Origin of the sequence: Methylorubrum sp. Q1 (assembly GCF_004683995.1) — a bacterium.
Lineage (GTDB): Bacteria > Pseudomonadota > Alphaproteobacteria > Rhizobiales > Beijerinckiaceae > Methylobacterium.
Genome location: NZ_SRHQ01000020.1, coordinates 1 through 55,780, shown reverse-complemented (window position 1 = coordinate 55,780; position 55,780 = coordinate 1). Strand labels below are relative to the sequence as shown.

The 55,780-nt window shown below is 69.1% G+C and carries 52 protein-coding genes (1 of these 52 cut by a window edge); 26 read left to right on the top strand and 26 right to left on the bottom strand.

Annotation, left to right across the window (positions count from 1 at the left end; translation table 11 throughout):
• The 10 genes from nuoL to E4V01_RS18380 form a co-directional block, all read left to right on the top strand.
• A protein-coding gene (gene nuoL / locus E4V01_RS18425) for an NADH-quinone oxidoreductase subunit L (RefSeq protein ID WP_135299336.1) crosses the window boundary here: on the top strand, positions 1-1,068 show its 3' portion. The gene continues 1,032 nt to the left of window position 1, outside the view; the window shows 1,068 of its 2,100 coding nt (coding positions 1,033-2,100); its start codon lies beyond the left edge, outside the window; it ends in the stop codon at positions 1,066-1,068.
• Positions 1,068-2,651, top strand: a complete 1,584-nt coding sequence (locus tag E4V01_RS18420) for an NADH-quinone oxidoreductase subunit M (RefSeq protein ID WP_135299335.1) — start codon at positions 1,068-1,070, stop codon at positions 2,649-2,651. Before nuoL ends, E4V01_RS18420 begins: the two co-directional genes overlap by 1 nt.
• The gene (gene nuoN, locus E4V01_RS18415; protein ID WP_135299334.1) at positions 2,648-4,087 is read left to right on the top strand and encodes an NADH-quinone oxidoreductase subunit NuoN; all 1,440 of its coding nucleotides are present in this window, start codon (positions 2,648-2,650) and stop codon (positions 4,085-4,087) included. The genes E4V01_RS18420 and nuoN overlap by 4 nt, the downstream gene beginning before the upstream one ends.
• Before the next feature lie 19 nt (positions 4,088-4,106).
• Positions 4,107-4,997: a biotin--[acetyl-CoA-carboxylase] ligase gene (locus E4V01_RS18410; protein WP_135299333.1), complete on the top strand. Its 891-nt coding sequence runs from the start codon at positions 4,107-4,109 to the stop codon at positions 4,995-4,997.
• A 19-nt stretch (positions 4,998-5,016) separates the two neighbouring features.
• Positions 5,017-6,690: a ribonuclease J gene (locus E4V01_RS18405; RefSeq protein WP_060768777.1), complete on the top strand. Its 1,674-nt coding sequence runs from the start codon at positions 5,017-5,019 to the stop codon at positions 6,688-6,690.
• 149 nt (positions 6,691-6,839) lie between these two features.
• The gene (mce, locus tag E4V01_RS18400; protein ID WP_003598176.1) at positions 6,840-7,244 is read left to right on the top strand and encodes a methylmalonyl-CoA epimerase; all 405 of its coding nucleotides are present in this window, start codon (positions 6,840-6,842) and stop codon (positions 7,242-7,244) included.
• Positions 7,245-7,369: 125 nt separating this feature from the next.
• A complete protein-coding gene (locus E4V01_RS18395) occupies positions 7,370-7,711 on the top strand; it encodes a DUF1467 family protein (protein WP_193763226.1) in 342 nt (113 codons plus the stop codon).
• 474 nt (positions 7,712-8,185) lie between these two features.
• Entirely contained in the window at positions 8,186-9,511 is a 1,326-nt protein-coding gene (gene proS / locus E4V01_RS18390) for a proline--tRNA ligase (RefSeq protein WP_060768776.1), read from the top strand.
• A 12-nt stretch (positions 9,512-9,523) separates the two neighbouring features.
• Entirely contained in the window at positions 9,524-10,843 is a 1,320-nt protein-coding gene (locus E4V01_RS18385) for a lipoprotein-releasing ABC transporter permease subunit (protein ID WP_135299331.1), read from the top strand.
• Between the two features lie 15 nt (positions 10,844-10,858).
• On the top strand, positions 10,859-11,569 hold the full coding sequence (locus E4V01_RS18380; RefSeq protein WP_060768774.1) for an ABC transporter ATP-binding protein: 711 nt from the start codon (positions 10,859-10,861) through the stop codon (positions 11,567-11,569).
• Positions 11,570-11,761: 192 nt separating this feature from the next.
• On the opposite strand, the gene E4V01_RS18375 is transcribed toward E4V01_RS18380, so the two are convergent.
• Entirely contained in the window at positions 11,762-12,394 is a 633-nt protein-coding gene (locus E4V01_RS18375) for an exopolysaccharide biosynthesis protein (protein ID WP_256371270.1), read from the bottom strand.
• Positions 12,395-12,645: 251 nt separating this feature from the next.
• Between E4V01_RS18375 and bcsS the strand changes: the two genes are divergently transcribed.
• On the top strand, positions 12,646-13,407 hold the full coding sequence (bcsS, locus tag E4V01_RS18370) for a cellulose biosynthesis protein BcsS (protein WP_135299330.1): 762 nt from the start codon (positions 12,646-12,648) through the stop codon (positions 13,405-13,407).
• Between the two features lie 56 nt (positions 13,408-13,463).
• Here bcsS and E4V01_RS18365 read toward each other — a convergent pair whose 3' ends face one another.
• A complete protein-coding gene (locus tag E4V01_RS18365; protein ID WP_060768772.1) occupies positions 13,464-14,198 on the bottom strand; it encodes an SDR family NAD(P)-dependent oxidoreductase in 735 nt (244 codons plus the stop codon).
• 166 nt (positions 14,199-14,364) lie between these two features.
• Between E4V01_RS18365 and E4V01_RS18360 the strand changes: the two genes are divergently transcribed.
• Together E4V01_RS18360 and E4V01_RS18355 are read left to right on the top strand one after the other, a co-directional pair.
• A complete protein-coding gene (locus E4V01_RS18360; protein ID WP_135299329.1) occupies positions 14,365-15,231 on the top strand; it encodes a formyltransferase family protein in 867 nt (288 codons plus the stop codon).
• Between the two features lie 109 nt (positions 15,232-15,340).
• Entirely contained in the window at positions 15,341-15,502 is a 162-nt protein-coding gene (locus E4V01_RS18355) for a DUF2256 domain-containing protein (protein WP_012252745.1), read from the top strand.
• A gap of 98 nt (positions 15,503-15,600) precedes the next feature.
• Here the strand turns inward: E4V01_RS18355 and E4V01_RS18350 are convergent, their stop codons facing one another.
• The 4 genes from E4V01_RS18350 to E4V01_RS18335 form a co-directional block, all read right to left on the bottom strand.
• The gene (locus tag E4V01_RS18350) at positions 15,601-16,194 is read right to left on the bottom strand and encodes an NTP transferase domain-containing protein (RefSeq protein WP_135299328.1); all 594 of its coding nucleotides are present in this window, start codon (positions 16,192-16,194) and stop codon (positions 15,601-15,603) included.
• Positions 16,181-17,191 (bottom strand): molybdopterin-binding protein, encoded by a 1,011-nt coding sequence (locus E4V01_RS18345; RefSeq protein ID WP_135299327.1) that lies wholly within the window; start codon positions 17,189-17,191, stop codon positions 16,181-16,183. The genes E4V01_RS18350 and E4V01_RS18345 overlap by 14 nt, the downstream gene beginning before the upstream one ends.
• 4 nt (positions 17,192-17,195) lie before the next feature.
• On the bottom strand, positions 17,196-17,912 hold the full coding sequence (locus tag E4V01_RS18340; protein WP_135299326.1) for an XdhC family protein: 717 nt from the start codon (positions 17,910-17,912) through the stop codon (positions 17,196-17,198).
• A 240-nt stretch (positions 17,913-18,152) separates the two neighbouring features.
• Positions 18,153-18,476 carry an XdhC family protein gene (locus E4V01_RS18335; RefSeq protein WP_012452917.1) on the bottom strand — a complete coding sequence of 108 codons (324 nt, stop codon included), beginning with the start codon at positions 18,474-18,476 and terminating at the stop codon, positions 18,153-18,155.
• Positions 18,477-18,645: 169 nt separating this feature from the next.
• Here E4V01_RS18335 and E4V01_RS18330 point away from each other — a divergent pair, with 169 nt between their 5' ends.
• Together E4V01_RS18330 and infA are read left to right on the top strand one after the other, a co-directional pair.
• Entirely contained in the window at positions 18,646-19,758 is a 1,113-nt protein-coding gene (locus tag E4V01_RS18330) for a branched-chain amino acid ABC transporter substrate-binding protein (protein WP_135299325.1), read from the top strand.
• A 316-nt stretch (positions 19,759-20,074) separates the two neighbouring features.
• Complete coding sequence (infA, locus tag E4V01_RS18325; protein WP_003600463.1) at positions 20,075-20,350, top strand: translation initiation factor IF-1; 276 nt, start codon at positions 20,075-20,077, stop codon at positions 20,348-20,350.
• Between the two features lie 64 nt (positions 20,351-20,414).
• Here infA and parC read toward each other — a convergent pair whose 3' ends face one another.
• Positions 20,415-22,661: a DNA topoisomerase IV subunit A gene (gene parC, locus E4V01_RS18320; protein WP_060768765.1), complete on the bottom strand. Its 2,247-nt coding sequence runs from the start codon at positions 22,659-22,661 to the stop codon at positions 20,415-20,417.
• A 121-nt stretch (positions 22,662-22,782) separates the two neighbouring features.
• Entirely contained in the window at positions 22,783-23,523 is a 741-nt protein-coding gene (recO, locus tag E4V01_RS18315; RefSeq protein WP_135299324.1) for a DNA repair protein RecO, read from the bottom strand.
• A 129-nt stretch (positions 23,524-23,652) separates the two neighbouring features.
• Here recO and E4V01_RS18310 point away from each other — a divergent pair, with 129 nt between their 5' ends.
• Positions 23,653-24,045, top strand: coding sequence for a hypothetical protein (locus E4V01_RS18310; protein WP_060768763.1), 393 nt, complete (start codon positions 23,653-23,655; stop codon positions 24,043-24,045).
• A gap of 44 nt (positions 24,046-24,089) precedes the next feature.
• Entirely contained in the window at positions 24,090-24,860 is a 771-nt protein-coding gene (locus tag E4V01_RS18305; protein ID WP_245517603.1) for a gamma-glutamylcyclotransferase, read from the top strand.
• A gap of 41 nt (positions 24,861-24,901) precedes the next feature.
• Here E4V01_RS18305 and E4V01_RS18300 read toward each other — a convergent pair whose 3' ends face one another.
• The 5 genes from E4V01_RS18300 to E4V01_RS26595 form a co-directional block, all read right to left on the bottom strand.
• Entirely contained in the window at positions 24,902-25,687 is a 786-nt protein-coding gene (locus tag E4V01_RS18300) for a lytic transglycosylase domain-containing protein (RefSeq protein WP_060768760.1), read from the bottom strand.
• A 323-nt stretch (positions 25,688-26,010) separates the two neighbouring features.
• On the bottom strand, positions 26,011-29,532 hold the full coding sequence (gene dnaE, locus E4V01_RS18295; protein ID WP_135299323.1) for a DNA polymerase III subunit alpha: 3,522 nt from the start codon (positions 29,530-29,532) through the stop codon (positions 26,011-26,013).
• A gap of 570 nt (positions 29,533-30,102) precedes the next feature.
• Positions 30,103-30,990: a metal ABC transporter permease gene (locus E4V01_RS18290; RefSeq protein WP_193763225.1), complete on the bottom strand. Its 888-nt coding sequence runs from the start codon at positions 30,988-30,990 to the stop codon at positions 30,103-30,105.
• Positions 30,987-31,919, bottom strand: a complete 933-nt coding sequence (locus tag E4V01_RS18285; RefSeq protein ID WP_135299322.1) for a metal ABC transporter ATP-binding protein — start codon at positions 31,917-31,919, stop codon at positions 30,987-30,989. The genes E4V01_RS18290 and E4V01_RS18285 overlap by 4 nt, the downstream gene beginning before the upstream one ends.
• Positions 31,916-32,047 (bottom strand): hypothetical protein, encoded by a 132-nt coding sequence (locus tag E4V01_RS26595; RefSeq protein ID WP_003600450.1) that lies wholly within the window; start codon positions 32,045-32,047, stop codon positions 31,916-31,918. The genes E4V01_RS18285 and E4V01_RS26595 overlap by 4 nt, the downstream gene beginning before the upstream one ends.
• Before the next feature lie 302 nt (positions 32,048-32,349).
• Here E4V01_RS26595 and E4V01_RS18280 point away from each other — a divergent pair, with 302 nt between their 5' ends.
• Positions 32,350-32,946: a Fur family transcriptional regulator gene (locus tag E4V01_RS18280; RefSeq protein ID WP_135299321.1), complete on the top strand. Its 597-nt coding sequence runs from the start codon at positions 32,350-32,352 to the stop codon at positions 32,944-32,946.
• Between the two features lie 3 nt (positions 32,947-32,949).
• Here the strand turns inward: E4V01_RS18280 and E4V01_RS18275 are convergent, their stop codons facing one another.
• Positions 32,950-34,455, bottom strand: coding sequence for a sugar transferase (locus E4V01_RS18275; RefSeq protein ID WP_135299320.1), 1,506 nt, complete (start codon positions 34,453-34,455; stop codon positions 32,950-32,952).
• 430 nt (positions 34,456-34,885) lie between these two features.
• Between E4V01_RS18275 and E4V01_RS18270 the strand changes: the two genes are divergently transcribed.
• Entirely contained in the window at positions 34,886-36,130 is a 1,245-nt protein-coding gene (locus tag E4V01_RS18270; RefSeq protein WP_135299319.1) for an MFS transporter, read from the top strand.
• A gap of 300 nt (positions 36,131-36,430) precedes the next feature.
• On the opposite strand, the gene E4V01_RS18265 is transcribed toward E4V01_RS18270, so the two are convergent.
• Positions 36,431-36,766, bottom strand: a complete 336-nt coding sequence (locus E4V01_RS18265; RefSeq protein ID WP_003600446.1) for an antibiotic biosynthesis monooxygenase — start codon at positions 36,764-36,766, stop codon at positions 36,431-36,433.
• Between the two features lie 452 nt (positions 36,767-37,218).
• Between E4V01_RS18265 and E4V01_RS18260 the strand changes: the two genes are divergently transcribed.
• Complete coding sequence (locus E4V01_RS18260) at positions 37,219-37,647, top strand: helix-turn-helix domain-containing protein (protein WP_060768755.1); 429 nt, start codon at positions 37,219-37,221, stop codon at positions 37,645-37,647.
• Positions 37,648-37,787: 140 nt separating this feature from the next.
• Here E4V01_RS18260 and E4V01_RS18255 read toward each other — a convergent pair whose 3' ends face one another.
• From E4V01_RS18255 to E4V01_RS18245, 3 genes are all read right to left on the bottom strand, one after another.
• On the bottom strand, positions 37,788-39,113 hold the full coding sequence (locus tag E4V01_RS18255) for a cobyrinate a,c-diamide synthase (RefSeq protein WP_135299318.1): 1,326 nt from the start codon (positions 39,111-39,113) through the stop codon (positions 37,788-37,790).
• Complete coding sequence (cobM, locus tag E4V01_RS18250) at positions 39,110-39,910, bottom strand: precorrin-4 C(11)-methyltransferase (protein WP_135299317.1); 801 nt, start codon at positions 39,908-39,910, stop codon at positions 39,110-39,112. The genes E4V01_RS18255 and cobM overlap by 4 nt, the downstream gene beginning before the upstream one ends.
• An 80-nt stretch (positions 39,911-39,990) precedes the next feature.
• A complete protein-coding gene (locus E4V01_RS18245) occupies positions 39,991-40,434 on the bottom strand; it encodes a PACE efflux transporter (RefSeq protein ID WP_060768752.1) in 444 nt (147 codons plus the stop codon).
• A gap of 109 nt (positions 40,435-40,543) precedes the next feature.
• Between E4V01_RS18245 and E4V01_RS18240 the strand changes: the two genes are divergently transcribed.
• Positions 40,544-41,452 (top strand): LysR family transcriptional regulator, encoded by a 909-nt coding sequence (locus E4V01_RS18240; RefSeq protein WP_060768751.1) that lies wholly within the window; start codon positions 40,544-40,546, stop codon positions 41,450-41,452.
• 62 nt (positions 41,453-41,514) lie between these two features.
• Here the strand turns inward: E4V01_RS18240 and E4V01_RS18235 are convergent, their stop codons facing one another.
• The 6 genes from E4V01_RS18235 to E4V01_RS18210 form a co-directional block, all read right to left on the bottom strand.
• The gene (locus E4V01_RS18235; RefSeq protein ID WP_135299316.1) at positions 41,515-42,606 is read right to left on the bottom strand and encodes a GGDEF domain-containing protein; all 1,092 of its coding nucleotides are present in this window, start codon (positions 42,604-42,606) and stop codon (positions 41,515-41,517) included.
• Between the two features lie 87 nt (positions 42,607-42,693).
• Complete coding sequence (locus E4V01_RS18230) at positions 42,694-43,122, bottom strand: cobalamin biosynthesis protein (RefSeq protein ID WP_135299315.1); 429 nt, start codon at positions 43,120-43,122, stop codon at positions 42,694-42,696.
• Positions 43,101-44,336, bottom strand: coding sequence for a precorrin-6y C5,15-methyltransferase (decarboxylating) subunit CbiE (gene cbiE / locus E4V01_RS18225; protein ID WP_135299314.1), 1,236 nt, complete (start codon positions 44,334-44,336; stop codon positions 43,101-43,103). Before cbiE ends, E4V01_RS18230 begins: the two co-directional genes overlap by 22 nt.
• Before the next feature lie 120 nt (positions 44,337-44,456).
• Positions 44,457-45,749 (bottom strand): oxalate/formate MFS antiporter, encoded by a 1,293-nt coding sequence (oxlT, locus tag E4V01_RS18220; RefSeq protein ID WP_135299313.1) that lies wholly within the window; start codon positions 45,747-45,749, stop codon positions 44,457-44,459.
• A gap of 54 nt (positions 45,750-45,803) precedes the next feature.
• Complete coding sequence (locus tag E4V01_RS18215) at positions 45,804-46,649, bottom strand: class I SAM-dependent methyltransferase (RefSeq protein ID WP_135299312.1); 846 nt, start codon at positions 46,647-46,649, stop codon at positions 45,804-45,806.
• A 213-nt stretch (positions 46,650-46,862) separates the two neighbouring features.
• Positions 46,863-48,458, bottom strand: coding sequence for a gamma-glutamyltransferase family protein (locus E4V01_RS18210; protein WP_135299311.1), 1,596 nt, complete (start codon positions 48,456-48,458; stop codon positions 46,863-46,865).
• 315 nt (positions 48,459-48,773) lie between these two features.
• On the opposite strand from E4V01_RS18210, the gene E4V01_RS18205 reads away from it, so the two are divergent.
• Entirely contained in the window at positions 48,774-49,088 is a 315-nt protein-coding gene (locus tag E4V01_RS18205) for a hypothetical protein (protein WP_135299359.1), read from the top strand.
• A gap of 154 nt (positions 49,089-49,242) precedes the next feature.
• Complete coding sequence (gene htpG, locus E4V01_RS18200; protein WP_135299310.1) at positions 49,243-51,123, top strand: molecular chaperone HtpG; 1,881 nt, start codon at positions 49,243-49,245, stop codon at positions 51,121-51,123.
• Positions 51,124-51,145: 22 nt separating this feature from the next.
• Here htpG and E4V01_RS18195 read toward each other — a convergent pair whose 3' ends face one another.
• Complete coding sequence (locus E4V01_RS18195) at positions 51,146-51,364, bottom strand: hypothetical protein (protein ID WP_003605291.1); 219 nt, start codon at positions 51,362-51,364, stop codon at positions 51,146-51,148.
• A 223-nt stretch (positions 51,365-51,587) separates the two neighbouring features.
• Here E4V01_RS18195 and E4V01_RS18190 point away from each other — a divergent pair, with 223 nt between their 5' ends.
• The 3 genes from E4V01_RS18190 (at position 51,588) to E4V01_RS18180 (ending at position 53,386) form a co-directional block, all read left to right on the top strand.
• Complete coding sequence (locus tag E4V01_RS18190) at positions 51,588-51,887, top strand: hypothetical protein (RefSeq protein WP_135299309.1); 300 nt, start codon at positions 51,588-51,590, stop codon at positions 51,885-51,887.
• A gap of 32 nt (positions 51,888-51,919) precedes the next feature.
• Complete coding sequence (gene gluQRS / locus E4V01_RS18185) at positions 51,920-52,798, top strand: tRNA glutamyl-Q(34) synthetase GluQRS (RefSeq protein ID WP_135299308.1); 879 nt, start codon at positions 51,920-51,922, stop codon at positions 52,796-52,798.
• 96 nt (positions 52,799-52,894) lie between these two features.
• Entirely contained in the window at positions 52,895-53,386 is a 492-nt protein-coding gene (locus tag E4V01_RS18180) for a lysozyme inhibitor LprI family protein (protein ID WP_135299307.1), read from the top strand.
• Positions 53,387-53,416: 30 nt separating this feature from the next.
• On the opposite strand, the gene E4V01_RS18175 is transcribed toward E4V01_RS18180, so the two are convergent.
• Positions 53,417-55,510, bottom strand: coding sequence for a M23 family metallopeptidase (locus E4V01_RS18175; protein WP_135299306.1), 2,094 nt, complete (start codon positions 55,508-55,510; stop codon positions 53,417-53,419).
• Positions 55,511-55,780: the final 270 nt, after the last annotated feature.

The window sequence follows — 55,780 nt, the reverse complement described above, 5'->3', positions numbered from 1 at the left end:
TTCAAGGCGCTGCTGTTCCTCGGCGCCGGCTCGGTCATCCACGCGATGCATCACGAGCAGGACATGCGGAACATGGGCGGCCTGCGCCGCTACATCCCCTTCACCACGGCGATGATGACGATCGGCACGATCGCGCTGATCGGCTTCCCCTTCACCTCAGGCTACTATTCAAAGGACGCGATCATCGAGGCGGCCTACATGTCCGACCGCCCGGGCCACGTGCTGGCGTTCCTCGCCACCGTGATCGCCGCGCTGATGACCTCGTTCTACTCCTGGCGCCTGTTCTTCCTCACCTTCGAGGGACCGCAGCGCTGGGTGGCGCACGGCGCCCACGGCCATGACGATCACGCCGGGCACTCCCACGCGGCCTCCGCCCATGAAGCCGACGGCGCGCCGGGGCACCACGAGGGCGTCGCCCACGACGATCACGGCCACGACGTCGAGCCCGCTTCGCACAGCGCGGTCGAGCATCACGACCACGCACCCCTCACGCCGCACGAGAGCCCGCTCGTGATGACGATCCCGCTGGCGATCCTGGCCTTCGGCGCCCTGTTCGCCGGCCTGATCTTCAAGGAGCGCTTCATCGGGCACGACATGGACAAGTTCTGGGGCAACGCGCTCCCGCACGGGTCCGGCAACGACATCATGCACAAGATCCACGACGCGCCGGGCTGGGTCGCCGCCTCGCCCTTCGTGATGCTGGTGCTCGGCTTCCTGCTGGCCTTCTGGATGTACTTGCGCCGGCCCGATCTGCCGCATCGCCTCGCGGAGTCGCAGCCGATCCTGTACCGCTTCCTGCTCAACAAGTGGTACTTCGACGAGATCTACGACCGGATCTTCGTCCGTCCGGCCAAGAACTTCGGCCTGTTCCTCTGGAAGGAGGGCGACGGGCGGGTCATCGACGGCCTCGGCCCCGACGGTATTTCGGCCCGGGTGGTGGACATCACCCGCGGCGTGGTCCGCCTCCAGACCGGCTACGTCTACCACTACGCCTTCGTGATGCTCGTCGGGGTCGCCGGCCTGATCACGTGGTACCTCGTCTCCGGCGTGCCTGGGGGGACCCACTGATGCTCGGCCTCGGCATTCTCTCCGGGCTTCTGATCGTCCCGCTCGCGGGCGCCGCCTTCATCCTGACGCTGGGTGAGGAGACGGCGGCCGTGAAGCGCAACGCCCGCTGGGCCGCGCTGATCACGACGATCGTCACCTTCCTGCTCTCGCTCGCCGCCTGGGCCCGTTACGACATCGCCTCCCCGAGCTTCCAGCTCGTCGAGAGCCATGCGTGGCTCGCCGAGACGATCCGGTTCAAGCTCGGCGTCGACGGCTTCTCGATGCCGCTGATTCTGCTCACGACCTTCCTGATGCCGTTCTGCATCGGCGCATCGTGGCTGTCCGTCGAGAACCGGGTGAAGGAGTACTTCGTCGCCTTCCTCGTCCTCGAGACGACGATGATCGGCGTGTTCTGCGCCCTCGATCTCGTGCTGTTCTACCTGTTCTTCGAGGCAGGCCTGATCCCGATGTTTCTCATCATCGGCATCTGGGGCGGCAAGCGGCGCATCTACGCCAGCTTCAAGTTCTTCCTCTACACCCTGCTCGGCTCGGTGCTGATGCTGCTCGCCATCATGGCGATGTACTGGGAGGCCGGCACCACCGACATCCCGACGCTGCTGGCGCACCGCTTCCCCGTGCACATGCAAACCTGGCTCTGGCTCGCCTTCTTCGCCTCCTTCGCGGTGAAGATGCCGATGTGGCCGGTCCACACTTGGCTCCCCGACGCCCACGTCGAGGCGCCGACCGCGGGCTCGGTGATCCTGGCGGGCATCCTGCTGAAGATGGGTGGCTACGGCTTCATCCGGATTTCGCTGCCGATGCTGCCGGATGCGAGCGCTGAGTTCGCGCCCCTCGTCTTCGCGCTGTCGGTGATCGCGATCATCTTCACCTCGCTCACCGCGATGATGCAGACCGACATCAAGAAGCTGATCGCCTACTCGTCGGTGGCGCATATGGGCTTCGTGACGCTCGGCCTGTTCACGCTGAACGAGCAGGGCATCCAGGGCGCGCTGTTCCTGATGATCTCGCACGGTATCGTCTCGGGTGCGCTCTTCCTCTGCGTCGGCGTCGTCTACGACCGGATGCATACCCGCGAGATCGCGGCCTATGGCGGCCTCGTGAAGCGGATGCCGCTCTACGCGGCCGCGATGATGGTCTTCACCATGGCCAATGTCGGCCTGCCGGGCACGTCGGGCTTCGTCGGCGAGTTCCTGGCGATGATGGGGGCCTTCAAGGCCAACCCGACGGTCGCCTTCTTCTCGGTCTTCGGCATCATCCTCTCGGCGGGCTACGCGCTGTGGCTCTACGCCCGGGTGATCTACGGGAAGCTCGACAAGCCCAACCTCCAGGGCATCCTCGACCTCGACACCCGCGAGAAGATCATCATCGCGCCGCTCGTCGCGCTGACGATCTGGTACGGCGTACACCCGGCGCCCGTGCTCGACACCTTCGCGCCGGCCACGGAGGCGCTGGTGCAGAACATGCGCGGGGCGCTCGCCAACACGCAGACCGCCGAGGCCGCCGCCAAGGCCGCAAAATCCGCCGCTGCGGAGAAGACGGCTGCCCTCGAGTCCCAGAAAACCGTCGAGGCCGCCGCGCGATGACCCCGATCCAGTCCGTCCTGCCGGCGATCACGCCGGTCCTGCCGGAGATCGTCCTGAGCGTCGGCGCTCTGCTGCTCGTGCTCTACGGCGCGTGGCGCGGCGAGCGCTCGTCCGAGGGCGTCAATGTCGGCGCGCTGATCCTGCTGATCTTCACCTTCTTCCTCGTCGTTTCCCAGTCGGGCAGCGTGACGACGCTGAACGGTGCCTTCATCGCCGATCCGTTCGCGCGGATCATGAAGGCGTTGATCCTGATCGGCTCGGCGGCGACCATCCTGCTCTCGCGGGACTACTTCCAGCGCGAGCGCATCGACCGGTTCGAGTACCCGATCCTGATCGTGCTCTGCACCATCGGCATGCTGGTGATGGCCTCGGCCAACGACCTGATCTCGCTCTATCTCGGGCTCGAACTGCAATCGCTCGCCGCCTACGTCATCGCCGCCTTCCACCGCGACGACGTGAAGTCCACGGAAGCAGGCCTGAAATACTTCGTGCTGGGCGCGCTCTCGTCGGGCATGCTGCTCTACGGCGCCTCGCTGGTCTACGGCTTCACCGGCACGGTCTCCTTCCCCGGCATCGTCACCGCGCTCGACGGCCCGTCGAGCTTCGGCATCGTGCTCGGCATCGTGTTCGTGGCCGCCGGCGTCGCCTTCAAGCTCGCCGCCGTGCCGTTCCATATGTGGACGCCGGACGTCTACGAGGGCTCGCCGACGCCGGTCACCGCCTTCTTCGGCTCCGCGCCGAAGATCGCCGCCATGGCGATGACGGTGCGCGTCTTCATCGGCGCCTTCCCCGACATGACGGCGGTCTGGCAGCAGATCATCATCTTCGTCTCGATCGCCTCGATGGCGCTCGGCTCGTTTGCCGCGATCGGCCAGCGCAACATCAAACGCCTGATGGCCTATTCCTCCATCGGCAATATCGGCTACGCCCTAATCGGCCTCGCCGCGGGCTCTGAGGAGGGCATCCGCGGCGTGGTGATCTACATGATCATCTATCTCGCGATGACGCTCGGCGCCTTCGCGGTGCTGCTCTCCATGCGCCGCAAGGACCAGATGTTCGAGACGATCGACGATCTCTCGGGCCTCTCGCGCACCCATCCGTGGCTGGCATTCTGCCTTGCCGCGATGATGTTCTCGCTCGCCGGCATCCCGCCGCTCGCCGGGTTCTTCGCGAAGTTCTACGTTTTCGCCGCCGCCATCAAGGCCGGCCTCGTGACGCTCGCCGTTGTCGGCGTGGTGACCTCGGTCGTCGGCGCCTTCTACTACCTGCGCCTCGTCAAGGTGATGTACTTCGACGAGGCCAAGGCGCCCTACGAGCGGATCCCGCCGGGCTCGGCCATCGTGCTCGGCGTGTCGAGCGCGGTCGTGGTGCTGTTCTTCCTCGTTCCGGCCCCGCTGGTCGCGGCGGCCGGCGACGCTGCCAAGTCGCTGTTCTGAGGTCGCTGTTCTGAGGCGGATACAGTTCCGGCTGAGTCAGGCGGCCCGGTCCGAGGGACATCGGCTCCACAGCCACGAACGGCTCGACTCGACCAATAGCGAGGCGATGCGCCTCGCCCATGGCGGCGAGACGGGCCCGCTCTGGGTTGCGACCCATCGCCAGGAGGCGGGCCGCGGCCGGCGCGGCAACGCCTGGACCTCTCCGGAGGGCAACCTCGCCGCGAGCCTGCTGATGCCGGTGGCCGGCGTGGCGCCGGAGATGGTCGCGACTCTGGGCTTCGTTGCCGGCGTGGCGCTGGTCGAGGCGATCCGTGATGCCTGTCGTTCGAATCCCTCGCCCTCCTTGCAGGGCGAGGTTCGCGACGACGGGGCGGCCGAAGACCTCTCCCCACCGATGGGGGGCGGCGATGCACGAGCGCCGCACGGTCTTGCTCCTGCCTCGTCCGCCATCCATCTGAAATGGCCCAACGACGTCCTTGCGGACGGCAAAAAGCTGGCCGGCATCCTGCTCGAGGCCGAGACGCTGCCCGGCGGGCGACGGGCGGTCGTGGTCGGTTTTGGCGTCAACGTCGCGGCGACGCCGGACGGTTTGCCCTATCCGGCGGCGGCACTTGCGGCTTTTTCCGCGGCGGATGCGCCGATGCTGCTCGAATTCCTGTCGGAACGGTTTGTCGAAGCCGTCCGGATCTGGAACAAGGGGCGCGGATTCTCGAATATCCGGCGGCGGTGGCTGGAGCGCGCGGCGGGGGTAGGCGCCCCCGTGTCGGTTCGCATGGCCGAGGCTACGCTGACGGGCATCTTTGAAACGATCGACGAGGGGGGGCGGCTCGTGATCCTCGCCCCGGACGGAACCCGACGAACCGTGACGGCGGGCGAGGTGCATTTCGGAAGTGCCGCGACGGCGGCCTGAGACTGGATAGACGAACAAGATGACGACACGGCAGGACGAACTCGTCTTCGTGCCGCTCGGCGGCGTGGGCGAGATCGGCATGAATGCGGGCCTCTACGGGATCGGACCCGAGAAGCAGCGCAAATGGATCATGGTCGATTGCGGAATGGGCTTTGCCGGCGAAGAGGGATTGCCCGGCATCGACCTGATGTTCCCCGATCTCACCTTCATCGAGGAGCGCAAGAAGGACCTTCTCGCGATCTTCATCACCCACGCGCACGAGGACCATATCGGCGCGATCTCCGAGTTGTGGCCGCGCATCAAGGCGCCGGTCTACGCCACGCGGTTCGCCAAGAACCTGCTCGAGACCCGCCGGCTCTCCGAGCCCGGCGCGCCGAAGGTGGATCTGCGCGAGATCAAGCCGGGCCGTCGGGTGACCGTCGGGCCGTTCGAGATCGAGTTCGTGCCGGTGGCTCACTCGATCCCGGAATCGAATGCGGTGGCGATCCGCACCGAGCACGGCCTCGTGCTTCATACCGGCGACTGGAAGCTCGACGACACCCCGGTGGCCGGCGACTCGACGTCACCGGAGGCGTTCACGGCTTTGGGCGACGAGGGCATCCTCGCCCTCATCTGCGACTCCACCAACGTCCTGCGCGAGGGCCGCTCGCCGAGCGAGTCCGAGGTTTCCGCGACCCTGCGCAAGCTGATCGAGAACGCGCCCCACCGCGTGGCGGTGACGACCTTCGCCTCCAACGTCGCGCGTATCCGTGCCGTGGCGGAAGCGGCACAGGCCTGCGGGCGTCAGGTGATCGCCGTCGGCCGCGCCATGGACCGGGTGATCGATGTCGCCCGCGAATGCGGCTACCTCGACGGGCTGCCGGACTTCCTCTCGGCCGAGTCCTACTCCCACATCCCGCGCGACAAGGTGGTCTGCCTGCTCACCGGCTCGCAGGGTGAGCCGCGGGCGGCGATGTCGCGGGTCTCGCGCCACGACCATCCGGCGATCTCGCTCACGGCTGGCGACCGGGTGATCTTCTCGTCGCGCGCCATCCCCGGCAACGAGCGCGATGTCGGCTCCATCATCAACGACCTGATCGAGGACGGCATCGAGGTCATCACCGACCGCACCGAACTCGTCCACGTCTCCGGCCATCCCCGCCGCGAGGAGATGGTGACGATGTATTCCTGGACGCGGCCGAAGGCGGTCGTTCCGGTGCACGGCGAGGCGCTGCATCTCGACGAGCATGCCCGCTTTGCCCGTTCGCAGGGCGTCGAGTCGGTGGTGAAGGCCCGCAACGGCGCGGTGGTCCGCCTCGCTCCGGGCAAGCCGGAGGTGGTCGAGCACGTCCGCGCCGGGCGGCTCTACAAGGACGGCAACGTCCTCATCGACTCCAAGGACCGGGCGATCCCGGAGCGGCGCAAGCTCTCGCAGACCGGCATCGTCTCGGTGGCCATCGCCATCGACGAGCGCGGCGAGGTGATCGGCGATCCGGCGGTCGACATCATGGGCCTGCCCAATCGCGGCCGGAGCGGCGAGCCGCTGCTCGACACCGTGGTCGATACGGTCAACCGCACCCTCAACGGTCTGCCGCGCGGCAAGATGAAGGATTCGGAGGCCGTCGAGAACGCGGTCGATCGCGCCGTGCGCTCCGCCGTCAACGAGGCCTGGGGCAAGAAGCCCGCCTGCCACGTGCAGGTGGTGGAGGTGTGATCGCGTCGCGCCCGCATCGCCATGGCGAGCGGGCGCGAGCCGCCGGAAAGCGCGACCTTTCCGGAGCGAGAGGCGCGCGGGATCGCATCCATCAAGCCCGGCGCGGATGGCCGGGCGTGACGTTCGAGACAACGGTGAGGGAGGCAGCAATGATCGGACGGCTCAATCACGTCGCCATCGCGGTGAAGGATCTCGATGCGGCGACGGCGGTCTACCGCGACACGCTCGGCGCCAAGGTGACCGAGCCGCTGCCGCAGCCGGAGCACGGCGTGACGGTGGTGTTCGTGGAACTGCCCAACAGCAAGGTCGAGCTGATGTCGCCGCTCGGTGAGAACTCGACCATCCAGGGCTTCGTCGACAAGAACCCGGCCGGCGGCATCCACCATGTCTGCTACGAGGTCGAGGACATCATCGCTGCCCGCGACCAGATGAAGGCGGCCGGAGCCCGCGTGCTCGGCACCGGCGAGCCGAGGATCGGCGCCCATGGCAAGCCGGTGATCTTCCTCCACCCCAAGGACTTCCTGGGAACGCTGGTGGAGCTGGAGCAGGTCTGAGGGACGGTCTTAGAGCATCGTCCCGAAAGGTGGTTGCCGGCTTTCGGAAAAAAGATGATGCGAAAACAAGAGCCTAGAGCATCGATCGGTCGGGCGCCGGACCGGCCGTTTCATGACGTTTGAAAATGATGACCCGCTTGTCCCTTCGCACCCTGACCGCTTCGACCCCGCTGACCCTTCTGACCGTGACAGCGCTGACCGCGTTGTTCGCGACGGTGGCCGTGAAGGGGTTCGACCTGACGGTGTTCGGCGCGCTGGCGCTCTACTTCGTGCTGTGGTGGACTTTCCTGTTCGCGATCCTGCCGCTCGGCAATGCCGCCGAGGCCGATCCGCAGCGGCTGGTGCCGGGCCAGGATCCGGGAGCGCCCGCGAGCCCGCGCCTGCGTGAGAAGGCGTTGCTGACGACGCTTCTGGCCGCCGTCGCGTTCTTCGCGGCGCTGCTGATCTTCCCGCTCGCCCGTCTGTAAGGGCGCCCGGGCGCTCCGCCTCCGGAGTAGACGGTCGCTGCGCCGAAGACGAGGCTTAGCCCAAAAACAAAAAGCAAGGCACGAGGCCTTGCTTTGGATAACCGAAGTATTTTTCAGCCTGATTTATGTCGCGCATTGCTTGCGGCGCGTTGGCTGATTGTTCCTCCCAAGACCCGGACCGTGCGCTGCCTCGTGGGCTGCGACCATCACGGCGCTGCTTATAGGAAGAACAATTCCCTTTGTCATCAGGCGAGAGACGGTTCGCAGCGCTTTTTTGCAAACGAAGCGTCAAGCGGCCTCCACCGGTCATCGAGAACGCTGCCCGCCGTTGCTTCGCCGGCTTCGTTCCGCCGCATTGCCGGCCGACCCTGTGTTCGCAGGGCGCTTGTGTTTTGCTGGGGCAATGTGTTGTGTGCCTCCGCACGCTGGCCTAGCTCCTCTCCGGCTGCGCCCGCCCGCTTCCAAGGTCGAACGATGCGTCTCTCCCGCTACTTCCTGCCGATCCTGCGCGAGACGCCGAAGGAAGCGGAGATCGTTTCGCACCGCCTGATGCTGCGCGCCGGCATGATCCGCCAGGAGGCGGCCGGCATCTATGCGTGGCTGCCGCTGGGACTGCGCGTCCTCAACAAGATCTGCGACGTCATCCGCGCCGAGCAGGACCGTGCGGGCGCCATCGAGATCCTGATGCCGACGATCCAGGCCGCCGACCTCTGGCGCGAATCCGGCCGCTACGAGGCCTACGGCAAGGAGATGCTGCGCCTGAAGGACCGCCACGAGCGCGAATTGCTCTACGGGCCGACTGCGGAAGAGGTCGTCACCGAGATCTTCCGGGCCAGCACTCGCTCCTACAAGGATCTGCCGAAGAACCTCTACCAGATCTCTTGGAAGTTCCGCGACGAGGTGCGCCCGCGTTTCGGCACCATGCGCTCGCGCGAATTCCTGATGAAGGACGCCTATTCCTTCGATCTCGATCAGGCGGGGGCGCGCCACTCCTACAACAAAATGTTCGTCGCCTATCTCCGCACCTTCGAGGCCCTCGGCCTCCGGGCGATCCCGATGCGCGCCGATACCGGCCCCATCGGCGGCGACCTCAGCCACGAGTTCATCATCCTGGCCAAGACCGGTGAGAGCGAGGTCTTCTGCGACCAAGCCTATCTCGACATGCCGGTGCCGCCCCCGTCCGTCGATTTCGACGACGTGGCCGGGCTGCAGGGTGTGGTCGATGCCTGGACGTCGCACTACGCCGCCACCGACGAGATGCACGACGAGGCGGTCTTCGCCGAGGTGCCGGAGGCCTCGCGTCTCTCCGCCCGCGGCATCGAGGTCGGCCATATCTTCTATTTCGGCACCAAGTACTCGACCCCGATGAAGGCGGTCGTCACCGGTCCCGACGGAACCGAGCGGCCGGTCCATATGGGTTCCTACGGCATCGGCCCGAGCCGGCTCGTGGCGGCGACCATCGAGGCGAGCCACGACGAGGCCGGCATCATCTGGCCGGACGCGGTCGCCCCCTTCGACGTGGCGCTGATCAACCTCAAGGTCGGGGATGGCGCCTGCGATACGGCCTGCGCCGAGATCCAGGCGGCCTTGGAGACGGCGGGCCTGTCGGTCCTCTACGACGACCGCGACGAGCGGCCGGGCGCCAAGTTCGCCACCGCCGACCTGATCGGCCTGCCCTGGCAGGTGATCGTGGGCCCGAAGGGTCTGGCCGAGGGCAAGATCGAGCTGAAGCGCCGCGCCAGCGGGGAGCGCGAGACCCTCGATCCCGTCGATCTCCCCGCTCGCATCCGGCGCCTCTGAGGACCGGCCGCGATGGCGCTTGCGTTGGGTAAGGCCGGTGTCTCCTTGAAGGGCGTCCTCGCACGGCTGAAGAACGCCCGTGCGAGCGCCTCCACGCCGCCCTTCGCGGGGTTCGAGTGGATCATCGCCGGCCGCTACCTACGGGCGCGTCGCCGGGGCGGCGGCGTCTCGGTGGTGGCCCTGTTCTCCGTCCTCGGCATCGCGGTCGGCGTCGCCACCCTCATCATCGTGCTCTCGGTGATGAACGGCTTCCGCTCGGAACTGCGCTCCAAGATCATCGGGCTCAACGGCCACGTCTTCGCCGCGCCGATCGACCGGCTGTTCACCGACTACGTCGATCTCTCCGACCGGCTGGAAAAGGTCGCGGGCGTGCGCGCCGTGGTGCCGATGGTGCAGGGGCAGGCCTTCGCCTCGTCGCCCTATGGCGGCTCCGGCGTGCTGGTGCGCGGCGTGCGCGAGGCCGACCTGCCGAAGATCCCCGCCGTCTCCGGTGCGATCAAGGGCGGGACGCTCGAAAACTTCGACGACGGCCAGGGGGTGGCGCTCGGCAAGCGGCTTGCCGACGCTCTCGGCCTCCAGGCGGGCGATCAGGTGACGCTCTCGACGCCGAAGGGCGCGAGCACGCCGTTCGGCACCGCCCCGCGCACCAAGACCTACGCCGTCAAGGCGATCTTCGAGATCGGCGTGACCGATTTCGACACCACCATGGCCTTCATGCCGCTGACGGAGGCGCAGGCCTTCTTCAACCGCGACGGCGATGTCAGCGTGATCGAGATCTATCTCGACAACGCCGACGCGGTGGGCGAGATGCGCGAGCCTCTGGAAATGGCGGCCGAACGCCCGGTGCTGCTGACCGATTGGCGCCAGACCAACCGCACCTTCTTCGGGGCGCTGGAGGTGGAGCGGAACGTGATGTTCCTGATCCTCAACCTCATCGTCATCGTGGCGACCCTCAACATCATCTCAGGGCTCATCCTGCTCGTGCGCGACAAGTCCTCGGACATCGCGATCCTGCGCACCATGGGGGCGACGCCAGGCACGATCATGCGGGTCTTCCTCATCAACGGGGCACTGATCGGCCTCGTCGGCACGGCGATCGGTCTGATCGGCGGGGTGTTGTTCACCCTCAACATCAAGCCGATCCAGCGCACCCTGTTTCCCACCGCCTGGGACCCGACCGTGCGCTTCCTCGCTGAGATCCCGGCCGAGATGAACACGAGCGAGGTCGTCATCATCGTGATCACCTCGGTGCTGCTGTCGCTGGCGGCGACCCTCTATCCCTCCTGGCGCGCCGCCCGGCTCGATCCGGTGCAGGCCCTGCGCTACGGCTGACGGAACGCCCCCGATATGGCTCAGACGAATGCCGGCGGCGCCCAGCCCGTGCCGGCCCTGTTCTTCGCCGGCGTCCAGCGCCGCTACCACCAGGGCGAGGGGACGCTCGAAATTCTGCGCGGCACCGATCTCGCGATCTGGCCGGGCGAGTTGGTCGCCTTGGTCGCGCCCTCGGGCGCGGGCAAATCGACCCTGCTCCACGTCGCCGGCCTCCTGGAGCGGCCGGACGGCGGCGAGGTCTATATCGGCGGCCAGCCCACGGCCGGCATGTCGGATGGCGAGCGGACCCGCCTTCGGCGCGAGGAGATGGGCTTCGTCTACCAGTTCCACCATCTGCTGCCGGAATTCTCGGCGCTGGAGAACGTGGTGCTGCCGCAGCTCATCCGCGGGCTGGCCCGCAAGGAGGCGGAGGCGCGCGCCGCCGAACTCCTCGGCTTCCTCGGCCTGAAGGAGCGGCTGCCGCATCGCCCGGCCGAACTATCGGGCGGCGAGCAGCAGCGCGTCGCCATCGCCCGCGCGGTCGCCAACGGGCCTCGCCTGCTGCTCGCCGACGAGCCGACCGGCAACCTCGACCCCCAGACCGCCGGGCGGGTCTTCAGCATCCTGCTCCAGCTCGTGCGCGCTTCCGGCCTCGCGGCGCTGATCGCGACCCACAACATGGATCTTGCCGCCCGCATGGACCGCCGCGTGACGATCCGCGACGGGATGATCGAGCAGTTGGGATAGGGGACTTCGAAAGCGTCAGCGCAGCGGACGCGATCCCGTTTCCGGCGATTCGCCCCGTGCCTCCGCACTCATCGTCTCGCTGACGCTCGCAGGTCGCGACGAGCGGCCGGCGCCCCGATCGAAGGCGCGCAGCCTCTGCCGGCAAAGCAGTCCCGTTCAGGAAAAGGGGTGGGTCGGCCGCCTGTGGAGGTGCTACAGCCCGAGGCCGGGGATCGCCTGCGAGAGCCAGGCGAAGGCGCCCATGATGCTGGCGAACAGGGTGTAGACGAAGCCGATCGAGATCCCGACGCCGACGCCACCGATCAACAGGCCGATCAGCACCACGAACCCGTCGCGCTCCACCAGTCCGAGGCCGATCAGCGAGACCGCGAGCCCGAGCGGGATCTGGCCGAAGAAGGGCGGGGCCACGATCAGCGCTAGCGCCAGCGCCAGGATCAGCACGCCCATGCCGCGCATGCCGACGGCACCGTCGAACACGCTCAGGCGCGGGCGCGACCAGCGCTCCAGCCGGCGCAGCAGGGGTACCGCCCGCTTCACCGCCTTCGCCACCGTTTCGCGGGCGATCGACTGATCGAGCAGCCGACGCGGCAGCCATGGGGCGGACATGCCGGCCACGATCTGAATGGCGATGACGAGCAGGACCAGACCGCAGACCAGCGGGATCGGCGGCGGCATCGGCAGGCAGTTGGGCAGCCCGAGCAGAACCACGAGCAGCGCGAAGGCGCGATCCCGCAGCACGGCGATGATGTCGCCGACGGTCAGACGCTCGCTCTCCTGGCTCGCAAGCATGGTGAGAACGTCGGAAGTGCGCGCAGCGGAGGACAAACCGGCTCGGCCGTTGGATTTTTCGGTAAGCGCGGCTCTAGCCCAACCCGGACCATCCGCCAAGCGCTCCGACCGGTGCGCGCGTGCCGTGCCACACGGAGCCTTTCCATGCTCAGGTTGTCGCGACTGCCATCATCTTTATCTCAGGTAACTCCGCACCGATGACTTATCTTAAGTTGTAAATTTCTCTTAACCACGGCGGTTTGCTGTGACAATCATTGGTCGTTCCGCCGACTTCTGCGCGACCTCCAATGTCGAAACGCGCATCCTCCCATGATGGTTTGCGCCACCCGGCTCCCTCCCGGCGGGCGCCATGCCGTCGCGCCCTCGCTGTTCTCGCCCCGGCCGTTATCCTCGCCTGTGACCCGGCCCGCGCTGACGACGCGACCCTTCGGACCGTCCTGTTCGGCAGCATGGAAGCCGGCGCTTCCACGTTTTCCGCAGCCGGAGCGAAGCTCGTCTTCGATCGGTTCGACCGTGATGGCCCCGTCGCCTTGGTGACGGCCGGGGGTGGCGTGCGGCTGGAAGGCGGAGGCGGCACGCCGGTCCTGATGCGCATCACCGCCCTCGGGGCGGCCCTCGGCGGCTACCAGTTCATCCGGGAATGGGGAGCCGTGACGGTTTTCGCCGGCCCGGAAGCCTCCTGGGAGGCGCTGTCCGGCCCCGGCTTCGTGCAGGCGCTCCCCCTGCGGGCGGGTTTTCGCCTGCACGGCGAGGTCTGGGCGCGACCGACCGCAACGACCCTGACGACCGCGACGGTGATCCTCGGCTCTGCCCGCGGCGACGCCTATGCCCGCTTGTCCTGGGGTACCGCGCTGTTCGGCGCGTATCTCGGCCCGGAGGCGGCCGTCTACGGCGACCGGACCGATTACCGGAAATGGTGCGTCGGGCTGCATGTCACCGACTACGCGATGGGCGGCTACCGCTTCCGCCTCTCCGCCGGAGGCCAGATCGAGACGCCGCTCGACCAGTGGAACCCCTACGTCTCCCTCGCGATCTGGAGCGCGCTTTAGGGCATCGACTTTTCCGAAAGCCGCCGCCACCGTTCGGGAGGACGCCCGAGGGTGGCTTACCCCTTGGTACGCAGCGAGGAACGCCCGCCATCGACACCGATCACCTGCCCCGTGACGTAGCCCGCCTCCGGTCCGACGAGGAAGGCGGCGAGTGCGGCGACATCCTCGGGCTCGCCGAGGCGCTGGAGCGCGTGCATCGACGCGATGCCGGAGGCCAGCGTCGCGTTGCGGGTGATGGTCTCGGCGAGCGGCGTACGGGTCAGCGAGGGGGCGACCACGTTCACCCGGATCGCGGGGGCGAGTTCCGCCGCCAGCGAGAGGGCGAGCCCCTCCACCGCCCCCTTGGCCATGGCGACCGAGGCATGGTGCGAGAACCCCTGCGCGACGGCGACGGTGGAGAACAGCACCACGCCCGCGCTTGCCTCTCCCGCTCCGGCCTTGAGCGCGGGAGCCGCCGCCTGCACCGCCAGAAAGGCGCCGAGCGCGTTGATGCGGAAATCCATCTCGATGCGCGCCGGGTCGAGCTTGGCCAAAGGCGCGAGCTGGATCGTGCCGACCGCGTAGACGAGGCCTCCGAGGCGCGAGCCCGCCTCCGAGGCGACGCGCGGAAACAGGGCCGGATCGGTGACGTCGCCCGCGGTGAAGCCGGTCTCGCCGAGTTCGGAGGCCGCCCGCTCCAGACGCTCCGGATCGCGGCCGACGAGGTGGAGGGCCGCGCCCCGTTCGCGCAGGGCCCGCGCCGTGGCCAGGCCGATGCCGCCGGTTCCGCCGTAGATCACGACTCGTTCCATGAAGCCCCCTGTCGCGCGGCGTCCGCCCGACGATTTTGCGCGAAGATTTCACCCATGCCTGAAATCCACTAGCTAAGGCGGAGCCGGTCGGCGTGGAGCCGATCAAAGCCGCCGCAGACCTGCGCCGAACGTCGCAGGGCGACCAGGAAACGGGACGTCTCTGCCCATGAAATTCGCCTTTGCCGGCATCGACTTCCTCGGCGGTGTGTTCGACGGGCTGATCGAAGCCGGCTGGACGCCGGTGAAGCTGTTCACCCGGCCCTGTGACGGCATCTACGATCACAACGAGGTCGTGGTGGCCCAGGCCCGGCGCCACCGCATCCCGATCCAGCTCTCGCGATTGCTGCCCGACAACATCGAGCAACTCGCCCACGAGCACGGCCGCGACGTGGTGCTCGTCGTCTCCGGCTATCCCTGGCTGGTGCGGGGCTGGCACGGGCGGGTGCGCTACGCCTTGAACCTCCACCCCTCGCCGCTGCCGACGGGGCGGGGGCCCTACCCGCTCTTCAAGGCGGTTCTCGATGGCTACGAGAGCTGGGGCGTCACCGCCCACGTGCTCGCCGAGCAGGGCTTCGACACCGGCGATATCCTCGCCCAGGACATCTTCCTCGTTGACAGCGGCGAGACTCACGAGACGCTGCTCACCAAGTGCCAGATGGCGGCCCGCCGCCTCGCCCTCGGGCCGATCGGGAAGGATCTGGCCGAGCGCTGGCGCAAGGCGGAGCCGCAGGGTGACGGCTCCTACTGGCCGCGGGTGAACGACGCCGACCGCACCCTCGACTTCCACAAGGACGTCGCCGAAGTGCTGCGCCGCGTGCGCGCCTTCGGCACGATCGAGACCATCGCCCGGCTCGGCAACGCCCGCATCTTCGTCGCCGCCGCCGACGGCTGGCAGGAGGCCCACCGCCACGCCCCCGGCACCGTGGTGCACCGCTACCGCCGCCAGGTCGTGGTGGCCGCCCGCGACGGCTACGTGCAGTTCACCCGCTGGAGCCAGGTGCCGCTCAACGAGGCCGGGCAGATCGGGCGCTAGATGTGGAGCCTCGTCCTAGATGGATCCAGGACGAGGCTCTCGCCTTTTGTTTTTGCATCGTCTTTTTCGAAAAAGCCGGTGGCCACCTTTCGGGACGATGCTCCAGCCAATGCCGCCGATGCGTCGTAAGGGCGATCTCCCTCAAAAGATGTGCGCTCAGTGCGGCCGCCCCTTCGCGTGGCGCAAGAAGTGGGAGCGGGTCTGGGACGAGGTGCGTTACTGCTCCGACCGCTGCCGGACGGAGGCGAAGCGCGAGGCGCGCAAGAGTTGAAGGAAGGGCTGAGGATTTGGAGTGCCTCACAAATCCCCCGGTCCCCGACCGTTCTCGTTCTGGCGATGACAGCGCGGCGGGAGTTTTGTGAGAGACACTCAGCCCCGCAGTGCCCCCGGGGTGTCGACATCGAAGGTGACCGCCGGATCGGCCGGCAGTTCCAGCACGTCGCCGCGCCGCTTCAGGATCGGCCCCGCGCCGTGGTCGCCGGTCAGTGCCGCGAGGTCGGCACCGAGGCGGGCGAGGTCGAGCAGCACCGGATTGCCGCGGCGCCCGCCGCTCATCGGGACCACGGCGGAGGGGCGCGGCGTCGCGCCGGTATAGGCCGCGATCAGCGCATCGATATGAACCGGCCCGATCCGCGGCATGTCGCCAAGCAGCACCACCGCCGCCTCGGTTTCCGGCGGCAAGGCGGCGAGGCCGAGCCGTAGCGAGGCCGAGAGGCCGCCGGCGGGATCGGGATTCTCGACCAGCATCAGGTCGAGCCCGGCGAGGGTGGCCCGCACTGCCGCGGCATGCGCGCCGAGCACCGCGACGACAGGCCCGGCGCACGAGGCCAGAGCCGCTTCGGCGGCGCGGCGCACCATCGGCTCGCCGGCATAGGGCGCGAGCATCTTCGCGGCCTGCCCGAAGCGGGAGCCGAGGCCGGCGGCGAGGATCACCGCGCCGATGCGCGGCTCAGACACCGTCACTGCCCGATCTCGGCTGGCCGCGCAGGGGGATCTCGGTGAGCAGGCCGCCGACGCCGAGGCGCACGATGTCGGCCCGCGTCACGGGGAGGCCCGCGAGGAGGCGGTGCAGGACGAAGTCGAAGCCGTTCTCCTTGGGCGAGCGGGCGCAGCCCGGTGCGCCGATCACCGGCACGGTGCCGAGGGCGCCGAGCAGCAGCAGGTTGCCGGGATCGACCGGCATGCCGAACTGCTCGACCCGGCCGCCCGCCGCCTCCAGCCCGGCCGGGATCACGTCGCGCCGGTCGGCGATGGCCGAGGCGCCGAACACCACGACCAGTTCCGCCCCCTCCGCCACCGCCCCGGCAATGGCGCCCGCGACCGCGCCGGCCTCGTGCCGTACGCGGGTCTCGGCGATGATCCGCGCACCCGTCGGCGCCAGCCGCTCGGCGAGCACGCGCAGGGTCTTGGCGACGGTCGCGGCCTTCAGGCCGGGCAGCAGCGTCGAGACCACGCCGACACGCTGGAGACGATAAGGGGCAAGCCGCATCGGCGGCGTGTCGGTGGCGGCGAGCGCCCGCTCCAGCGGCGCGGCGGCGACCGCGTAGGGAATGATCTTTACCGTCGCGACCATCTCGCCCGTGGCCACCGGCCGGAAGGCCGGCAGGGTCGCCACCGTGATCGCCTCGTCAACGGCGTTGACCGCGTCGATGCCGGCCGGCTCGACCACGAACAAGCCCGCGGCCTCGGCGAAGAGATTGCAGCGCCCGGTGAACGGAGCCTCCGCGCGCAGGCCCGCCCCGGCGAGATGCTGGGCGAGGCGAGCCGCCGCCGCGTCCTCGCCGACATCGCCGGGATCGAGCCGGACGGCCAGGATCTCGGGAATTCCGGATTCGGCGAGCCGCAAGGCCTCCTCGGCGGGGATCGGCCGGCCCTTTTTCAGGCTGGCGCCCTCGGCGCGCACGGTATGGGCGGCGATGAGCCCCGCACTGTCGCGGGTCGCGACGGGTCCGAACTGCATGGGCTCAGCGTCCCACCGCCGCGTCGGGGGTCTTGATGCGGTCCTGGCGCAGGGTCGCGACGACCTGGGCGAGGATCGACAGCGCGATCTCGGCGGGCGAGACGGCGCCGATGTCGAGCCCGATCGGCGCATGGATCCGGCCGATCGTTGCCTCGTCGAACCCCGCCTCCTTCAGCCGCTCGACGCGCCGGGCATGGGTCTTCCGCGAGCCCAGCGCGCCGATATAGGCGCAGTCCGCCCGCAGGGCCGCGACGAGGGCGGGGTCGTCGATCTTCGGATCGTGGGTCAGCGCGGCCAAAGCCGTGTAGGCGTCGAGCGGCCCGATGTCGCGAAGCGCCTCGTCCGGCCATTCGGCGATCAGGCGCACGCCGGGAAACCGCTCCGGGCTGGCGAAGGCCGTGCGCGGATCGATCACCGTGAGGTCGAGGCCGAGCTGGCTCGCGAGCGGCACCAGGGCCTGGGAGATGTGCACGGCGCCGACGACGACGAAGCGCACCGGCGGGGCGTGGACGGCGACGAAGACCGGGTGCCCGTCGGGCCCCTCGCCGAGGCCGCTGCGACCGCTGCGCAGGCGCTCGCGCAGCAGGGGGCCGAGCGGGTCGTCGTCGATCTCGGCAGCGCGCACGAGGCGCTGGCCGCCGTCCTCGGGATCGGTGACGATCAGGGCCGGGCGGCGCGCTGCGCGCTCCGCGTTGAGGGCCGACAGAGTGTCGAGGCGCATGGGGGTCTCGGGAAAGCGATAGAGCAAGTCGGAGGCAGGCCAAGTCGGGTTTTGGCTCGAAGAACCGGCGGAGCCACGCGACCTTCGCTCCAACTCACGTCCTCATCCTGAGGTGCCGCGAAGCGGCCTCGAAGGATCCTCCAGGGATCGCGAGGACTCTGGAGGATCCTTCGAGGCCTCCGCTTCGCTGCGGCACCTCAGGATGAGGCGGCGGGTGGGATTGGCACGGGCGCCTGTGGCTCAGTCGATGCGTTCGACGAAGACGCGGATGCGGCCGCCGCAGGAGAGGCCGGCCCGCCACGCGGTCTCGTCGGCGACGCCGAATTCCAGGGTGCGCGGGCGCCCGTCCTCGATCACGTCGAGCGCCTCGGTGATGACCTCGCCCTCGACGCAGCCACCGGAGACCGAGCCGAGGAAGCGGCTGTCGCCGTCGATGACGAGATGGCTGCCGACCGGGCGCGGCGCCGAGCCCCAGGTCTCGATCACGGTGGCGAGCGCGACCGCGCGGCCCTCGCGTCGCCAGCCCTCGGCGGCGCGCAGGATGTCGTCCTCGGTGGAGAGCATGGGGTTCACGTCCTGACAATACCGGTTCCGCCGCCCCCGACCGTCCCGTCATGGGAGAGGTAGGTCTGCCCGCCCGTTCCGCAATGCGGCCAACCGTGGCGCTTGCAACGCCATCGGGCGGACTTCATCAAGGTCCGGGGATTTTCCAGTGGCCGGACGGGAGTTTGGTGTGTCGAAGCGGAGCGCGTTGGCAACCATTCTCGCCCTGACGTTCGCGGCTCCCGTCGGCGCCGCCGAGCCGCTGAAGATCGGGCTTGCCGCGCCGTTGAGCGGGCCGGATGCCGGGTTCGGCCAGGGTGCGCGGCTCGGCGCCGAGCAGGCGGTTGCCGAGATCAACCGCACCGGCGGGGTGATGGGGCGCAAGCTCCAACTCGTGGTGCAGGACGACGGCGCCGACCCGAAACAGGCGGTGTCGGTCGCGCGCAAGTTCGCCGGCAGCGGCGTGCGCTTCGTCATCGGCCCGCTGACCTCGGGCGCCGCCGCCGCGGCGAGTTCGGTCTACGAGGAGGCCGGCATCGTCTCGGTCACGCCCGGCGCGACCTGGGCGCCCCTGACCCGCCGCGGCGCCGGCCTGCTGTTCCGCCTCGCGGGCAGCGACGCGCAGCAGGGCGCGCTCGGCGGCACGCTGCTCGCCGAGCGGTTCCGCGGCAAGCCGGTCGCCATCGTCCACGACAAGACCAGCTTCGGTCGCGGGCTCGCCGACGAGGCCGCGCGCGCCCTCAAAGCCCGCGGCGGGGGGGAACGCCTGTTCGAGGGCGTCTCCCGCGACGACCGCGAGGTCGCGGCGCTTGTCGCCAAGCTGCGGGCGCTCGGGATCGAGGCGATCTATTTCGGCGGCCTGTCGGCCCCGGCCGGAGCCCTGATCCGCGCGATGCGCGAGGCCGGCCTGTCGACGCAGGTGATCGGCAGCGACGGGCTGCTCGACAGGGACTTTTCGCAGGTTCCCGGCGCCGAGGGCACGCTGATGACGGTGGCGCCCGCGCCCGCCCGCCTGCCCGAGCCGAGGGGCGCCAGGACGCCGCGGAGTGCGGAGGTCGAGATGTTCGCAGGCCCGGCCTACGCGGCGGTCGAGGTCGTGCGGCAGGGGATCGAGGGCGCGCGCTCGGTCGAGCCGGCCAAGGTCGCGGCCTTCCTGCATGGCGGCGCCCCCCTGCGGACGGTGCTCGGCGAGGTGGCGTTCGACGCAGGCGGCGATCTCGTGAAGCCGCCGTTCTCGGTCACCGCATGGCGCCGGCTTCCCGACGGGCGCCTCGACTTTGCCGGCAACGACGTCACGCCATGAGCCGGCGGAGACCGCATGATTCCACCCGGCATTGAGGTTAAGCGGACCTTGCGTGGCGGATATTCTTGCACAAACCGCGTCCGACGCTTAAGTCGCAGGATTGGTGCCCTTCGCGAAACACCCGTCGTGCCGCTTGTCCGGCCGGAGGGAGGACTCCCCGATCCGGGAGTTTCGCGAAAGGCACCCGACGCCCGGCATCGCTGACGCCTCTCGTCCCGAGCGGATCGGACCCGCAGCGCCGCGCGTTTCGCACGATAGACCGATTTTTGATTTTGCCGGAGCGCCCCGTGCAGGCAGCCCGGCCGGAGATAGATGTATGGCAAAAGAGGAATTGATGCAGTTCGACGGCTTGGTCGTCGAGATCCTGCCGGACGCGCGCTACCGCGTGCAGCTCGATCAGGGTCACGAGATCGTCGCCTACACGGCCGGCAAGATGAAGAAGAACCGCATCAAGACCCTGGCCGGCGACCGCGTCACCGTCGAGATGTCCCCCTACGACCTTGAGAAGGGACGCCTCGTGTTCCGTCACAAGGACGAGCGCTCCGGTCCCCGTCCGCCCCAGCGCGGCGGCCAGCAGTTCCGTCGCCGCTAACGGCCTCGGACCCATCACGCTGCCGAGCGGCGCCCTACAGGGCACCGCCCGAAAGTCCCAAACACTACTTCCCGAACCGCTCGAATTTCGGGAAGCTGCGGGTCATCAGCGTGCCGGCATCGGACCGGTGGCCCATCCACTTCTCCAGCATGCCCGCATTGGCGAGCCGCGCCTGACCCGAGCCATCGCGCCAGGGCAGGCCCTCCGCCAGTGTGAAGACGCAGGCATCCGCAAGCTGGCTCTGGCGGCAGCGTTGCAGGCGCACGCCCTTGCCGCGGCCGAGTTCCGTGACTTCAGAGGCCGGGAAGACCAGCATCAGCTTGTCGGATGAGCAGACGGCGACGTGGTCGCCCTCGGCCGGCACCAGCAGCACCGCGCGCGTCCCCTCGTCGAGGCCGAGGATCGCCTTGCCCTTCCGGGTGTTGGCGACCAGCGCGTCGGACGGCGCGATGAAGCCGCGCCCGTCCGAGCCGGCGACGAGCAGCTTGCTCTCCGGCTTGTAGGGCAGGGCCGCGACGATCTCGGTGCCGTCGTCGAGATCGACCATCAGCCGCACCGGATCGCCGAAGCCGCGCCCGCCGGGCAGCTTCGAGGCTTCGATGGTGAAGACCTTGCCGTTCGAAGCGAGCAGCAGGATCTTGGCCGTCGTCTCACTGAGGAAGGCGACCTTCAGCGTGTCGTCGCCCTTGAAAGCGACCCCCGCCAGTTCGGTCACATGCCCCTTGAGCGCCCGGATCCAGCCCTTCTCGGACAGGATCACCGTGATCGGCTCGCGCTCGACCATGGCGGCGGTGAAGTCGATGCCGGCGGTGTCGGGCGGGTTCTCGAGCGTGGTGCGGCGGCGGCCGAGTTTGGTCTCGGGCCCGAAGGTCTTCTTCACCGCGCGGATCTGCCGGGTGATCTCCGACCATTGGAGCTTCTCGGAGGCCAGCAATCCCTCGATCCCCTCCTTCTCCGCGGTCAGTGCCTCGAACTCGCGCTTCAGCTCCATCTCTTCGAGCTTGCGCAGGGAGCGCAGGCGGGTGTCGAGGATCGCGTTGGCCTGGACCTCGGTGAGTTCGAACCGGGCCATCAGGGCGGCCTTTGGCTCGTCCTCCTCGCGGATGATGCGGATCACCTCGTCGAGGTCGAGATAGACGATGAGCAGGCCGCCGAGAATTTCGAGGCGCCGCTCGATCTGGCCGAGGCGGTAGCTCGAGCGGCGCTGAAGCACGACGCGGCGGTGATCGACCCACTCGCGCAGACACTCGGCGAGACCGATGACGCGGGGCACGACGCCGCCGACGAGCACGTTGAGGTTCAGCGGGATCCGCGATTCCAGCTCCGAGAGCCGGAACAGCGATTCCATCAGCATCACCGGATCGACCGAGCGCGAGCGCGGCTCCAGCACGACACGCACGTCCTCCGCCGATTCGTCGCGCACGTCGGCGAGCAGCGGCAGCTTCTTCTCCTGCAGCAGGTCGGCGAGCTTCTCGATGAGGCGGGCCTTCGGCACGCCGTAGGGAATCTCGGTGACGACGATGTTCCACGTGCCGCGGCCGAGATCCTCCTTGGCCCAGCGGGCGCGCACGCGAAAACCCCCGCGGCCGGTGCGGTAGGCCTCGCGGATGGTCTCGGGCGTGTCGATCAGGATGCCGCCGGTGGGGAAGTCCGGCCCCTGCACGAAGGTGCAGAGCTGCTCGGACGTCGCCTCGCGGTTCTGAATCAGGTACAGCGCCGCGTCGCAGAGTTCGGCCGCGTTGTGCGGCGGGATCGAGGTCGCCATGCCGACCGCGATGCCCTGGCTGCCGTTGGCCAGAAGATTCGGGAAGGCCGCCGGCAGGACGATCGGCTCCTCCTTCTCGCCGTTGTAGGAGGCGCGGAAATCGACCGTGTCCTCTTCGATCCCGTCGAGCAGCAGGCGGGCGACTTCCGTGAGGCGCGCCTCGGTGTAGCGGTAGGCCGCCGGACCGTCGCCGTCGATGTTGCCGAAATTCCCCTGGCCGTCGACGAGCGGGTAGCGCTGGGCGAAGTCCTGGGAGAGGCGTACCAGCGCGTCGTAGATCGCCTGGTCGCCGTGGGGGTGGAAGTCACCCATCACGTCGCCGACGATCTTCGCGCATTTCTTGAACGCCGAGGTCGGGTTCAGGCGCAGCAGGTTCATACCGTAGAGGATGCGCCGATGCACCGGCTTCAGGCCGTCGCGGGCGTCGGGCAGCGCGCGCTGCATGATCGTGGAGAGCGCATAGGCATAGTAGCGCTCCTCCAGCGCCGTCTTCAGCTCGACGCTCTCGATGCCGTCGCTCGGCGGCGGCAGGACGGGCTGGCCCATCACTCACTCCACATCGTCAGTTCAGTCCGGGCGCCGACCTTGCGTCGGCGTCCGCCACCGTTCCCCGTCCTGACGGGTCACGGCGCTTCTCGAAATGTACCAGAACATAACACGAACACGGTCAACTCGGGCCAGTGCCGAGTGCGACGAATCGTGCGCGTTCCTCCGGCGTGTCTTGCGCCCGCGGGCGCCAGACATGCTGATCGAGGAAGTACCCCGTCAAGGTAAACCCCTCCCGAACGTCGTGGGCGTCGGGCGTGCGCCAGCCGCTGCCCGGTTGGTCGCGGTCGCGCAGGAAGGGGGGAAGCGGCAGCAGGCGATCGCGAAAAGGCTCGCCCGCCGAGGCGCTGACTGCGCGCCCACTCTTGGGCGAAACGTAGACCAGGGCGTCGTTGGCGCCCGTGGCCGCGCAATGCGACAGGTCGAGGCCGAAGCCGAGCCCGGCCAGCAGCGCCAGTTCGAACCGCACCATCAGCGCGGGCGCGATCTCGGGATCGTCGAGATGGGTGAGCAGGATCTGCGCCGCCTCGTAGAGCGCCGGATGCGGATCGCGCTCCGGCAGGAGCCGCAGCAGCGCCGAGAGATGCGCGACACCGTAGAGCGCGAGGCCGGAATCCATCAGGCGCGATGCGTTCAGGGTCAGCGGCTCGACCGCATAGGAGCCGAGCGCCCCATCGAGCCGCGCCCGCCACGTCGCGCGGAGCGTGTTGCCGGGCTGGAGCATCGGCTGCATCCGCCGCGAGCGCCCGCCATGGACGAGCCCGAGATGGCGCCCGTGCTCCGGCGTCATCAGTTCGAGCACGATTCCGGTCTCGCCGTGCTTGCGCAGGCCGATCACCAGGCCATCGTCGATCCATTGCATGGGGAACGAGATAATCATTCCGATGCCGGAACGGGACTGCTTTGCACGCCGAAATCGAGTTGCGATGGTGAATTCATTTCCCGCCCTGATCGAAACTGCTACGCTTTTCCCGCAACGGGTGATTCGGTGATGGTCGGGCGGCGCGGCGGGGTGATGCTGGCGATGGTTCTCGCGGTCGGCGGCTGCACCGCGACCGCCGCCCCGCCTTCGCCCTCCGCCTCGACCGGCACGGTCCGCGAGCGGATCGCGGCTTTGGCCCTGCGTCAGGTCGCCTTCGGCTCGGTCTCGCTGATCCCGGTGCGGTTCGCGCATAGCCGAATCGCCGGCCCGTTCGAGGATGGCGGGCGCCGGCTCTACTGCGTCTCAACCCGGATGAGCGGACGCACCTTCGGCAAGCCGGAACGGCCCAAGCTCGTGCTGCGGGAGGAGGGCGGCGCCCTCACCGTCCTGGGCGACGAGGAGGAGACCTGCGAGGGGCATCGCAGCGAGCCGTTTGCGGAGCTGGATTCGCCGGGGGCCTGAAGGGGGTTGCGCCCACACCCCCAAAAATGGTCCGTTCCGGACCGATGGCCCCTCGTCCCCTGTCGCTTTCCCTCGACCTCATCGCCCGTGCCCATTCCGAGCCCATCTCCGACGACCCGAATGCGCTGACGCTTCTCTCCGACGACGACCTCGCGCCCGAACTCGCGGCGATGCTGGCGCGCCGCGCCTCGCCTGAGGGCGGCCTGTGGGTGTTCGCCTACGGCTCGCTGCTGTGGAACCCGGAATTCGCTTATCACGAGCACCGGCTCGGCACGCTGCGGGGCTGGCATCGCCGCTTTTGCCTGCTGCAGCGGCGGTTTCGCGGCACGCCGGAGAGTCCCGGCTTGGTGCTCGGGCTCGACCGGGGCGGACTCTGCCGTGGCGTCGCCTTCCGCCTGGACGATGTCGACCCGCACGCCATTCTGATGCCGGTCTGGCGGCGGGAGATGAAGGGCAAGGGCTACGAGGGCCGCTGGGTCTCGGTGGAGACGGAGGCCGGGCCGGTCACGGCGCTGACCTTCATGGTGAACCGGCAGAGCGACCGCTACACCGGCCGCCTCTCGGATGCCGAGATCGCCGACAAGATCGCGGCGGCCTGTGGGCATCTCGGCCCGAGCGCCGAATATCTGCTCCGCACCGTGGAGGCCTGCGCCCGGCTCGGCATCCACGACCGGCACCTGTGGTCGCTCCAGGCGCTCGTGGCCGAGCGCCTGCGGGAGCGGCGCGCGGCCTGCGCGTCGTTCTCGCCTCCGTCATCGCGAGGCGGAGCGTCGGCGAGCCAGGGCGCGAGCGCGCCGGATCGGGCACGCCGCTGAAGGGCTTCGCCCCGCTCGCCCTGACGGAACTGCGAAGCGGACTACTGCCCGTCGATCCGCGCGCCGAGCAGCGCGATGGCGCGCTGGTAGACGCCCGCCGCGTTCCAGCCCTGGATCGCGGCGAAGTTCGGCTCGCCGGGCTGGTAGCCCGCGCCCCGTTGCCAACCGTGACCTTTCAGGAAGTTGGCGGTGGAGTTCAGCGCGACCGGCGCGCTGTCGAGACTGCCGCCGACGCCGTAGGTCAGGACGTTCTTAGGGAGAAACTGGGTGTGGCCGACCTCGCCATGGGCCGCTCCGCGGGTGGCGGGGGTCAGCACGCCGCTGTCGACGAGCTTGAGCGCGGCGTAGAGCTGATCGGTGAAGTAGGCCGAGCGGCGGCAATCATAGGCGAGCGTCGCCACGGCCGAGAGGGTGTTGACGTTGCCCTTCACGGCACCGAAGCCGGTCTCCATGCCCCAGATCGCCAGGAGCGGGCCCGGCGGCACGCCGTAGCGCTGCTCGATCGAGGCGAACAGCGCCGCATTCTGCGCCTTGAGGGCGCGCCCGCGGGAGACGATGACGTTGCCGCCGCGCTTGGCCAGGAACTGGTCGAGCGAGAGCTTGAAGCTCTTCTGGCCGCGATCGGCCGAGATGGTCGCGGTGGAATAGGACGTATTGGCGAGCGCCGCGAGCGAGGCCGGGCTTGCCCGGCCCTTGGCCTCGGCGGCGAACTCGTCCTTCCAGGCCTCGAAGCCGGCGGCATTGTTGCCGCACTGCGCCGCCTGCGCCGTGCCGGCCAGACCCATCAGGGCGGCAACCGCCACCATTCTCAATCCGTGTCCGGTCATCCCACACTCCATCAGGCGGCGGCCTCACGCGGCGCCGCGGCAATCACAGGGCTTCGGCCGTTGCGCGGCGCCGGGCGAGCCCCAATCATCGGAGCCCACGCCCGTTACCTTGAGTTCGGACGAACCAGACCTTGGCAGAATCACCGAGCTGTGGCGGCGGTGAGGCACGAACGGTGCGGCAGCGCCACTATCCTGCGGACATGATCGGATTGGTTAGCGGCGGATTGCAGCCGATCCCACTCCGAATGCCCCATGAAACGCCCGATCACCGACCGTCTCCCCTCCGGGCTACGGCGGCGCAGCGGGCGTTTCGTGCGAGACACTCAGTTCACCTCGACCTGCACCACCCCCGGCACGGCGCGCAGCGCACCCGCGACCTGCGGGGTTGCCTGGTAACGGTCCTTCAGCCGCACCTCGACCTCGCGCTCGCCGCCGTCGAGGATGAGGATCAGCGAGACCTCGCCCTCGCCGCGAAGGGTCAGGCGCTGCTGCACCGAACTCAGGGCCCGGTCGTCTCGCAGGAAGATGCGCATGCCCTTCTGGTGGCGGGCGGCGGCCTGATCGAGGGGCTCGGCGGTGGTGATGCGGGCGCGCACGTCCTCGCCCTCCAGGTTGGCCTGGATCGTCAGCACCAGCGGCCGGCCGGGTTCGAGGATGTCGCGGTACTGGTTGAGCCCCTCGGAGAAGATGATCGCCTCGAAATGCCCGGTCTGATCCGAGAGGATGACGATGCCGAGCTTGTTGCCGCTCTTGGTGCGCCGCTCCGAGCGGTCGAGCACCGAGGCGGCGATGCGGCCCACGCTGGCCGTGCCCGCCCGCACCCCCCGGCAGAAATCGGCCCAGGACTGGACCCGCAGCTTTTCGAGGATCGGCCCGTACTCGTCGAGCGGATGACCCGAGAGGAAGAAGCCGATGGCGTCGCATTCGCGCTTCAGCTTGTCGGTGTGGGTCCAGAATTCGTGGGCTGGGATGCGCAACGCCACATCCACCGAGGCGACGCCGCCGAACATGTCGGCGATGCCCGAGGTCTCGGCCTCGGCCGCGCCCTGGGCCATCTTCATCATCGGCTCGACCGCGGCCCAGGCCCGCGCCCGGTCCGGCTCGATGCAGTCCAGCGCGCCGGCCGCGATCAGGTTTTCCAGCGTGCGCTTGTTGACGTGGCGCGGGTTCAGGCGGCGGGCGAAGCAGGCGAGGTCCTTGAACGGCGTGTCGCCGCGCGCGGCGACGATCGACTCCACCGCCGAGCGGCCGACGCCCTTGATCGCGGCGAGCGCGTAGAGGATGCGCCCCTCCCGCACCTCGAACACCACGCCCGAGGTGTTCACCGACGGCGGCTCGACCGTGATCTTCAGGCGCTGCGCATCCTGGCGGAATTCGGCGAGCTTGTCGGTGTTGTCGATATCGAGCGTCATGGCCGCGGCCAGGAACTCGACCGGATGGTTCGCCTTCAGATAGGCGGTCTGGTAGGTCACCAGCGCGTAGGCCGCCGCGTGGGACTTGTTGAAGCCGTAATCGGCGAACTTGGCGAGCAGGTCGAAGATCTCGTCGGCCTTGGCCTTGGTCAGGCCGTTCTCGGCGCAGCCCTTCACGAAGCGGTCGCGCTGGGCGTCCATCTCCGCACGGATCTTCTTGCCCATGGCTTTCCGCAGGACGTCGGCTTGCCCAAGCGAGTAACCGGCCAGGAGCTTAGCGATCTCCATCACCTGTTCTTGGTAGACGATGATCCCGAAGGTCTCCTTCAGGATCGGCTCCAGCATCGGGTGCAAGTACCAACTCGCCTCGTTGCCGGCGTCGCGCCCGAGCTTGCGCTCGCAATAGACCGGGATGTTGGCCATCGGGCCCGGCCGGTAGAGCGCCACTAGCGCGATGATATCCTCCAGGCGGTCGGCCTGCATTTCGCAGAGCGCCTTGCGCATGCCGGCGGATTCCACCTGGAACACCGCGACGGTCTCGCCGCGGCCCATCGGCTCGTAGGTCTTCTTGTCGTCGAGCGGGATCTGAGCGAGATCGACCTCGATGCCGCGCTGCTTGAGCAGATCGGTGCAGCACCGCAGCATCGTCAGGGTCTTGAGGCCGAGGAAATCGAACTTCACGAGGCCGGCTTCCTCGACCCACTTCATGTTGAACTGGGTCACCCGCATGCCCGTCTTCGGGTCTCGGTAGAGCGGCACCAGCTCTTCGAGCGGCCGGTCGCCGATCACCACGCCGGCGGCGTGGGTCGAGGCGTGGCGATGCAGGCCCTCCAGCTTCTTCGAGATCTCGACGAGGCGGGCGACGATCGGCTCCTCCTCGATCGCCTGCTGGAGCTTGGGCTCGCCCTCGATCGCCTGGGCCAGCGTCACCGGTTTGGCCGGGTTCTGCGGCACGAGCTTGGTCAGCTTGTCGACCTGCCCGTAGGGCATCTCCAGCACGCGGCCGACATCGCGCAGCACGCCGCGGGCGAGCAATGTCCCGAAGGTGATGATCTGCCCGACCTGCCGCTCGCCGTAGCGCTGCTGCACGTAGCGGATCACCCGCTCGCGGCCCTCGACGCAGAAGTCGATGTCGAAGTCCGGCATGTTGACGCGTTCGGGGTTGAGGAAGCGCTCGAACAGCAGGCCGAAGCGAAGCGGGTCGAGGTCGGTGATGAGCAGCGACCACGCCACCAAGGAGCCCGCGCCCGAGCCGCGGCCGGGCCCGACGGGGATGTCGTGGTCCTTGGCCCACTTGATGAAGTCCGAGACGATCAGGAAGTAGCCCGGGAACTTCATCTTGACGATGACGTCGAGCTCGAACTTCAGCCGCGCGCGGTAATCCTCCTCCGTGAAGCCGGGGGCGGTGCCGTGCTGCTTCAGGCGGAGGTCCAGTCCGGCTTCCGCTTGCCGGCACAGCTCGGTCGGCTCGTCGGCGGCCACCGCCTGAACCGGCGTCTCGGCGGCCTCGGCCAGTGCCTCGGCCATGGGCGGGGCCTCGCCCGCGGCGACGCTGGCGAAATTCGGCAGGATCGGTTTGCGGGTACGCGCCCGAACGGCGCAGCGCATGGCGATCTCGACCGAGGCCGAGAGCGCGTCCGGCAGATCGCGAAACAGCTCCATCATCGCGGCGCGCGTGGTGAAGGCGTGGCGTGGCGTCAGCCGGCGGCGGCGCTCGTCGGAGACGAGGCGGCCATCGGCGATGGCGAGCAGGGCGTCGTGCGCGTCGTAATCGCCGGGCTTGGCGAAGAACGGCTCGTTGGTCGCGACGATGCCCAGACCGTTCGTATCAGCGAGCCGCAGCAATTCGCGCTCGACGGTGCGCTCGTCGTCGAGGCCGTGGCGCTGGATCTCGACGTAGAGCCGCTCCTCGCCGAACGCCCCTTTCAGGATCTCCAGGCGGCGCGCGGCCTGATCGGCGCGGCCGGCGCGCAGGCTGGTGTCGAGCGGTCCCGTGAGCCCGCCGGTCAGGCCGATCAAGCCCTCGACGTTCCCCTCCAAGGCCGAGACGGCGAGGTTGGGCGCGGCACCGAGCGGACCGTCGAAATGGGCCCGGCTTCCGAGCCGCAGAAGGTTGCCGTAGCCGGCCTCGTCCTGGGCGAGCAGCACGATGTTGGCGCAGCCGGCCTGGGGCAGACGCGCCATCGGGTCCGGCGCCTCGAAGCAGATCGTGAGCTGCAGGCCTGCGATCGGCTGGATCCCCGCCTTGGCGGCGTATTCGGAGAATTCCAGCGCCCCGAACAGGTTATTGGTGTCGGTGAGCGCGAGCGCGGGTTGCCGGTCGGCCGCGGCCGCCTTGACGAGATCACCCGCCTTCACGCCGCCTTCGAGCAGCGAGTAGGACGAGTGGACATGGAGGTGGACGAAGCCGACCTCTTTGAGTGTGCGCGCCATGGAGGACCCTGCCCGGAGCCCGCTAAGATCGCCGCTCCATGCCTTCCGAGTCTGTCACCAAGGCGCCGCACCACGCCCGATATCCACCGCTCTTCGCGCCCGAGGCCGTGCGGATCGGCGAGGCGGGCGGAAAACACCTGCCCGGCACCCTTTCCTGTGAGCAACGCAGCCGAGGGCGGAACAAACCGCGCTCGAACGCGAACCCTTAATGGATCGGCGCCAAGGCTACCGCCCAGAGCGCGACCGCTCCGAAGAGCAGGCCAAAGGCGGTGAACTCGACGAGGCTGGTGAAGAGCACACGCTTGGTCATCGCTTCCACTCCCTGTTGATGGAGTGATTTTTGTTCTTGTTTTGTTCTGTGTAAAGCCTTGGGACCGAACCACGTGATGGAATGGTGAACGATGTGTTGCCGGCGCCACGCTGCCAGAGGAGGACCGCCCCTATAAGCCCGGTCACGCGTTCGGTCGCTGCCTTCGCGCGGCGGGGCGCATCCTCCCGGTCACGGTGAGGTCAATCCGGAACCGCGACCTCGCCGCACGGTCCGGCACCCCGAAGCGCTTCGGCTTCGCCTCACGCCTCCAGGTGACGCCGCCGCACGAGTCGATGGATCAGGCCGCCGCGGGGGCCGACCAGCATCGAGACGAGGTAGAGCGCGCCCGCCGCCAGCACGATCGCCGGCCCCGTCGGGAGCCGGATGCCGGCGTGGTAGGAGACCAGCAGGCCGGTCACGCTGGAGAGCATCGAGACCAGCATCGCCACCGGGATCAGGCCCGACAGGTCGGCGGCCCAGAATCGGGCGGTGATCGCCGGCAGCAGCATTAGGCCGACTGCCAGCAGCGTGCCGAGCGCCTGGAAGCCGCCGACGAGGTTGACCACCACGAGCGCGAGGAAGGCGGAGTGCACCGGGCCGCCGGCGCGACTGACCGTGCGCAGGAACAGCGGATCGACGCACTCGATCACCAGCGGGCGGTAGAGCAGGGCGAGCGCGACCAGCGTCAGGCTACTGATGCCGCCGAGCAGCGTGAGCGCGTCGTCGTCCAGCGCCAGCACGGTGCCGAACAGGATGTGCAGCAGATCGACCTGCGAGCCGCGCAGCGACACGAGGAACACTCCGCCTGCCAGCGAGATCAGGTAGAAGGCGGCCAAACTCGCATCCTCCTTCAACACGGTCGAGCGGGTGACGAGCCCGGCGGCCAGCGCCACCGCGAGCCCGGCCACGAGCCCGCCCAGCGTCATCGCCGGCAGCGACAGCCCGGCGACGAGAAAGCCCGCGGCGGCGCCGGGCAGGATGGCGTGGCTCATCGCCTCGCTCATCAGGCTCATCCGGCGCAGCATCAGGAAGACGCCGAGCGGCGGTGCCGACAGGGACAGCGCGAGGCACCCGGCGAGCGCCCGGCGCATGAAGCCGAACTCCACGAAGGGGCCGATCAGGAAATCAAGGCAATCGGCAAACGTCACGAGACGGCCCCGTGATGCGCGCGGCCATGGTCGTGATCATGATGGTCGTGCTCATGATGATCGTGGCTGTGGTCGTGCCGGGCATGGCCGTGCCCCGGCGCCTGCGTCTCCGCGGAGCCGCCGTGATCCGTCCCATGATGCGCCTCGTGCGCGTCATGCTTGTGCGCGTCATGCTTGTGCTCGTCATGGCGGCAGATGGCGGCGGCCTCGTCCCAGGCCTCCGACAGGCGCAGCGCCCGGGCCAGCACCGGCGGCGTCAGCACCTCGCGCGTCGGCCCCCAGGCGATGGGCCGGCGGGCGAGAACGAGGGTCGAGGCGAAATGCGCGCGCACCTGGGCGAGGTCGTGCAGGGCTGCGACCACGGTGCGGCCCTCGCGGTGCCAGCCGCGGATCAGGGTGAGCAGGTCGGCGGTGGTGCGCTCGTCGATGCCGGTGAAGGGCTCGTCGAGCAGGATGATCCGCGCATCCTGCAGGATCAGCCGGGCGAACAGCGCGCGCTGGAACTGGCCGCCGGAAAGGGTGCCGATCGACCGGTCCTCGAAGCCGTTGAGCCCGACCGCCGCGAGCGCCTCGATCAGGCGGCTTCGCTGGCGGGTGAGGCTGCGCAACGCGCCGAGCGGGCGCCACAGCCCCATCGCCACGAGGTCGAGGACGCTCAAGGGGAAGCTGCGGTCGATCTCGGCGGCCTGCGGCAGGTAGGCGATGGTGCCGGAGCGCGGTCCCGCCTCGACGCTCCCGTCGAGAGGGCGGATCTCGCCGACGATGCCCTTCAGCAGGGTCGACTTGCCCGCGCCGTTCGGCCCGACCACGGCGAGCAGGTCTCCGGGCGCGATGGTGCCGTCGAGATGGTGAACCGCCGGATGCCGGTCGTAGCCGAGCGTCAGGCCCTGGAATCGGATGGCGCCCGCGCGCGCGGCTTCTCTGCTCACGATTTGGCCCACAGGATCACGGCCCAGAGCAGGCTCGACAGGATGAGGGCGGCCGCGAGACGAGGGCCGACTCCGCTGCGGAACAGCGAACGGCGCGGGAGGCGGACGGTCCCGCCGGCACGGGTCATGGGATCTCCGAGGATGGACCGGCGCGGGCGGTGTCGCGGAGGCCGGGAATGATCGCGGCCCGCGCCGTTGCCCGCCTCGTTGCCCGATTGCCGCCGGACGCCTATCTTGGTCGGGCTGATACACTGTAACATGGGCCGAGTTCAATCGGCCCGTGCCGAGTGTCGATACAAGCGGCAACGATAAGTGTCTCTCACGAAACTCCCGCTGCGCCGCCGTGCCCAGAACGGAGACGATCGGTGATCGGGCGTTTCGTGAGGTACTCTAAGCGGCGACACCGGGCGCCGAGACCGGAGAGGTCGGGATGCGCGGTCACGCGCGGCAGGAGCACGGCCGAGGCGACGGCAGCCAAGGCGACGGCAGACACGGCGACGGGCACGCGCACGACCATCACGGTCATGGCGCGTCCGGCTGCGGCGGGCATGCCGTCTCGGCCGAGGACGTGATCGAGCGGGCGGAGCGGCTCTGCCAGGCGCGCGCCTTGCAGTTCACGCGGCTGCGGCGGGACGTGCTCGCGGCGGTGGCGGCGGAGCATAAGCCGCTCGGCGCCTACGACATCGCCGAGCGGATGAGCGTCCCCGGGCGCCGGGTCGCGGCGGTGTCGGTCTACCGCGCCCTCGATTTTCTCACCGAGCAGGGGTTCGTCCACCGCATCTCCAGCCGCAATGCCTTCGTCTCGTGCGGGCACGAGCACGGCGCGGGGGCGGGCCTCGTCTTTCTGATCTGCCGCACCTGCGGCGGCATCGACGAGATGACCGCCCCGGCCGTCGAGAGCGCCCTCGACCGGACGCTGGCCGGGGCCGGCTTCACACCGACGAGCCGGATTCTGGAAGTCGAGGGGGAGTGCGGCGCCTGCCGCGGGCGCGGGGACGCATTGCTGGACGAGGCGGGTCGCGCGTAGCGGTCAGCACGCGTTGCGGTAGGCGCGCGGCGAGGCGATCGTCCGGAACAGGATCGTGATGTCGAGCCAGAGCGACCAGTTGTCGATGTAATGCAGATCGGCCTGGACGCGGCTCTCCATCGCCGCGTCGGTCAGGGTCTCACCGCGAAAGCCGTTCACCTGCGCCCATCCGGTGATACCCGGCTTCACGTTGTGGCGGCGGGCGTAGAGGGCTATGCGGCGCTCGAAGCTGCGGTCATGCGCCAGCGCATGCGGGCGGGGGCCGACGAGCGACATGTCGCCCCGGATCACGTTCAGGAGCTGCGGCAGCTCGTCGAGGTTGGTCCGGCGCAGCAGGGCGCCGATCCGGGTGATGCGCTCGTCGTTGCGCGAGGCCTGCCGGAAGGGGGCGTCGGGGGCAGCCTTCATGCTGCGGAACTTGAAGACGCCGAAGGCCTCTTGGTTGAAGCCGTAGCGCCGCTGCCGGAAGAAGACCGGGCCGGGGCTGTCGAGCTTGATCAGCACGGCGAGCGCGACGAACAGGGGCGCGAGCATCAGCAGCCCGATCCCGGCCAGCGTCACGTCGAAGGCGCGCTTGAGCAGAATCTCGCCCACCGAGAGCGGACGGCGGCCGATATTGATGCCCGCCAGCCGGCCGACCCGAGCGACCTGCAGATCGGGGAAGCGGTCCATCATCGTGCCGGGCCGCAGGTGCAGGGCGGCCGGCACACGCAGGAAGGCATCGATGCAGCGCTCGATGTCGGCGGGCTCCGACCACGGCACCAGCACGAACACGTCGTCGGGCCGCAGGAACCGCACCACCGAGACCGCGAGGTCGAGATCCTCGGCAAGCAAGATCTCCGCGTTCCCCGTGCCGGAGGTGGGCTCCGGGCGGCGCAGGTAGCTCGTCCCGACGATGCGCAATCCCAGCGCCTCGACATCGTTGTTGGCGTAGAAGTTCGTCACGTCCTCCTCGTAGCCGACGAGGTGGACGCGGCTGACGGAGGGCGAGCCGGAGGTGCTGCTGCGGCGTACCATCGCCACCGTCGCCGCGCGGACGAGGATCGTGACGGGCAGGCCGGTGAGGAAGAAGGCGACCGAGGCGACGCGGGAGAAGTCCTGGGTCGTCTTCGTCGCGAAGCCGACCAGCAGGGCGACCGCCCAGGCCATGAGCCAGAGCGTCGCCCGGCGCTGCAGGTGTGGCGTCTGCGACAGACAGCGCTCGATGCTGTACTCGCCGCGGGCCAGGTTGGTCAGCACGACGATCAGGGACAGGAAGCCGGCCGTCTGAAGGTTCATGCTTTTCGTCAGCGGGATCAGCTCCCCGTCGCCGATATAGGCGTGGTAGGCCGCATCCACCGCGAAGCCGACCGCGAAGATCGCCACGAGATCGGCCGCCAGCAGCGAGGCCGAGATGCCCACGCGCAGGGCCATGCGCCGCCGCCGCGGCAGAAGCGAGGCCCAGACGGAGCGGCTCACCCCGTCACTGGGCAGCCGCTGGTACTGCTGAGGGGGGGGCTCGTGAAACATGTGTCCCGCGTTGTGCTGCCCTAGGGCGGTGAAGTGTCCCGATGCGGGACGTTTTCGGTCGCCGCGCCCGGTTCTGCGGCTGCCCGCGCAAGCCGCGCACCGGATGCGGGCCGTTGCCGTTGCTCGGGCTGAACGGGACTGACATACGAGCCGACGGACGAAAGCCCGGCCCTCCGGATGCCCGATCCTCGGATCGATTCTCCAGACAGCCGGACCCGTCGCGCTGTGCGGGCCGAACGCGGACGGGCCCCCGATCGATCCCCCTGGATACGATCGGCGGCCGATGTGAGACGGAAGACGCGCATTCTACGAGGGAATCAGTGGCATCGCGGTGCGAGGCCTTGAAAGATCAGCACTTATTTTTTGAACAAATCAATGCGGGAGGGCCGTCCGGTCATCGGTGCGGACCGCTCTCCGGACGGAGTGCGGCATGAGAGCCGAAGCGATTGAGAATCCAGTGCCCGGCTCGCCCGAGCTTGCCGTGACGACACCGGCCCAAGCGCGCGGACAGGCCTCCCCGGCCCTGGCGGTGCTCCTGGGCCTCAGCCTCTCGCACCTCCTCAACGATCTCGTCCAATCGCTTCTGCCGGCGCTCTATCCCCTGCTCAAGGCGGGCTTCCAACTCGATTTCGGGCAGATCGGCCTCATCACCTTCGTGTTCCAGGGGACGGCCTCGCTGCTCCAGCCGGCGGTCGGCCTCTACACCGACCGGCGCCCGCTGCCCTACTCGCTGGCCGTCGGCATGGTGCTGTCGCTGGCCGGGCTCGCCCTGTTGTCGGTGGCGTCGGCGTACGGTGCCCTGCTCACCGCCGCGGCGCTGATCGGTCTCGGCTCCGCCATCTTCCATCCCGAGGCGAGCCGGGTCGCGCGGCTCGCCTCGGGCGGCCGCTACGGTCTGGCGCAGTCGGTGTTCCAGGTCGGCGGCAATGCCGGCACGGCGCTCGGGCCGTTGCTCGCCGCCTTCGTCGTGGTGCCGCATGGCCAGGGCAGCGTCGCGTGGTTCTGCCTCGCCGCGCTCGCCGGCATCCTGATGCTCGGCACGGTCGGCCGCTGGTACGCGCAGCGGCTCGCCACGATGCCGCGAACCACCCGGAAGAGCACGGGCGCCGCATCCGGCCGCCTTAGCCGCACGCGGATCGTGGCGGCGATCGCGATCCTGCTGGGGCTGATCTTCTCCAAATACTTCTACATGGCGAGCTTCTCTTCTTACTACACGTTCTACTTGATCCACCGTTTCGGCGTGCCGGTGGCGCTCGCACAGGTCTACCTGTTCGTCTTCCTCGGAGCAGTGGCGGCGGGGACGATTCTCGGCGGCCCGATCGGTGACCGCTTCGGGCGCAAGCTCGTGATCTGGATCTCGATTCTCGGCGTGTTGCCGTTCTCGCTCGCCCTGCCGCACGTGAATCTGTTCTGGACGGTGATTCTCTCTGTGCCGATCGGACTGATTCTGGCGTCCGCAATGCCGGCGATCCTGGTCTATGCACAGGAATTGTTGCCGGGCCGGATCGGGCTCGTCGGCGGCTTGTTCTTCGGTTTCGCCTTCGGCATGGGCGGCCTCGGCGCGGCGCTGCTCGGGGAGGTGGCCGACCATGTCGGCATCGAGCGGGTCTACGATCTCTGTGCCTTCCTCCCCGCCCTCGGGCTGATGGCGGTGTTCCTGCCGCGGCTGCGGTGAAGCCTCCGCGGGGCCGGGCGCCTGCGCATCCGCCCCGGGGCATCGCCCCGCGACGCCCTCGGTCGATCTTCCCAGAGCATCATCCCGAAAGGTGGCCTCCGGCTTTCGGAAAAAGATGATGCGACAACAAGAGGCTAAGGCATCATCCCGAAAGGTGGCCTCCGGCTTTCGGAACAAGATGATGCGACAACAAGAGGCTCGAGCATCGTCCTGGATTTGATTTCCAGCACGATGCTCGAGCACCGGACGAGGGCAAGGAAGTGGAGCCTCGCCCTGGATCCGATGTCCGGGACGAGGCGCTCAGGCGGCCTGCTCGTTCTGCGGCCGGGCGAGGGTCTGGATCGACTCGAAGCCTTCGAATTGCGGGTGGCCGAGATAGAGCGGCTTGGTGCCGGGCACCCGGCCATGCGCCTTGCGGAACTGTTCCGAGCGGGTCCACGCCTCGAAATCGGCGCGCGAGCGCCAGACCGTGTGCGAAGCGTAGAGGATGTGGTCCTCCGCCTCCGGCCCCTTGAGCATATGGAACTCCACGAAGCCCTCCATCTCGCCGAGGTGGCTGTCGCGTCCGAGCCAGACCTGCTCGAAGTCTTCCGCCGATTCCTTGACGACCTTGAACCGGTTCATTGCGATGAACATGCCGTGACGCTCCCGATCTGAGCGAGCCGGCCCCGACGCGACCGCTCGAATATGGTGACTCTACGTAGTTTCGATCGTAAGCTGAGGTAGTGCCCTGCGCACCGCTTGTGGCTTGCAGGGGGGCTGCCTCAGCGAATTCGTGAGAAATCCCAGCAAACTCCGGATGGAGTCGTCGATCTCGCTGCAGGAACGTCTAGTGAACAGAAACCTATCGGAAAACCGAAAACTTTCATCCGGCAACAGGTAGGCTCTTGCATTGCGTATGCACTTCATGGTGATGCTGCGGCTAGGCTAAACCCCTGCGATACGGTTGCCTCCAAAACGCATCTGTCTGACCTGACCCGGTAGTAGAAGCGTTTCGAGATACCCGAAGACGCTGGCCAAGGCTCAAGCGCTGCCGACCTAAGGTCCTTGGGTCGGTCCGCGACATCGAACAGGGACCGTGTCGTAAGATGATGCCGAAACAGACAACCGATGTCGACCGCCTCGTCGGGCTCCGGATCACCGCGCTGCGCAAGGCACGCGGCTTGAGCCAGACCGCGCTCGGGACCGCGGTGGGTGTGACCTTCCAGCAGGTCCAGAAATACGAGAAGGGCCAGAATCGTGTTGGCGCCGGGCGCCTGCGCGAGATCGCCCGACTGCTCGAGGTCCCGGTCTCCGCCTTCTTCGAGGAAGGCGATGGCGCCGCCGCCCAGGAGCAGACAGAGGTGTTCGGCTTCCTGCGGGCGCACGGGGCCGTCGATCTGCTGCGGGCCTTCGCGACGATCGAGGACGATCAGATGCGCCGCGAGGTTCTGGCGATCGTGCGCAGCGCCGCCCGCCTCGGCCGCAAGAAGGACCCGGAAGTCGTCGTCGACGCCGTCGAGGCGCGGCCGGCCTGACGGCATCGGGGCGGCGGCATGGGCCGGCCGGTGCTTGGCCTCGTGCTCTCCCTCGTCGAACCGGCATCGACGTCGAAGAGCGCATTACCCCGAGCACTCTCTGCCGACGTTCGGAGGGCATGATACGGGGCTCGCCCGCATCATGCGTCCGCCGTTCCGGCGATCAGATGGAAGAAGCTGCCCGTGACGCGGCCCCGGCGGTGGCCGGCGAGGCCGAGCGGTACCCCTTCCGCATCCGTCACCCGCGCGAGCGCGAGGTCGTCCCCCGGGGCCGGCGTGAGTTCGCTCGCGTAATGGAACTCGTGCCCGACGAGGCGCGTGCCGGCGACGCCGAGCAGCCCGTCGTCGAGGAGATGCGCGACGCGGTAGCCGAGATGGAGCTTGCGCCGCCGATACGAGGTCGCGACCGGCAGCAGCCCGCACATCGGATGGGTGAACCCGTCCGCATCCTCCAGGCTCTCGCCCAGAACCATGTAGCCGCCGCACTCGCCGTGGACCGGCCGTGTCTGCGCGAAGTCCCGCAGGCCGCCGTGGAAGCTTTGTGCCGCCGCGAGCCGGCCCGCATGCAGTTCGGGGTAGCCGCCGGGCAGCCAGCAGGCGTCGCAATCGGCCCCCGGCGCCTCGTCTTCCAGCGGCGAGAACGGCACGATCTCGGCGCCGGCCGCACGCCAGCCGGCCAGCATGTGCGGATAGAGGAACGAGAAGGCGGCGTCCCGCGCCACCGCGATCCGCTGTGCCGGCGGCCTCGGCAGGCCATCGGTTGCGACGGGGGCGTGCCCGCCGGCCACGGCAAGGATCGCGTCGAGATCGAGGGCGGTTTCCGCGAGATCGGCGAGCCGGTCGAGGCGGGCGTGGAGGTCGGCGGTCTCGCCGGCCTGGACGAGGCCGAGATGGCGCTCGGGCAGGACGAGGCCCGCTTCGCGCGGGAAGGCGCCGAGCACCGGTAGGCCCACCCGCGACAGCCCTGCCTCCACCAGACGGCGGTGGCGCGGGCTCGCGACCTTGTTGAGGATCACGCCCGCGATCCGGATGCGCGAATCGTAGGCCGCGCAGCCGAGCGCCACGGCCGCCGCCGATTGCGCGGCACCCGACACGTCGAGCACCAGAACCACCGGCCAGCCGTAGCGCGCGGCGATATCGGCGTTGGCGCCCGTGCGGCCCTCGCCCGCGACGATGCCGTCATGCAGGCCCATCGAGCCCTCGGCGACGACGAGGTCGGCCTCACGCGCGCTCAGGCCCGCGCAGGCATCGAGCAGCGCGTCCGGCATGGCGAAGCTGTCGAGGTTGAGGCTGGGCAGGCCCGTCGCCGCCTCGTGGAAGGCGGGGTCGATGTAGTCCGGCCCGCATTTTGCGCCGCGGATCGCCACGCCGCGGCGGCGCAGTGCCCGCATCAGCGCGAGCGTCACCGTGGTCTTGCCGGAACCGGAGCGCGGCGCCGCGACGAGGAGGCCGGGGGCGGGGGTCACGAGGCAGCCTCGTCCGATGCTGCGCCACTGGCACCGACCGCGCCGCGGGGGCGGAAGCGGCGGTCGTAATCGGGGGCGTAGAGCGCGCTCTCACGGAAATCCGACGGGTCGAGCGCCGGTCCCACCAGGATCAGGGCGGTGCGCTCGATCTTCTCCGCTTGGACGCAGGCAGGAAGGGTGGCCAGCGTCCCGGTCAGCACCCGCTCGTCGGGCCAAGTCGCGCGGAACACCACTGCGGCGGGGCAGTCCGGCCCATAGAACGGGACGAGACCGGCGCAGGTCGGCTCGACCACATGGATCGAGAGATGCAGCGCCAGGGTCGCGCCGGTGGCCGCGAAGGCGGAGAGCTGTTCGCGCTCCGGCATCGGGCTCGCCCGGCCCGAGGTGCGGGTGAGCACCACCGATTGCGTCAGCCCCGGCACGGTCAGCTCGCGCCGCAGCAGGGCGGCGGCGGCGGCGAAGGAGGGAACTCCCGGCGTCACCGTGTAGGGAATGTCCAGCGCGTCGAGCCGGCGGGTCTGCTCGGCCAGCGCGCTCCAGACCGAGAGGTCGCCGGAATGCAGCCGCGCCACATCCTGGCCGGCGGCGTGCGCGCGTCCGATCTCGTTCATGATCGCATCGAGATCGAGCGGCGCGGTGTCGATGATGCGTGCGCCGTCCGGGCACCACGACAGAATCTCGGGCGCCACCAGCGAGCCCGCATAGAGGCAGACGGGGCAGGCGGCGATCCGGTCGCGGCCGCGCACGGTGATGAGGTCGGCGGCGCCAGGCCCGGCGCCGATGAAATGGACGGTCATGACGCCCGCTTACAGCATCGGGACGCCCGTTGGGGAGAGACGATGGCCGAGGTTACGGCCGGGCGCCGAGGGAGGACGGCTCAGCGGGACGGTTCCGCCGCGACCTCGCCCCAGCCCGGCAGCGGGAAAACCCGGTCGTAGGCCAGATTGAAGAGAAAGGCGTAGGCCACGTAGAAGGCCGCGATCGCGAGATCCATGACGAAGGCCTCGACGAGGCCGATGCCGAGATACCATGCGATCGGCGGCATCAGGATCATGAGCAGCCCGGCCTCGAACAGCACGGCGTGAGCCACCCGCAGGACGAGGCTCTTGCGCGTGTGCCCGGTCCACCGCTGCATCACGCGATCGAAGCCGAGATTGTAGACGTAGTTCCAGACGGTTGCGGCGATGGCGCTGCCCACGCCGATCACCCCCATCTCCGAGGCGTGCAGCCCGAACAGCACCGTGCCGAACGGGATGATGAGCGCGAGGCCGAACATCTCGAACAGGAGGGCGTGACGGAGACGGTCGCGTGTGGTGCGCATGGACTGGCCTGGAAAGGTCCGGATTGGCCCGGAAGGTCTGGGTTGGTCCGCCGCCTTCTATCTGCGATACCCCGATCGCCAAGTTAGGACGTATCTGGAAATCAGATGAATGGCCGTCTCGCTCGACCAACTCCAGGCCTTCGTGGCGGCCGCCGAGGCCGGGTCGTTCTCGGGTGCCGCCCGCGTGCTGCGGAAGGCGCAATCGGCCGTCAGCACGCAGGTGGCCAATCTCGAGGCCGATCTGGGGCTGGCGCTGTTCAGCCGAACCGGCCGGAACCCGGTGCTCACCCCGGCGGGGGAGCGGCTGCTGTCGGAGGCGCGCGTGGTGCTCGACCGGCGCGAGCACCTGATCGGCGTGGCGAGCAGCCTGGAGCAGCGGGTGGAGAACCGGCTGGTCGTCGCCATCGATGAACTCTACCCCGAGCACGCGCTCGGCGCCCTCTTCGCCGACTTCGCTCAGGCCTTCCCCTTCGTGGAACTGGAGCTGCTCTTCCCGCTGATGGAGGATGTCAGCCGCATGGTGCAGTCCGGCGCCGCCGACCTCGGCGTGATGTGGCGCCAGGAGATCCTACCGACGGAACTCGGCTTCCAGACCATCGGCTGGGTGCCGCTCAAGCTCGTCTGCGGACGCGACCACCCTCTCGCGAAGGCGCGGGTGGAGTGGGAGGAACTGAAACGCCACCGCCAGATCCTTGTCGCCGCGCGCAGCGACGGGCCGGAGAAGCGCCGTCTGCGGGTGGCGGCCGAGGTGTGGTGGGTGGAGAGCCACTGGGTGATCCTGGAGATGGTGAAACACGGGATCGGCTGGGCTTTCGTCACCGATCACGTCATCGCCTCGTCCCTCACCGCACCGTATCTCGCCACGCCGGACCTGCAGTTCGACAAGGGCGACTGCCCCATCGCCCTGGAACTGGTCTGGCACAAGCAGCGGCCCTGCGGCCCCGCCGCTTCATGGCTGCGCGAGCGCTTCGCGGCAGAGCGGATCGGCAGCCTGTCGGGCGGCGACCGGGCAGGCTGAGGGATGGGCTTCGCGGAAGGTGGCAGCGGTGCCCGCCCACCCGTTCTTCCGGAGCGGCGCGCTCACGCGACCCGGACGCGGTTCCGCCCGTCGGTCTTGGCGTCGTAGAGGGCCTTGTCGGCACGCTCCAGGCTCTCGTTCAGGGCCTCGCCGGCCCCGAGCATCGCGACGCCGATGCTCACCGTGATCGGAACGGCCGATCCTTTCCAGGGGACGGGCGCGCCGCCGACCGCGCGGCGCAGGCGCTCGGCGAGATAGGTCGTCGCGTTGTGATCGCGCCCCGGCAGCACGATTCCGAACTCCTCGCCGCCCAACCGCGCGAGATGGCCGCCCTCGGGCAGGAGGGCGGCTGCCCGCGCGGCGAAGTCGCGCAGCACCGCGTCGCCCGCAGCATGCCCGAACCGGTCGTTGATCGCTTTGAAATGATCGAGGTCCGCGACGATGAGGCCGGCCTCCGTCACGCCGCCTGTCTCGGCTGCGAGGCCCTGCCGGTTCAGAGCGCCCGTCAACGCATCCGTCCGTGCCATCCGCGCGACGGCGGCATAGGCCCGCTCTGCCTCAAGGGCGAGAATCGCCGTGGTCAGGAGGATGGAGGTGATGTGATCGACGATGAAGATGGCGATCACGGACAGGCGAATCGACGCCTCGGATACCGGCAGCAGGGGCAGGCAGATCGCCAGCGCGATCGCGAGCAGGGCCCCGGCGATCAGGTGGCGAAGCGGGGATCGCCGCGGTGAGCTTCGGAAGACATAAACGGCCGCCGCGGCCTCGTGGATGGCGTAGGCAATCGTGCTGCCGGCATTGACCAGGGTGGAGCTGCCGCCCGCGAGCGTGAGCCCGAGATGCGTCGCCGTGGGGAGCAGGAACAGGCCGATCATCGGCCCCGTCACCGCCGCGCGCCCGTCGAAGAGCCGGAGCCCGATCCAGAAGGTCGCCCCGGCGAGCGACCAGCCGAACGGCGACCAGATGCTGCCGTAATAGCCGAAATCGACGAACCACACGGCCATGATCGCGCAGACGGCGTAGCTCGCCCCGAAACAGAGGAAGTAGGTCTTCTGCCGGTGCAGCAGCCACGCGCAGAGAAAGATCGCGGCGCAGGCGCCGAACACCAGGAAATCGGTGAATTGCAGAGTGGAAACCGATAGGTCCGTCACCGCCCGCCCCTCCCTTCTGCACGCGGCCATCCTGGCCGCAAGCGCGTGAAAGGTTCCCTTCGCCGGGCGGCCTCTTCGATGTCTCGGTTAAGGAAGGTTTGACGCCCGGTCCGCAACGGCGAGGGCGCAGGTGGCGCCCGTGCTGGCGATGCGGAGCAGGACAAGGCGCGCCGCCGGGCCGGCGCAGGCCAAAGCCGCCGCCTCCGCCACCGAGCCGACGCCGCGGCTCGCCTCGATCCGGCCCGAGCGGGTCACGACCCGCGCATCCACCGCGGTCAGGGCCGCCGCATCGAGGGCGGTCGGCGCGAGGCCGAAGGCGGCCGCGGCCTCGCGGACCGCCGGCTCGCCGGCCCGGTCCGCGGCCGTCGCGATAGCGGCAAGCTGTCCGGATGCGAGCCCGGCCTCACCGAGGGCGCGGCGCAGAAGCGCAACGATCTCCGCGCCCGTCGTCGCCCGGCGAAAGCCGATGCCGGCGACGACGATGCTGGGCGGGGTCACGGCTTCGTCCAGACCCACTGCGTGATCGGCATGGCCGGGCGCCAGCCGGTGAGGCCGCCGACCGGCACCGCGTGGGCGACCGAGAGCCGGCGCAAGGCGCCGCCGGCCTCACTGAAGGCCGCGAGCAGGGCGGCCTCGCCCTCCAGGGTGACGGCGTTGGCAACACAGCGGCCATCGTGCGGGAGCGCCTCCCGGCAGGCGGCCAGCAGGCCGGGCTCGGCGATGCCGCCGCCGACGAAGACCGCCCGAGGGGAGGGGAGGGCGGACAAAGCCGCGAGCGAGGCACCGACGACGACCTGCAGGCGGGGCGCGACGCCGAGCGCCCGCGCGTTGCGGGCGATCCGCTCCGCCCGGTCCGGGCGGCGCTCCACCGCGACGGCGCGGTTGGCGGGATGGCGCAGGCACCACTCGATCGAGACCGAGCCGGCGCCGGCCCCGAGATCCCACAGGGTCTCGCCGGCCCGTGGGCGCAGGGCCGCGAGCGTCACCGCGCGGATCTCGGCTTTGGTGAGCTGGCCGTCATTCTCGAACCATGCATCGTCGAGGCCGGGGCTCAGCGGCACGATCCGGGCGCCGGGCGCCGCTTCCACCGCGACCGCGAGAGTGTTCAGAGCGGCGACCTCGCTCAGATCGAAGTTTTCCGCGCGCGCCTCGCGAACCCGCTCATTCGGGCCGCCCATGGCTTCGAGCACGGTCAGTCGCGAACCGCCGCAGCCGCGCTCGGCCAGGAGATGCGCGACGGCCGCGGGCGTCGCGCCGTCCCAGGACAGGGCGAGAATGCGGGCGCCGGGCTGGAGATGCGGCACGATGCCGAACAGGTCGCGTCCGTGCAGGGTGAGGCAGGCGGTCTCGGGCAGCGACCAGCCGAGCCGGGCCGCGGCGAGGCTGAAGGCGGAGGGCTGCGGGAAGGCGCGGATCTCGTGCGCCGGCACCAGCCGGGCCAGTTCGGCGCCGATCCCGTAATGGAACGGATCGCCGGTGGCGAGGATGCAGGTCGGCCGGCCGCGTCGCGCCAGGATGCCGGGATAGGCCGTGTCGATCGGGCTCGGCCAGGGCCGGGTCTCGGCGGCCAGCGGCGCCGCCAGGGCGAGGTGGCGGCGCCCGCCATAGACGACCTCCGCCGTATCGAGAGCGGCGGCCGCGGCGGGCGAAAGGCCCGCCCGCCCGTCCTCGCCGATGCCGACGACGGCGAGCCAGGGGGCGTGATCAGGCACAAGTGACGGCGCCGTCATGGCGGCGGCTGCCGCAGGGTCGATTGCATGCAAAAAAGTCCGCGATGACGGGAGCCGTCTCGCGGACTTCGTTACGCGCCCCCGGCCGGAACGGCCAGGGGCTGGGATCGGACTTGCGCCTCAGCCCACCGCCGGGCGGGCGGCCAGCGGCGCGGCCATCTCCGGCACGGCCGGTCCGGGCACGCCGAGATAGGCGCGACGGGCGGGCTTGAGCACGAACCACGCGAGCGCCGCCACCACGAGGTCGAGGCCGATGGCGATGCCGAAGACCGGCACCCAGCTTCCGACCGCGTCGTGGATCAGCGCGGCGACGGGGCCGCCGAGCAGCGAGCCCACGCCCTGGGCCATGTAGAGGAAGCCGTAATTCGTCGTCGCGTGCTTGGTGCCGAAGGTGTCGGTGAGCGTCGAGGGAAAGAGCGAGAAGATTTCGCCCCAGGCGAAGAACACGACGCCCGAGAGGAGGGCGAAGGCGTAGGCGTTCTCACGGAACATCAGCAGCAGGCCGATGGCGACGGCTTCGAGCGCAAAGGCCACCGCCATAGTGTTCTCGCGGCCGACATGGTCCGAGACCCAGCCGAAGAAGGGTCGCGTCAGGCCGTTGGTGATGCGGTCGAAGGTGAGCGCGAAAGGGAGTGCGGCAAAGCCGAACACCATGGCGTCGGCGACGCCGAATTCCTTGGCGAAGGCGGAGAACTGCGCGACCACCATCAGGCCGCCGGTCGACATCATCGCCATCATGGCGAACATCAGCCAGAATAGCGGGGTCTTCAGCATCTGAGCCGGGGCCACGTCGCGGGCGGCGCTCGCCACCTTGTCGGCGGGGATGGCGGGGGTCTCGCCAGCCTTCGGCGTGCGCAGGCCGAGCGCTGCGGCGACGCCGATCACGGCCATGACCGCGCCGAACACGAAGAGCGTGTGGCGGTAGCCCGAGGCCGCGATCATGTCGGTGATGGGGAAGGTGGTGGCGATCGCGCCCATGCCGTAGCCCGCCGCCACGACGCCGGCCGCGAAGCCGCGCCGCTCGGGGAACCAGCGCACCATCAGCCCGACCACGCCGACATAGACGATGCCGGTGCCGAGGCCGCAGAGCAGGCCGTAGGTCGCGTAGAGGCCCCACAGCGTGTCGGTGTAGGAGGCCGCGACCCAGCCAAGCCCCGACAGGGCGGCGCCGAGGGCGATCATGGCCTTGGCGCTGAATCGCTCGATCAGCCAGCCCTGCACCGGCGAGAAGAAGGTCTGGAGCACGATCAGCATCGTGAAGGCGACCTGCACGGCGGCGAGGCTCGCGCCGGTGGTCGCCTGGAACGGCTTCACGAACAGCGTCCAGACATATTGCGGACTGGAGATCGTCATCATGACGAGGAGACCCAGGCCGAGCTGGATCCACCGCGTACGATCAGAAATTGTATTCATCATTCACTCCCCTGCGGCGCTGGGCTTGAGCAAGGGGCGTGCCAGGGGCGAACCTCAGGTTCGGGCGGTGACGAGCCAGCAGGCGGCGCCGAGTTCCACCGGGCCGGACCCGAAGCGGTCTTGGAACAGCTCCGTGATGATTTTCAAGGCAGCGTCCTTCACGGCCGGCTCTCGCTCGCGCAGCAGGCGGGCGATGGGACCGCGGGTCGTCACGAAGTCGGCCGCTGCCTCGGAAGTGTCGCCGACCCGCATCGTCCGATCCACGGGCTCGCATTCGACGGCGTGAAAACCGGCTGCCTCAAGAATAGGCAGAAGCGTCTCCGGTGCGGCAAAACGAAAGGGGCCCGGCGCGCCCAGTTGCGGTGCTTCGGCCTCGGACAGGATCGGCAGCACCGCGTCCCGCGCCAGCGTGACCCAGGCGTTCTCCGCCATACTCCGCCAGCAGAGGAAGCTCAGTCGCCCGTCCGCCACGAGGGCGCGGCGGATGTTGGCGAAGGCCGCGGTGGAATCTTCGAAGAACATCACGCCGAAGCGGGAGAGGGCGTGATCGAAGCGGGTGCCGAAGGCGTGATCCTGGGCGTCGGCCCGAAGCCAATCGATCGGGGCGGCGCCCGGCGCCTCCCGTGCCGCCCGCTCGCGGCCGACGGCCAGCAGCGGCTCGGACAGGTCGGCGGCGGTGACGTGGCCGCCGCCCCCGATCTGCCGCGCGGCGCGGAGCGCCGTGTCGCCTGCCCCGCAGCCGATATCGAGCACGCGTGCGCCGGGCACGAGTGCGGCGCGGGCGAACAAGGCCGCGGTGAAGGGCGCGAAGGCGGTGTCCAGTGCTTCGTGGTAGAGGGCCCAGCGCTGCCCGACCTCGCCGTTCCAGTAGTCGCTCTGGTCCTGGTTCAGGGTGCTCATCGTCGATCCACTCACTTCGATCCCGAGGCCCGCGCCCCGCCGCTGCCCGCGACGAGCCCGTCGATGGCAGCGGTGACGAGGTTGGCGCGGTCGTTGCTGAAGTGGGCCAAGGATCTCTCCTCGCGTATCACTCCTCCGGTCGCGTCCGGCGATCGGACGCGCTTTTGCGCGAAGGGTACCGCCCACTCGGCGCGGGGCAAGCCGCGTTTCGGCTCAAAGCCCCGCCGCACCACCGTCGGAGCGCGGATCGTGTGTCGCTTCGATCCGCCCGTCTTTGACATGGCGCACCAGCATGCCGGCATGACCCAGCGAGTCGATATAGGCGCCGCCCAGCTCCTCGATGTCGTGGCCCAGGCGCCGGAGCGCCGCGATGCAGGCCGGATCGAAGCGGTCCTCGACCTTCACGCTCAGCGACTCGGCGCCCCAGGTGCGGCCGTAGAGCAGGCGCGGCGCGTCCACGGCATCGGCCACCGACATCCCGTAATCGGCGTAGCGGGTGAAGATCTGCGCCTGGAACTGCGGCTGCCCGTCACCGCCCATGGAGCCGTAGGACATCACCCGGCCGTCGTCGAAGGCGGCCAGCGCCGGGATCAGGGTGTGGAACGGGCGCCGGCCCGGCTCCAGCGGGTTCACCGCGTTCGCATCGAGCGAGAACGACATGCCGCGGTTCTGCCAGCAGATGCCGGTTCCCGGCAGCACCGTGCCGGAGCCGTACTCCCAGTAGACCGACTGGATGAAGGACACGGCCATGCCCTCATTGTCGATCGCGCCCATCCACACGGTGTCGCCCTCGCCCGAGCGGACCGGGATGCTCGACGCACGCCGCATGTCGATCAGGGCCGCCTCGCGGTCGAGGCGCTTCGGATCGAGGAAGGCGGCCGGGTCGCCCTTCAGGCGGTCGAAGTCGGTGACGAAGCGGTCGCGGACGGCGAAGGCGCGCTTCGTCGCCTCGATCAGCCCATGATAATGCGCGGTGCTCTCCGGCTCAGCGATGTTCAGCCGGTCGAAAATCCCGAGGATGATCAGCGCCGCGAGGCCCTGGGTCGGCGGTGGGAAGTTGTAGAGCGTGGCGTCGCGCCGCCGCAGGGTCAGCGGTGCCCGCTCCTTGGCCGCGTAGGCCTTGAGGTCGGCGCGGGTGACGGGGGCGCCGAGACGCTCCAGGTCGCTGGCGATCTCGCGTCCGATATCGCCGCGGTAGAAGTCGTCGAGCCCGGCATGGGCGAGCTGGGCCAGGGTGTCGGCGAGCTTGGGCTGGGTCCGGATCGCGCCCGCCGCGTAGGGCTTGCCGTCATCGAGATAGGTTTTCGAGAAGTTCGGCGCGTCGTGCAGCGTGTCGAGCTCCTTCGGCACGTAGCGTGCCTCCGAGGCCGAGACCGGGCAGCCGGCGCGGGCATGGCGGATGGCGTCGGCGAGGATCGTATCGAGGGGGAGCCGGCCGCCGAAGGCGCGGGCCATGTCGAGGGCGAGGCGCCAGCCGCCGATGGTCCCGGCGACCGTCACTGCCGCGTCGGGACCGCGGGAGGGGATCGCGTCGAGCTCCTTCTCCCGGTAGCGGGCGCGGGTCGCGAGCCCACCGGCCGGTCCGCAGGCCTCGATGCCGCGCACGCGGCCGTTCCGCTCGCGGATCAGCCAGAAGCCGTCGCCGCCGATGCCGTTCATGTGCGGGTAGACCACCGCGATGGCGGCGGCCATCGCGACCATTGCCTCGATGGCGTTGCCACCCTGCGCCAGCACAGTCTGCCCGGCCGAAGCCGCCAGCGCGTGGGGGGCGGCGACCGCCGCATGGGCGAAGACGGGCGTGTCGGGCATGACGGACTCTGACGAAACCTGAGATCGGACGGGCCGGGAGGCAGGATCAGGACCACGGGCGGGGACGGAGAGCAACTGCCGTGCTCCCTGCCACCGCGCACCCCCGGCATTCCTCGATCGCGCGACCGGCTCCCGCAGGATCGCAGACCGCCCTGGATGCGCCCTCAGGATGTGTCGAAGCCGTGCGGATTCCTGAAATGCCGAAATGGTTCCGGGTGGCACCTCTGCCTTCTCGCAAATGTTGCAGAAAAGGAACTGCGCCGATGCGGGCGGGATGACATGATCGTCCTCGCGAATCGGCAGGTATCTCCGCACATGAAGCAGAACGAACGAGCGATCCTTCAGGATCGCGTGAGAACACTTGTCTTGCGCCATGCTTTGGAGGCCGCGTTGCAGCGGTTGGCTCATCTTTCCGGTGCGAGTGCCGAGGAAGAACTGTTGAGGCTCGAGCATTCCATTGTCGTCGCGACGCGCCGCGTCGGCGAAGTTCCGGGCAATATGCAGTTCGCCGCCCTGGTTGCCGTCGAGGACGCGCTGGTGGCCATCCGCACCGCGTTCGACACCGTGCACCAGCGCATCGAGGCCGCGCCAGCCGTGAGCGCGACGTCGCCGACGGCTTTGGCGGCCTGAAACGCGACAATTTCGCCGCCGGTACACGCCCGCGGCGATTGAATTGCCGTCGCGCCATGGGCATATCGCCCCCGCTTTTTCGCGTGTTCCTCGAAACACCCGCCGCATCGGCGCGGGTGTTCCGGTGCGGCACGCCAGACGGGGAGAGTGGCCTTTGAGCGAGACGGTAGAGCGGCACGAATTCGGTGCCGAGGTCGGGCGCCTTTTGGACCTCGTCGTCCACGCGCTCTATTCCGACCGCGAGATTTTTTTGCGCGAGCTGGTGGCCAATGCTGCCGACGCGACCGACCGGCGCCGCTTCGAGGCGCTGACCAACGAGGCCCTGGCGCTCCCCTCCGACGCCAGGGTGCTGATCGCCCCCGACAAGGCGACGCGCACGCTCACGATCTCCGATGCCGGGATCGGTATGAGCAAGGAGGATCTGGCCCAGAACCTCGGCACCATCGCCCGCTCGGGCACCCGCGCCTTCTCGCAGGCGCTCGGCGAGCGGGCGGCGGAGGGCGGTGAGGATCAGCGCCCGAGCCTGATCGGCCAGTTCGGCGTCGGTTTCTACTCCGCCTTCATGGTGGCCGACCGCGTCACCGTCACCTCGCGCCGGGCGGGCAGCGAGGAGGCCTGGACCTGGGCCTCCGACGGCAAGGGCAGCTACACCCTGGAGCCGGCGAGCCGGGAGCAGCCCGGCACCGACATCGTGCTGCACATGAAAGAGGACGCCGACGAGTATCTGGAGAGCTACCGGCTCGACCACGTCGTGCGCAAATGGGCCGACAACATCGCCGTGCCGATCGCGATCCGCGACGCGGAGGGCAAGGAGGAAGCCGCCAATCGCGGCACCGCGCTCTGGCGCAAGCCCAAATCCGAGATCACGGAAGAGCAGTACAAGGAGTTCTACCGCACCGTCAGCCACGGCTTCGACGAGCCCTGGGCGACCCTGCACTGGCGGGCGGAGGGCGCGCTCGAATTCACCGGCCTCCTGTTCGTGCCGAGCATGAAGCCGTTCATGCCGATGGAGGATGACCGGCGCTCCAAGGTGCGGCTGCATGTGCGGCGCATGTTCATCACCGACGAGGCCGAGCTGCTGCCGAACTGGCTGCGCTTCGTCCACGGCGTGGTCGATACCGACGACCTGCCGCTCAACGTCTCCCGCGAGATGCTGCAATCGACGCCGACGCTCGCCAAGATCCGTCGCGCCGTGACCACCCGCGTCATCAACGAGCTGTCGAGCCGCTCGAAGAACACCGAGAAGGCCGAGGAATACCAAAAATTCTTCGAGAACTTCGGGTCGGTGCTGAAGGAAGGCATCTACGAGGATTTCGAGCGCCGCGCCGAGATCGCGCCGCTGCTGCGTTTCCGTTCCTCTACGCAGGAAGGCTGGACCTCGCTGCCCGAATACGTCGCGCGGATGAAGCCCGAGCAGGAGGCGATCTACTACCTCGTCGCCGACGACGTGGAGGCGCTCAAGAACTCCGCCCAGCTCGAAGGTTTCCGCGCCCGCGGCGTGGAGGTTCTGCTGCTCTCCGACCACGTCGATGCGTTCTGGCCGGAGCAGTTGGGCAAGTTCGAGGACAAGCCCCTGCGCTCGGTCACGCAAGGGTCGGCCGACCTCGCCAAGCTCAAGCCCGAGGGTGAGACGGCCGAGGCGACGCCCGCGCTCGATAGGCTCGTGGCGGCCCTCAAACTCGCGCTGGAGCCGGACGTCTCCGACGTTCGCACCACCGACCGCCTCGTCGACAGCGCCGTGGTGCTCGCCGCCTCCGGCATGGGGCCGGACCTCCAGATGCAGCGCCTGCTGCGCCGGGCTGGCCGCGGCTTTGGTGGTTCCGCGCCGATCCTTGAGATCAACCCGCGCCACGCCCTGATCCGGTCGCTCAACGAGCGGGCGGAAGCCGGCGAGGATCTGAAGGCCGAGGCCGGCACGCTGCTCGACCTCGCCCGCGTTCAGGACGGCGACACGCCGCGCGATCCGGTGGCCTTCGCCCGTGCCGTCGCGGCAGCGCTGGCGGGCACCGCTGCGAAGCCGGCCGAGTCGGCTTGAGAGAAGGGCGGGATGCGAATGATCAGATCCGCGTCCCGTCATCCCGCGGGGGTGAGCCGCAGCGGAAGCGGGCGACGCGCCAGCGGTCGCCGTGGGCGTTCTGCCACGCCGCCATCTGCGGCTGGGCGACCGACAGGCATTGCTGCGGGGTGACGATGTCTTCGTTGAAGCGGTGAACCCGCATGACGCAATGGGTCGGGTTCGCGACCATGCAGGTCAGGAAGTAGAGGCCGTAGAGCATGCGTGGAGGCTCCGTGCTGGCGTCGATCTCTCCTCCCCAGGACCGCTTCTTCGTGTTCCTGCCAGCGGCATCGCAATGAGCGTGCCGGAAGTTCCCACTCTGGTTGCACGGAGCGTCGGTGCCCCCTGCGTTTCAAGCTTGGCCAGGCCCCTGAAACCGGCCCCCGCACCGGTCTGACGCCGCGGCGTTGACAGTCCCGCCGCATCCGCGCCAACACCGGGCCATGGCCGCAGAACCCTCGACCGATCCGCATTCCGCCCGTCTCGACCGCACGGTGACATGGAGCGTGATCGCTCTCGTGGCGGCAACCGTGCTGATCGGAGCCCTGGCGCCGCGCGCGGCCCATCAACCCGCGCCGACCACCGTTCCGGCATCGGACCCGGCTCAGAATCAGAGCTGCGCCGAGTGGGGCGACGGCTGCAAGGTCTGCCGCCGGATCGGCGAGGAGACCGCCTGTTCGCTGCCGGGCATCGCCTGCACCCCCGGACCCGTGACCTGCCTACGCGGCGCCGGAGAACCCTGAACGAGGCGCGCCCTGGCGTGTCTGGACACACGATGCCAGTCCCAGAACCGAGGCTCCGCTTCGCTCCGAGCCCGAATGGCCGCCTGCATCTCGGTCACGCCTATTCCGCCCTGCTGAACGCCCGCATCGCCCGGACCCTCGGCGGACACCTGCTCCTGCGGATCGAAGACATCGATCTCGGCCGCGCCCGGCCCGAATTCGTGGCGGGCATCCTGGCCGACCTCGATTGGCTCAGGCTTCGCTTCGATGGACCGATCCGCCGCCAATCCGAGCATTTTGCGGATTACGCCGCGGCGCGCGACGCGTTGGCGGCGAGGGACCTGATCTATCCCTGCTTCTGCTCGCGGGGGCAGATCGCGGCCGAGGTCGCGGCCCGTCAGGCGCGCGGCGCGCCGGTTTCGCGCGATCCCGACGGCGCCCCGCTCTATCCCGGCACCTGCCGCAGCCTGCCCGCCCAGGAGCGCCGCGCCCGCATCGGGCGAGGCGAGCCGCATACCTGGCGCCTCGACATGCCGGACGCGCTCCGAACGCTGGCCGATCCCCTCCTCATCCGCCGGTTCTCGCCCGATGACGGCGCCGAGGAGACGGTCGGGGCGGATCCGGCCCGCTGGGGCGATGCGGTGATCGTCCGGCGCGACGTGCCGACGAGCTACCATCTCTCCGTGGTCTGCGACGACGCGGTGCAGGGGATCACGCATGTCGTGCGCGGGCAGGATCTGGAGGCGGCGACCGACCTGCACGCCCTGCTCCAGCACCTCCTGCGCCGTCCCACGCCGGCCTATCACCACCACGGGTTGATCCGGGCGGAGGACGGCGAGAAGCTCGCCAAGTCGAAGGGCTCCGAGTCGCTTGCCGCTCTGCGCGCCCGTGGTGTCACCGCCGAAGATGTGCGGGCACGGCTTGGGTTCTGACGGTTGTGTTGATCCTGCGTCTCACAGGGCTTGTGCCGCAGTGACCCATCGGGAATTCGTGGAGAGCGGCGAGCGACCACGAGGGGGCTAGGCACGATGCGATCGTTTCGCACGATCCTGATTTTGTCGGCCTGGGCGCTCGCCGCACCGACGCTCGCGCAGGAAGCGGATCGCCCTGCCTCACCTGCAAAGGATTCGGCGGCGATCGAGGCGTGCCTCAAGGGCAAGGAGACGTCAGCCCAGCGGCGCGCCTGCATCGGAAGCGTGGCTGGACCTTGTCGGGAAACGCAGGATGGCGCCACCACGATGGGTATGAGCGCGTGCATCGGCCGAGAGCACGCAATTTGGGACAAGCTTTTGAATCGTACCTATCAGCAAGCCATGGTGGGCTTCGATGATGACGGTAAGGCTTACTTGAAGGGTGCACAGCAGTCTTGGCTGAAATTTCGCAGCCAAACATGTCAATGGCCCTATCACGTCTATCGGGGCGGAACCCTTGCCGGGCCGCTATCGAGCGAGTGCTTCATGGAGCAAACCGCACTCAGGACGTTCGACTTGATGACGATCGTTGAAAATGGGGATCATTGACTTCTCCGCAGAGCGGTAAGGAAGGCAACCTCACCGCATCGCGTCGCGCTGCGCCATCGCCGTGGCGGTCTTCGATTTCTGCATCGTCGCCTCGGTCTGGTCGCGCTGGCGCTTGAACTCGGCGAGCAGGCGGCCGTCGAGCTCGCGCCCACGCGGCACGCGGATCTTCATCGGATCGACGAAGTGCCCGTTGATGATCACCTCGTAGTGCAGGTGCGCGCCGGTGGAGAGGCCCGTCGAGCCGACATAGCCGATCACCTGTCCCTGCCGGACGCGGCTACCTGCGCTGACCCCGCGGGCAAAGCGCGACATGTGGTTATAGGTCGTGACGTAGCCGTTGATGTGCTGGACCTCGACCCGGCGGCCGTAGCCCGAATCCCATTCCGCCTTGATGACCGTACCGTTGCCGGCGGCCACGATCGGCGTGCCGATCGGGTTGGCCCAATCGACGCCGGTATGCAGCTTGGCATAGCCGAGGATCGGGTGGCGCCGGTAGCCGAACCCTGAGCGCATGATGCCGTCGGCGATGGGTTTGCGGATCAGGAACTTCTTCAGCGAGCGGCCCTGCTCGTCGAGATAGTCGATCGAGCCGTCATCCGGTGACTGGAAGCGATAGACCTTGCGCGACTCGCCTCCGAGATTGAGCGCGGCGTAGAGCAGTTCCGGCCGTTCGGCGGCGGCGAGGCCGGCTTCCTCGTCGTAGGTGTAGAACAGATCGATTCCGTCGCCCGAAGAGATACGGCGCTGGAAGTCGATGTCGTAGCTGAAGATCCGGATGATATCCTCGATCGTCGGGCGCGGCACGTCGTGGCGCGCGCCGGTCTCGTAGAGGCTCTGGTAGAGCCGCGGGCCGCTGCCCTCGTCTTCCTCATCGTCGTCCGGCGTCTCGGCCTGGGCCTGCTCCCGGTTGCGCCCCCGCGATTCGTCCACCGGTGGCGCCACGGGTACGAATGCCCCGTGATCGTTGATCGCCGCGATCGCCTGGACGCCGCTCTCGCCGAACAGCACCACGCGGGTCACCTGCCGTCCGTCGCCGGGTTTCGGGCCGGGCGCGAACTGCACGCGGAACTGCTGGCCCTCCGAAAGGGCTGCGATCTTGGCCCTCCCGCCGAGCGCCGTGACGATGCCTGCGATTGCCGGATCGGAGGCCTGCCCCGTCGCCTTGAGGACGCCGTCGAGGGTTTCTCCGCGCTTGAGCGCGAGGTCGCGTTCCTCGACCAGCGGCGCCTCGCCCGCGCGCAGTTCCACCTTGGCAAGCTTCGTCACGTTCTCGGGGACGACGAGCACCTCGATCGACTTGAACGGGCTGGTGTCCTCGCCGAGCTTGCCCTTCCCCTGGCCGGTACCCTCGCCGAACCCGGCGAAGGCCGAGCCGTGCTGCAGGGTGCGCGAGAGCAGGATCTGGGGCGCCAGCGGCAGGGCGGTGCGGCGTCCGGCTTCCGCCGCGAGGCGCCGCTCTTCCTCGATCTGCGCGGTCACATCCTCGTCCGACAGCGCGGGTGCGCCGGGATCGACGGCGATCTCGGCAAGATCGCGCTTCACCACCGTGACCTCGGCACCCGGCGCGTCCGCCGCACCGGGATCGGGGGCGCGCTCCTGCGGCTCGTCGGAAACGAACTTCATCGGATCGAAGCGCGGAATGTCGCTGGCGAACACGCCCGTCGACATCGACAGGTTGGACGAAATCCGCACGAAGGGTCGGACCTTGATAATCTCCCGGTCGCCGAGACGCACCGTCACCGGGGTGCGATAACTCTGCTTGGCCGAGGCGATCATCAGATTGCGGACGAGGCGGTCACCCTTATGCGCGGAGGCGATGCCGGGCTCCTCGATGGCGGGGGCCTGCGTCTGCGGACGGGGCCCGAGATTCGGCCGATCCGAAACGGCCGCGAGCGATGCGTCCCCCTGAAGCGAGACATGGATGGCCGCGCCCATCAGGATCGCGCCGGTGATGCCGGTGAGCGCGCTGGCGCAGAGCCAGCGCAGGTTGACGTCGCGCCGGTCGATCTGCCGGGCATCCGCACCCAGGAGGTTCAGAGGCGGCTCGACGCCGCGCGGGAGAGTCGGCGGGCGTTGCTTCGCCGTCGCCGCCGTTCCCCCGATCTTCAGTCGCTCGCGCGTCACGGAATTCCTCTGCGTCGGCGCTTTGGACCGGTTCTCCCGCTCTGTCCTACCAGACTCGCGCTGGGCGAGCGACATGGGACTTCGCGGTACGATGGCGAGCCGACGCGACCGATGTCCGGGGCCAGCATGTCCAGATTGAGGCGGGCCGGGCCCCGCCCGCAGACGCATCCTGAGGATGCTGTCGTCAGGATGTGATGTGCGCGTGGTGCGTTACGGAACTTTCTTCGGGCGGGCTGTTGACGCGGGATCGGCGCCCCCATAGAAGCTGCC

Bases quoted from the DNA above. Each gene is read 5' to 3' on its own strand.
- E4V01_RS18205 (WP_135299359.1), top strand. From the start codon at position 48,774: ATGAAGCAGAACGAACGAGCGATCCTTCAGGATCGCGTGAGAACACTT.
- E4V01_RS18380 (WP_060768774.1), top strand. From the start codon at position 10,859: ATGGCTCAGACGAATGCCGGCGGCGCCCAGCCCGTGCCGGCCCTGTTC.
- cobM (WP_135299317.1), bottom strand. From the start codon at position 39,910: ATGACCGTCCATTTCATCGGCGCCGGGCCTGGCGCCGCCGACCTCATC.
- E4V01_RS18275 (WP_135299320.1), bottom strand. From the start codon at position 34,455: ATGTTTCACGAGCCCCCCCCTCAGCAGTACCAGCGGCTGCCCAGTGAC.
- gluQRS (WP_135299308.1), top strand. From the start codon at position 51,920: ATGCCAGTCCCAGAACCGAGGCTCCGCTTCGCTCCGAGCCCGAATGGC.
- E4V01_RS18335 (WP_012452917.1), bottom strand. From the start codon at position 18,476: ATGCTCTCCACCGAGGACGACATCCTGCGCGCCGCCGAGGGCTGGCGA.
- E4V01_RS18340 (WP_135299326.1), bottom strand. From the start codon at position 17,912: ATGCGCCTCGACACTCTGTCGGCCCTCAACGCGGAGCGCGCAGCGCGC.
- dnaE (WP_135299323.1), bottom strand. From the start codon at position 29,532: ATGGCGCGCACACTCAAAGAGGTCGGCTTCGTCCACCTCCATGTCCAC.
- parC (WP_060768765.1), bottom strand. From the start codon at position 22,661: ATGGGCCAGCCCGTCCTGCCGCCGCCGAGCGACGGCATCGAGAGCGTC.
- E4V01_RS18395 (WP_193763226.1), top strand. From the start codon at position 7,370: ATGATGACCCGCTTGTCCCTTCGCACCCTGACCGCTTCGACCCCGCTG.
- nuoN (WP_135299334.1), top strand. From the start codon at position 2,648: ATGACCCCGATCCAGTCCGTCCTGCCGGCGATCACGCCGGTCCTGCCG.
- E4V01_RS18385 (WP_135299331.1), top strand. From the start codon at position 9,524: ATGGCGCTTGCGTTGGGTAAGGCCGGTGTCTCCTTGAAGGGCGTCCTC.
- cbiE (WP_135299314.1), bottom strand. From the start codon at position 44,336: ATGACGGCGCCGTCACTTGTGCCTGATCACGCCCCCTGGCTCGCCGTC.
- E4V01_RS18365 (WP_060768772.1), bottom strand. From the start codon at position 14,198: ATGGAACGAGTCGTGATCTACGGCGGAACCGGCGGCATCGGCCTGGCC.
- E4V01_RS18245 (WP_060768752.1), bottom strand. From the start codon at position 40,434: ATGCGCACCACACGCGACCGTCTCCGTCACGCCCTCCTGTTCGAGATG.
- mce (WP_003598176.1), top strand. From the start codon at position 6,840: ATGATCGGACGGCTCAATCACGTCGCCATCGCGGTGAAGGATCTCGAT.
- E4V01_RS18360 (WP_135299329.1), top strand. From the start codon at position 14,365: ATGAAATTCGCCTTTGCCGGCATCGACTTCCTCGGCGGTGTGTTCGAC.
- E4V01_RS18210 (WP_135299311.1), bottom strand. From the start codon at position 48,458: ATGCCCGACACGCCCGTCTTCGCCCATGCGGCGGTCGCCGCCCCCCAC.
- E4V01_RS18345 (WP_135299327.1), bottom strand. From the start codon at position 17,191: ATGCAGTTCGGACCCGTCGCGACCCGCGACAGTGCGGGGCTCATCGCC.
- E4V01_RS18405 (WP_060768777.1), top strand. From the start codon at position 5,017: ATGACGACACGGCAGGACGAACTCGTCTTCGTGCCGCTCGGCGGCGTG.
- E4V01_RS18180 (WP_135299307.1), top strand. From the start codon at position 52,895: ATGCGATCGTTTCGCACGATCCTGATTTTGTCGGCCTGGGCGCTCGCC.
- E4V01_RS18215 (WP_135299312.1), bottom strand. From the start codon at position 46,649: ATGAGCACCCTGAACCAGGACCAGAGCGACTACTGGAACGGCGAGGTC.
- E4V01_RS18355 (WP_012252745.1), top strand. From the start codon at position 15,341: ATGCCGCCGATGCGTCGTAAGGGCGATCTCCCTCAAAAGATGTGCGCT.
- E4V01_RS18300 (WP_060768760.1), bottom strand. From the start codon at position 25,687: ATGACCGGACACGGATTGAGAATGGTGGCGGTTGCCGCCCTGATGGGT.
- infA (WP_003600463.1), top strand. From the start codon at position 20,075: ATGGCAAAAGAGGAATTGATGCAGTTCGACGGCTTGGTCGTCGAGATC.
- E4V01_RS18190 (WP_135299309.1), top strand. From the start codon at position 51,588: ATGGCCGCAGAACCCTCGACCGATCCGCATTCCGCCCGTCTCGACCGC.
- E4V01_RS18265 (WP_003600446.1), bottom strand. From the start codon at position 36,766: ATGTTCATCGCAATGAACCGGTTCAAGGTCGTCAAGGAATCGGCGGAA.
- E4V01_RS18240 (WP_060768751.1), top strand. From the start codon at position 40,544: ATGGCCGTCTCGCTCGACCAACTCCAGGCCTTCGTGGCGGCCGCCGAG.
- recO (WP_135299324.1), bottom strand. From the start codon at position 23,523: ATGCAATGGATCGACGATGGCCTGGTGATCGGCCTGCGCAAGCACGGC.
- E4V01_RS18305 (WP_245517603.1), top strand. From the start codon at position 24,090: ATGGCCCCTCGTCCCCTGTCGCTTTCCCTCGACCTCATCGCCCGTGCC.
- oxlT (WP_135299313.1), bottom strand. From the start codon at position 45,749: ATGAATACAATTTCTGATCGTACGCGGTGGATCCAGCTCGGCCTGGGT.
- E4V01_RS18310 (WP_060768763.1), top strand. From the start codon at position 23,653: ATGGTCGGGCGGCGCGGCGGGGTGATGCTGGCGATGGTTCTCGCGGTC.
- E4V01_RS18195 (WP_003605291.1), bottom strand. From the start codon at position 51,364: ATGCTCTACGGCCTCTACTTCCTGACCTGCATGGTCGCGAACCCGACC.
- E4V01_RS26595 (WP_003600450.1), bottom strand. From the start codon at position 32,047: ATGACCCGTGCCGGCGGGACCGTCCGCCTCCCGCGCCGTTCGCTGTTC.
- E4V01_RS18260 (WP_060768755.1), top strand. From the start codon at position 37,219: ATGATGCCGAAACAGACAACCGATGTCGACCGCCTCGTCGGGCTCCGG.
- proS (WP_060768776.1), top strand. From the start codon at position 8,186: ATGCGTCTCTCCCGCTACTTCCTGCCGATCCTGCGCGAGACGCCGAAG.
- E4V01_RS18270 (WP_135299319.1), top strand. From the start codon at position 34,886: ATGAGAGCCGAAGCGATTGAGAATCCAGTGCCCGGCTCGCCCGAGCTT.
- E4V01_RS18420 (WP_135299335.1), top strand. From the start codon at position 1,068: ATGCTCGGCCTCGGCATTCTCTCCGGGCTTCTGATCGTCCCGCTCGCG.
- E4V01_RS18280 (WP_135299321.1), top strand. From the start codon at position 32,350: ATGCGCGGTCACGCGCGGCAGGAGCACGGCCGAGGCGACGGCAGCCAA.
- bcsS (WP_135299330.1), top strand. From the start codon at position 12,646: ATGTCGAAACGCGCATCCTCCCATGATGGTTTGCGCCACCCGGCTCCC.